General features: G+C 42.1%; 61 protein-coding genes and 2 riboswitches (2 of these 63 cut by a window edge). Of the genes, 14 read left to right on the top strand and 47 right to left on the bottom strand.

The genetic code is table 11. From position 1 onward, the window contains the following. The 3 genes from HFD99_RS16890 to pdhA form a co-directional block, all read right to left on the bottom strand. Positions 1-831 carry the 5' portion of a 2-oxo acid dehydrogenase subunit E2 gene (locus tag HFD99_RS16890; protein ID WP_025365021.1) on the bottom strand. 783 nt of this gene lie to the left of the window's left edge, so the window shows 831 of its 1,614 coding nt (coding positions 1-831); its start codon is at positions 829-831; its stop codon lies off the left edge, out of view. A gap of 34 nt (positions 832-865) precedes the next feature. After that, the gene (locus HFD99_RS16895) at positions 866-1,846 is read right to left on the bottom strand and encodes an alpha-ketoacid dehydrogenase subunit beta (protein ID WP_017427718.1); all 981 of its coding nucleotides are present in this window, start codon (positions 1,844-1,846) and stop codon (positions 866-868) included. Between the two features lie 100 nt (positions 1,847-1,946). Then, a complete protein-coding gene (gene pdhA / locus HFD99_RS16900) occupies positions 1,947-3,014 on the bottom strand; it encodes a pyruvate dehydrogenase (acetyl-transferring) E1 component subunit alpha (protein ID WP_013371457.1) in 1,068 nt (355 codons plus the stop codon). Positions 3,015-3,269: 255 nt separating this feature from the next. Between pdhA and HFD99_RS16905 the strand changes: the two genes are divergently transcribed. After that, positions 3,270-4,004, top strand: a complete 735-nt coding sequence (locus tag HFD99_RS16905; RefSeq protein ID WP_025365022.1) for an alpha/beta hydrolase — start codon at positions 3,270-3,272, stop codon at positions 4,002-4,004. Between the two features lie 141 nt (positions 4,005-4,145). Here HFD99_RS16905 and HFD99_RS16910 read toward each other — a convergent pair whose 3' ends face one another. Continuing rightward, positions 4,146-4,610 (bottom strand): low molecular weight protein-tyrosine-phosphatase, encoded by a 465-nt coding sequence (locus HFD99_RS16910; protein ID WP_016821913.1) that lies wholly within the window; start codon positions 4,608-4,610, stop codon positions 4,146-4,148. 146 nt (positions 4,611-4,756) lie between these two features. Here HFD99_RS16910 and HFD99_RS16915 point away from each other — a divergent pair, with 146 nt between their 5' ends. Both HFD99_RS16915 and HFD99_RS16920 read left to right on the top strand, forming a co-directional pair. After that, the gene (locus tag HFD99_RS16915) at positions 4,757-5,398 is read left to right on the top strand and encodes a thiamine diphosphokinase (protein WP_025365023.1); all 642 of its coding nucleotides are present in this window, start codon (positions 4,757-4,759) and stop codon (positions 5,396-5,398) included. Between the two features lie 280 nt (positions 5,399-5,678). After that, on the top strand, positions 5,679-6,179 hold the full coding sequence (locus HFD99_RS16920) for a C40 family peptidase (protein WP_013371461.1): 501 nt from the start codon (positions 5,679-5,681) through the stop codon (positions 6,177-6,179). A gap of 65 nt (positions 6,180-6,244) precedes the next feature. On the opposite strand, the gene HFD99_RS16925 is transcribed toward HFD99_RS16920, so the two are convergent. The 7 genes from HFD99_RS16925 to HFD99_RS16955 all read right to left on the bottom strand — a co-directional run bounded on the left by HFD99_RS16925 (position 6,245) and on the right by HFD99_RS16955 (position 12,974). Next, positions 6,245-6,937 carry a response regulator transcription factor gene (locus HFD99_RS16925; RefSeq protein WP_123797277.1) on the bottom strand — a complete coding sequence of 231 codons (693 nt, stop codon included), beginning with the start codon at positions 6,935-6,937 and terminating at the stop codon, positions 6,245-6,247. 148 nt (positions 6,938-7,085) lie between these two features. Next, positions 7,086-8,144 (bottom strand): ThiF family adenylyltransferase, encoded by a 1,059-nt coding sequence (locus HFD99_RS16930; protein WP_016821916.1) that lies wholly within the window; start codon positions 8,142-8,144, stop codon positions 7,086-7,088. Then, positions 8,141-8,908 carry a thiazole synthase gene (locus tag HFD99_RS16935; protein ID WP_045244497.1) on the bottom strand — a complete coding sequence of 256 codons (768 nt, stop codon included), beginning with the start codon at positions 8,906-8,908 and terminating at the stop codon, positions 8,141-8,143. Before HFD99_RS16935 ends, HFD99_RS16930 begins: the two co-directional genes overlap by 4 nt. A gap of 2 nt (positions 8,909-8,910) precedes the next feature. Next, complete coding sequence (thiS, locus tag HFD99_RS16940) at positions 8,911-9,114, bottom strand: sulfur carrier protein ThiS (RefSeq protein WP_031461582.1); 204 nt, start codon at positions 9,112-9,114, stop codon at positions 8,911-8,913. Further along, entirely contained in the window at positions 9,111-10,259 is a 1,149-nt protein-coding gene (gene thiO, locus HFD99_RS16945) for a glycine oxidase ThiO (RefSeq protein ID WP_123797278.1), read from the bottom strand. Before thiO ends, thiS begins: the two co-directional genes overlap by 4 nt. Before the next feature lie 57 nt (positions 10,260-10,316). Next, positions 10,317-10,910, bottom strand: a complete 594-nt coding sequence (locus HFD99_RS16950) for a thiamine phosphate synthase (protein ID WP_016821920.1) — start codon at positions 10,908-10,910, stop codon at positions 10,317-10,319. Positions 10,911-11,226: 316 nt separating this feature from the next. Continuing rightward, positions 11,227-11,335: riboswitch (TPP riboswitch) on the bottom strand. Positions 11,336-11,420: 85 nt separating this feature from the next. Further along, positions 11,421-12,974, bottom strand: coding sequence for an ABC-F family ATP-binding cassette domain-containing protein (locus HFD99_RS16955; RefSeq protein WP_013371468.1), 1,554 nt, complete (start codon positions 12,972-12,974; stop codon positions 11,421-11,423). 172 nt (positions 12,975-13,146) lie between these two features. Between HFD99_RS16955 and HFD99_RS25745 the strand changes: the two genes are divergently transcribed. Further along, positions 13,147-13,338: a hypothetical protein gene (locus tag HFD99_RS25745; protein ID WP_225164760.1), complete on the top strand. Its 192-nt coding sequence runs from the start codon at positions 13,147-13,149 to the stop codon at positions 13,336-13,338. Positions 13,339-13,660: 322 nt separating this feature from the next. On the opposite strand, the gene HFD99_RS16965 is transcribed toward HFD99_RS25745, so the two are convergent. From HFD99_RS16965 to metH, 20 genes are all read right to left on the bottom strand, one after another. Further along, a complete protein-coding gene (locus tag HFD99_RS16965) occupies positions 13,661-14,200 on the bottom strand; it encodes a cupin domain-containing protein (protein ID WP_025365028.1) in 540 nt (179 codons plus the stop codon). Positions 14,201-14,655: 455 nt separating this feature from the next. Beyond that, complete coding sequence (locus HFD99_RS16970; protein ID WP_123797279.1) at positions 14,656-15,645, bottom strand: hypothetical protein; 990 nt, start codon at positions 15,643-15,645, stop codon at positions 14,656-14,658. Then, positions 15,632-16,186 carry a hypothetical protein gene (locus tag HFD99_RS16975; protein ID WP_045244605.1) on the bottom strand — a complete coding sequence of 185 codons (555 nt, stop codon included), beginning with the start codon at positions 16,184-16,186 and terminating at the stop codon, positions 15,632-15,634. The genes HFD99_RS16970 and HFD99_RS16975 overlap by 14 nt, the downstream gene beginning before the upstream one ends. A gap of 1 nt (position 16,187) precedes the next feature. Further along, positions 16,188-16,583: a hypothetical protein gene (locus tag HFD99_RS16980; RefSeq protein WP_016821929.1), complete on the bottom strand. Its 396-nt coding sequence runs from the start codon at positions 16,581-16,583 to the stop codon at positions 16,188-16,190. A 40-nt stretch (positions 16,584-16,623) separates the two neighbouring features. Next, complete coding sequence (locus HFD99_RS16985) at positions 16,624-17,103, bottom strand: hypothetical protein (protein WP_019687417.1); 480 nt, start codon at positions 17,101-17,103, stop codon at positions 16,624-16,626. Between the two features lie 49 nt (positions 17,104-17,152). Then, positions 17,153-19,237: a hypothetical protein gene (locus tag HFD99_RS16990; protein WP_031461586.1), complete on the bottom strand. Its 2,085-nt coding sequence runs from the start codon at positions 19,235-19,237 to the stop codon at positions 17,153-17,155. Further along, the gene (locus HFD99_RS16995) at positions 19,227-21,065 is read right to left on the bottom strand and encodes an ATPase, T2SS/T4P/T4SS family (protein ID WP_090890520.1); all 1,839 of its coding nucleotides are present in this window, start codon (positions 21,063-21,065) and stop codon (positions 19,227-19,229) included. Before HFD99_RS16995 ends, HFD99_RS16990 begins: the two co-directional genes overlap by 11 nt. After that, complete coding sequence (locus HFD99_RS17000; protein ID WP_017427708.1) at positions 21,065-21,922, bottom strand: hypothetical protein; 858 nt, start codon at positions 21,920-21,922, stop codon at positions 21,065-21,067. The genes HFD99_RS16995 and HFD99_RS17000 overlap by 1 nt, the downstream gene beginning before the upstream one ends. Next, positions 21,919-22,632 carry a hypothetical protein gene (locus HFD99_RS17005; protein WP_016821935.1) on the bottom strand — a complete coding sequence of 238 codons (714 nt, stop codon included), beginning with the start codon at positions 22,630-22,632 and terminating at the stop codon, positions 21,919-21,921. The genes HFD99_RS17000 and HFD99_RS17005 overlap by 4 nt, the downstream gene beginning before the upstream one ends. 22 nt (positions 22,633-22,654) lie before the next feature. Continuing rightward, complete coding sequence (locus HFD99_RS17010; RefSeq protein WP_103042472.1) at positions 22,655-23,632, bottom strand: SAF domain-containing protein; 978 nt, start codon at positions 23,630-23,632, stop codon at positions 22,655-22,657. 40 nt (positions 23,633-23,672) lie between these two features. Continuing rightward, a complete protein-coding gene (locus HFD99_RS17015) occupies positions 23,673-25,166 on the bottom strand; it encodes a serine/threonine protein kinase (RefSeq protein ID WP_019687422.1) in 1,494 nt (497 codons plus the stop codon). A 177-nt stretch (positions 25,167-25,343) separates the two neighbouring features. Beyond that, the gene (locus HFD99_RS17020) at positions 25,344-26,402 is read right to left on the bottom strand and encodes an SAM-dependent methyltransferase (protein ID WP_123797280.1); all 1,059 of its coding nucleotides are present in this window, start codon (positions 26,400-26,402) and stop codon (positions 25,344-25,346) included. A gap of 22 nt (positions 26,403-26,424) precedes the next feature. Continuing rightward, on the bottom strand, positions 26,425-27,198 hold the full coding sequence (locus HFD99_RS17025) for an ABC transporter ATP-binding protein (protein ID WP_031461593.1): 774 nt from the start codon (positions 27,196-27,198) through the stop codon (positions 26,425-26,427). Further along, positions 27,195-27,509, bottom strand: a complete 315-nt coding sequence (locus HFD99_RS17030) for a thioredoxin family protein (RefSeq protein WP_016821940.1) — start codon at positions 27,507-27,509, stop codon at positions 27,195-27,197. The genes HFD99_RS17025 and HFD99_RS17030 overlap by 4 nt, the downstream gene beginning before the upstream one ends. Beyond that, positions 27,506-27,844 (bottom strand): cyclic-phosphate processing receiver domain-containing protein, encoded by a 339-nt coding sequence (locus HFD99_RS17035; RefSeq protein ID WP_123797281.1) that lies wholly within the window; start codon positions 27,842-27,844, stop codon positions 27,506-27,508. The genes HFD99_RS17030 and HFD99_RS17035 overlap by 4 nt, the downstream gene beginning before the upstream one ends. A 75-nt stretch (positions 27,845-27,919) precedes the next feature. Continuing rightward, positions 27,920-28,768 (bottom strand): deoxyribonuclease IV, encoded by an 849-nt coding sequence (locus HFD99_RS17040; RefSeq protein WP_029515048.1) that lies wholly within the window; start codon positions 28,766-28,768, stop codon positions 27,920-27,922. Continuing rightward, the gene (locus tag HFD99_RS17045; RefSeq protein WP_026065468.1) at positions 28,758-29,576 is read right to left on the bottom strand and encodes an Fpg/Nei family DNA glycosylase; all 819 of its coding nucleotides are present in this window, start codon (positions 29,574-29,576) and stop codon (positions 28,758-28,760) included. The genes HFD99_RS17040 and HFD99_RS17045 overlap by 11 nt, the downstream gene beginning before the upstream one ends. Positions 29,577-29,640: 64 nt before the next feature. Further along, positions 29,641-30,381, bottom strand: a complete 741-nt coding sequence (locus tag HFD99_RS17050) for an HAD-IIA family hydrolase (RefSeq protein ID WP_045244487.1) — start codon at positions 30,379-30,381, stop codon at positions 29,641-29,643. 570 nt (positions 30,382-30,951) lie between these two features. Next, complete coding sequence (gene rnz, locus HFD99_RS17055; RefSeq protein ID WP_123797282.1) at positions 30,952-31,884, bottom strand: ribonuclease Z; 933 nt, start codon at positions 31,882-31,884, stop codon at positions 30,952-30,954. A 79-nt stretch (positions 31,885-31,963) separates the two neighbouring features. Beyond that, positions 31,964-35,404 carry a methionine synthase gene (gene metH / locus HFD99_RS17060; RefSeq protein WP_123797283.1) on the bottom strand — a complete coding sequence of 1,147 codons (3,441 nt, stop codon included), beginning with the start codon at positions 35,402-35,404 and terminating at the stop codon, positions 31,964-31,966. 281 nt (positions 35,405-35,685) lie between these two features. On the opposite strand from metH, the gene HFD99_RS17065 reads away from it, so the two are divergent. Then, positions 35,686-36,228 (top strand): 1,2-dihydroxy-3-keto-5-methylthiopentene dioxygenase, encoded by a 543-nt coding sequence (locus HFD99_RS17065; RefSeq protein ID WP_123797284.1) that lies wholly within the window; start codon positions 35,686-35,688, stop codon positions 36,226-36,228. A 97-nt stretch (positions 36,229-36,325) separates the two neighbouring features. Here the strand turns inward: HFD99_RS17065 and HFD99_RS17070 are convergent, their stop codons facing one another. From HFD99_RS17070 to HFD99_RS17085, 4 genes are all read right to left on the bottom strand, one after another. Beyond that, on the bottom strand, positions 36,326-37,120 hold the full coding sequence (locus HFD99_RS17070; protein WP_185094020.1) for an HAD family hydrolase: 795 nt from the start codon (positions 37,118-37,120) through the stop codon (positions 36,326-36,328). 156 nt (positions 37,121-37,276) lie between these two features. Then, complete coding sequence (locus tag HFD99_RS17075) at positions 37,277-37,786, bottom strand: hypothetical protein (RefSeq protein ID WP_013371492.1); 510 nt, start codon at positions 37,784-37,786, stop codon at positions 37,277-37,279. A gap of 117 nt (positions 37,787-37,903) precedes the next feature. Beyond that, positions 37,904-38,110: a DUF896 domain-containing protein gene (locus HFD99_RS17080; protein WP_016821948.1), complete on the bottom strand. Its 207-nt coding sequence runs from the start codon at positions 38,108-38,110 to the stop codon at positions 37,904-37,906. Positions 38,111-38,218: 108 nt separating this feature from the next. Beyond that, on the bottom strand, positions 38,219-38,587 hold the full coding sequence (locus HFD99_RS17085; protein WP_025365044.1) for a LysM peptidoglycan-binding domain-containing protein: 369 nt from the start codon (positions 38,585-38,587) through the stop codon (positions 38,219-38,221). Between the two features lie 189 nt (positions 38,588-38,776). Here HFD99_RS17085 and lexA point away from each other — a divergent pair, with 189 nt between their 5' ends. The 3 genes from lexA to HFD99_RS17100 all read left to right on the top strand — a co-directional run bounded on the left by lexA (position 38,777) and on the right by HFD99_RS17100 (position 40,170). Next, positions 38,777-39,403 (top strand): transcriptional repressor LexA, encoded by a 627-nt coding sequence (gene lexA / locus HFD99_RS17090; RefSeq protein WP_013310545.1) that lies wholly within the window; start codon positions 38,777-38,779, stop codon positions 39,401-39,403. A gap of 420 nt (positions 39,404-39,823) precedes the next feature. Then, entirely contained in the window at positions 39,824-39,988 is a 165-nt protein-coding gene (locus tag HFD99_RS17095) for a hypothetical protein (protein WP_016821950.1), read from the top strand. Between the two features lie 41 nt (positions 39,989-40,029). Continuing rightward, positions 40,030-40,170 (top strand): hypothetical protein, encoded by a 141-nt coding sequence (locus tag HFD99_RS17100; protein WP_162835279.1) that lies wholly within the window; start codon positions 40,030-40,032, stop codon positions 40,168-40,170. Between the two features lie 186 nt (positions 40,171-40,356). Here the strand turns inward: HFD99_RS17100 and HFD99_RS17105 are convergent, their stop codons facing one another. The 3 genes from HFD99_RS17105 to HFD99_RS17115 form a co-directional block, all read right to left on the bottom strand. Then, the gene (locus HFD99_RS17105) at positions 40,357-40,857 is read right to left on the bottom strand and encodes a DUF2798 domain-containing protein (RefSeq protein ID WP_016821952.1); all 501 of its coding nucleotides are present in this window, start codon (positions 40,855-40,857) and stop codon (positions 40,357-40,359) included. A gap of 455 nt (positions 40,858-41,312) precedes the next feature. Next, a complete protein-coding gene (locus HFD99_RS17110) occupies positions 41,313-41,795 on the bottom strand; it encodes a hypothetical protein (RefSeq protein WP_238797234.1) in 483 nt (160 codons plus the stop codon). Positions 41,796-42,009: 214 nt separating this feature from the next. Beyond that, a complete protein-coding gene (locus HFD99_RS17115) occupies positions 42,010-42,483 on the bottom strand; it encodes a MarR family winged helix-turn-helix transcriptional regulator (RefSeq protein WP_016821954.1) in 474 nt (157 codons plus the stop codon). Between the two features lie 155 nt (positions 42,484-42,638). Between HFD99_RS17115 and HFD99_RS17120 the strand changes: the two genes are divergently transcribed. Next, a complete protein-coding gene (locus tag HFD99_RS17120; RefSeq protein ID WP_017427697.1) occupies positions 42,639-43,517 on the top strand; it encodes an SDR family NAD(P)-dependent oxidoreductase in 879 nt (292 codons plus the stop codon). 721 nt (positions 43,518-44,238) lie between these two features. On the opposite strand, the gene HFD99_RS17125 is transcribed toward HFD99_RS17120, so the two are convergent. The 3 genes from HFD99_RS17125 to HFD99_RS17135 form a co-directional block, all read right to left on the bottom strand. Continuing rightward, positions 44,239-45,651 carry a helix-turn-helix transcriptional regulator gene (locus tag HFD99_RS17125; protein ID WP_025365047.1) on the bottom strand — a complete coding sequence of 471 codons (1,413 nt, stop codon included), beginning with the start codon at positions 45,649-45,651 and terminating at the stop codon, positions 44,239-44,241. A gap of 317 nt (positions 45,652-45,968) precedes the next feature. Continuing rightward, positions 45,969-46,070 carry a hypothetical protein gene (locus HFD99_RS25750; protein WP_016821957.1) on the bottom strand — a complete coding sequence of 34 codons (102 nt, stop codon included), beginning with the start codon at positions 46,068-46,070 and terminating at the stop codon, positions 45,969-45,971. Positions 46,071-46,262: 192 nt separating this feature from the next. Further along, on the bottom strand, positions 46,263-47,144 hold the full coding sequence (locus tag HFD99_RS17135; RefSeq protein WP_025365048.1) for a glycosyltransferase family 2 protein: 882 nt from the start codon (positions 47,142-47,144) through the stop codon (positions 46,263-46,265). Between the two features lie 412 nt (positions 47,145-47,556). Between HFD99_RS17135 and HFD99_RS17140 the strand changes: the two genes are divergently transcribed. After that, positions 47,557-49,026 carry an FAD-binding protein gene (locus tag HFD99_RS17140; protein ID WP_225164762.1) on the top strand — a complete coding sequence of 490 codons (1,470 nt, stop codon included), beginning with the start codon at positions 47,557-47,559 and terminating at the stop codon, positions 49,024-49,026. Between the two features lie 195 nt (positions 49,027-49,221). On the opposite strand, the gene HFD99_RS17145 is transcribed toward HFD99_RS17140, so the two are convergent. Next, positions 49,222-49,329: a hypothetical protein gene (locus HFD99_RS17145; protein ID WP_016821960.1), complete on the bottom strand. Its 108-nt coding sequence runs from the start codon at positions 49,327-49,329 to the stop codon at positions 49,222-49,224. Between the two features lie 613 nt (positions 49,330-49,942). Then, positions 49,943-50,038, bottom strand: a complete 96-nt coding sequence (locus HFD99_RS25550) for a hypothetical protein (protein ID WP_016821962.1) — start codon at positions 50,036-50,038, stop codon at positions 49,943-49,945. Between the two features lie 222 nt (positions 50,039-50,260). Next, positions 50,261-50,361, top strand: a riboswitch (guanidine-I (ykkC/yxkD leader). An 88-nt stretch (positions 50,362-50,449) separates the two neighbouring features. On the opposite strand from HFD99_RS25550, the gene HFD99_RS17150 reads away from it, so the two are divergent. From HFD99_RS17150 to HFD99_RS17165, 3 genes are all read left to right on the top strand, one after another. Next, on the top strand, positions 50,450-50,788 hold the full coding sequence (locus HFD99_RS17150; protein ID WP_016821963.1) for a DMT family transporter: 339 nt from the start codon (positions 50,450-50,452) through the stop codon (positions 50,786-50,788). Next, complete coding sequence (locus tag HFD99_RS17155) at positions 50,785-51,099, top strand: DMT family transporter (RefSeq protein WP_016821964.1); 315 nt, start codon at positions 50,785-50,787, stop codon at positions 51,097-51,099. The genes HFD99_RS17150 and HFD99_RS17155 overlap by 4 nt, the downstream gene beginning before the upstream one ends. 1,094 nt (positions 51,100-52,193) lie before the next feature. Next, entirely contained in the window at positions 52,194-52,514 is a 321-nt protein-coding gene (locus tag HFD99_RS17165) for a hypothetical protein (RefSeq protein WP_016821966.1), read from the top strand. 138 nt (positions 52,515-52,652) lie between these two features. Here the strand turns inward: HFD99_RS17165 and HFD99_RS17170 are convergent, their stop codons facing one another. Continuing rightward, positions 52,653-54,068, bottom strand: coding sequence for a helix-turn-helix domain-containing protein (locus tag HFD99_RS17170; RefSeq protein ID WP_017427692.1), 1,416 nt, complete (start codon positions 54,066-54,068; stop codon positions 52,653-52,655). A 279-nt stretch (positions 54,069-54,347) separates the two neighbouring features. Next, a complete protein-coding gene (locus HFD99_RS17175; RefSeq protein WP_019687437.1) occupies positions 54,348-54,893 on the bottom strand; it encodes a GNAT family N-acetyltransferase in 546 nt (181 codons plus the stop codon). A 448-nt stretch (positions 54,894-55,341) separates the two neighbouring features. Here HFD99_RS17175 and HFD99_RS17180 point away from each other — a divergent pair, with 448 nt between their 5' ends. After that, positions 55,342-55,554 carry a hypothetical protein gene (locus HFD99_RS17180; RefSeq protein ID WP_025365052.1) on the top strand — a complete coding sequence of 71 codons (213 nt, stop codon included), beginning with the start codon at positions 55,342-55,344 and terminating at the stop codon, positions 55,552-55,554. 49 nt (positions 55,555-55,603) lie between these two features. Here HFD99_RS17180 and HFD99_RS25755 read toward each other — a convergent pair whose 3' ends face one another. Together HFD99_RS25755 and HFD99_RS17190 are read right to left on the bottom strand one after the other, a co-directional pair. Continuing rightward, on the bottom strand, positions 55,604-56,740 hold the full coding sequence (locus HFD99_RS25755; RefSeq protein WP_225164763.1) for a fibronectin type III domain-containing protein: 1,137 nt from the start codon (positions 56,738-56,740) through the stop codon (positions 55,604-55,606). Between the two features lie 235 nt (positions 56,741-56,975). Beyond that, positions 56,976-57,671: the 3' portion of a fibronectin type III domain-containing protein gene (locus HFD99_RS17190; RefSeq protein WP_025365055.1), read on the bottom strand. The gene runs 426 nt beyond the window's last position; 696 of the gene's 1,122 nt are visible here — the last part of the coding sequence; its start codon lies off the right edge, out of view; its stop codon occupies positions 56,976-56,978.

The raw sequence follows: 57,671 nt of genomic DNA on the forward strand, positions 1-57,671 counted from the left end.
CGCTGCTGGTGCAGCCGCTTGGCCTCCGCCATTTTTGAAAGCTTCTACATCTTCTTTAGTGATTTTACCGTTTTTGCCGGAGCCACTCACTTGAGCGATGTTAACACCTTGCTCACGTGCAAATTTACGGACGCTAGGTGTAGCCAGCACGTCTCTGTTCGAAGCAGCAGGTGTTGCACCTGGTTGAGTGTTCGCTCCACCTTTTGCAGCATCCTCTTCTTGTTTAACAGCAGCTGGTGCTTCTTCTTGCTCAGGAAGTTCACCCTCAGCAGCGATGACAGCCACAACTTGACCTACGTTAAAGATGTCTCCGTCTTTGGCAAACACTTCTTGAACCGTACCATTAACCGGACATGGAACTTCAACTACAGCCTTGTCGTTTTGTACTTCCATGATGATATCATCATCAGTTACTTTGTCGCCGGGTTTGATGTGCATCTTGATGATTTCACCTTCGTGCAGACCTTCACCCAGCTCTGGGAATTTATATTCAAATCTAGCTGCACCTGCAGCTCCGCCTTGTGCAGCAGCAACTGGCTCAGGGCTAGCAGCTGGTGCTTCCGGTGCATCTTCTTGTTCAGGAAGTTCACCTTCTGCGTCGATGACAGCTACAACTTGACCTACGTTAAAGATGTCTCCGTCTTTGGCAAATACTTCTTGAACCGTACCATTAACCGGACATGGAACTTCAACTACAGCCTTGTCGTTTTGTACTTCCATGATGATATCATCATCAGTTACTTTGTCGCCGGGCTTGATGTGCATCTTGATGATTTCGCCTTCGTGAAGACCTTCACCCAGCTCCGGGAATTTATATTCAAATTTTGCCACGTTTAAAACCTCCCAAATTTACGGTGTGCTTTAATTAAAATTCCATTACTTTATTAACCGCATCAATGATACGTGTTGGCGTTGGCAACCAAGTATCTTCAATTTGAGCGAATGGATAAACGGTATCCGGACCTGCTACACGCAGAACTGGTGCTTCCAGATGCAGGATTGCTTTTTCGTTAATTTGTGCAATAACTTCAGCAGCAACACCGGCACTCTTTTGCGCTTCTTGAACAACGATCGCACGATTGGTTTTTTGAACAGAAGCAACAATGGTATCAATGTCAATCGGACTGATTGTACGTAAATCAATGATTTCCACTTTAATACCTTTAGTTTTTTCCAGTTCTTCAGCAGCCTTAACTGAAGTGTGTACCATCATACCGTAAGTAATAATCGTTACATCAGAACCTTCACGAACTACATTAGCCTTGCCCAGTTCAACAGTGTAATCATTCTCAGGAACTTCAGCACGGAATGCATGGTACAGGTTCAAATGCTCCATGAAAAATACTGGATCGTTATCGCGAATAGACGCGATCATAAGACCTTTTGCATCGTAAGGGTTGGAAGGAACAACAACCTTAATACCTGGTGTTTGAGTCAAAAGACCTTCCAAAGAATCTGTATGCAGCTCGGCTGCCTTAACACCGCCACCAAAAGGTGTACGGAATACGATTGGAGAATTGTAACGTCCACCGGAACGGTAACGCATACGGGATGCTTGAATTGCCATTTGATCGAGTGCTTCAAAGATAAAGCCTACGAACTGGATTTCAGCTACAGGGCGGAATCCTTGGATACCCAGACCGACAGCAAGACCCCCGATTGCGGATTCCGCCAGCGGAGTATCGAATACACGTTCTTCGCCAAATTCTTTTTGCAAACCTTCTGTAGCGCGGAATACGCCACCTACATGACCTACGTCTTCACCGAAAAGCAGGACGTTAGGGTCGCGTTTCAACTCTACGCGCAGTGCGTCACGAATCGCTTCTTTCATGTTCATTTGTGCCATTTGCTTCATTTCCTCCTTAAACATTGACAGATCAATTTCAGTTCAGGTCAATCGAAAAGCAGACCGGATCGGGTTGCCGCCCGGTCTCTTTCAAGTTCAATTATTTAAAATCAGCTTTTTGTTCTTCCAAATGCTTAGGCGTAGTTTCGAACATGCTATCGATCAGGCCAGGAATTGTCATTTTTTCTGTTTTCTCGGCTTTTTTGATCTCTTCGTTCACTTTTGCCTTAGCTTCTTCTTTTACGCGAGCTGTATCTTCTTCAGTCCAAAGACCTTTTTTCTCAAGATATTTCGCAAAGCGGGCAATTGGATCTTTTGCATTCCATTCGCCTTCTTCTTCTTTAGAACGATATTTCGTCGCATCATCAGAAAGGGAATGCGGACGGAAACGGTAAGTAACGGCTTCAATCAATGTTGCGCCTTCGCCATTACGTCCACGCTCTGCAGCTTCTTGAACGGCTTTAATAACTGCAAGCACGTCCATACCATCAATTTTAACACCTTTAATACCAGCAGCTACTGCTTTATGAGCGATCGAAAGAGCAGCTGTTTGTTTTGAGAATGGCGTTGTGATCGCGTAACCATTATTTTGCACAAAGAAAATAACTGGCAACTTATACACACCAGCATAGTTCAGACCTTCGTAGAAATCACCTTCGGAAGAACCGCCGTCGCCTGTATATGTAATGACGACTTGTTTTTGTTTTTTCAGTTTGTAGCCCATTGCAATACCCATAGCGTGCAGAATTTGCGCACCAATGATAATTTGCGGCATCAATACGTTAACGCCGTCCGGAATTTGACCACCGTGTTGATGACCACGGGAATACAAGAAAGCTTGATATAATGGCAGGCCATGCCAAACGAGTTGCGGAATATCTCGGTAGCCTGGTGCAATAAAGTCTTCTTTTTGGAGCGCAAATTCACTACCAACCATTGTTGCTTCTTGTCCGGATACCGGAGCGTAGAAGCCGAGACGTCCTTGACGGCCCAAGTTAACAGCACGGTCATCCCAAGTACGTGTAAATACCATACGATACATAATTTCTTTCAATTGATCATCTGTAAGTTTAGGCAATTTATCTTTATTGATAATTTCACCATCCGGAGAAAGCACGGACAGAGCCTCAACTTCCTCTGTGTAAACTTCATAAGGAACCTTGCTCATTTTCTTCACCTCAACAAAAAAATTTGAATATCAAGTTCCGCTGTTATAGGATTATTATACACCTGTTATATCGCTCGCGTCAAAGATTTAGTTATTTTTTTTGAGTTTGCCACATTTTTGTGTATGTAACAGGGTGTGTTTTTTACTATAACAGCTTAGTACATGATTGAAATTTTAAACATCTATTGCAATCAGGGTAATCTTAACTTATTGTGATCCTTAATGCAAAATAATACCCAAGAAAGGTGACGAAAAATGACGGATTCTAGGTATTTAAAACGAACTATCCTTAAAGACGAAGTAGACAGCCGCTTACTTGGCGAAACCCGAATTCTTCGGATTTATTTGCCGCCCGGCTATAATGAAATATTGAGCTACCCGGTCGTCTACTGTCAGGATGGAGAGGAATTCTTCAACTTTGGACGCATTGCAACACACGCCAACCGTCTCATACTGGATGAAGGCGTGGAACCCTTCATTATTGTAGGTGTAGAAGTGAACACCAAAATCAGAACTCAGGAGTACGCTCCCTTCGGCAATCGTTTTGAGGCATACACTGCCTGTTTTGCAGAAGAGATTATTCCCTATGTGGAACAAAAGTATCCTATAAGAAAAGATGCAGCTTCCCGCATTCTTGCTGGAGATTCACTGGGAGGCAGTGTGTCTTTGCATTTGACGCTATTGTATCCTGAGCTGTTTAATCGTATTATCAGCCTCTCAGGTGCCTACTATGAAGCTTCGCAAGAAATTATTGCCCGTGAGAAAGAACTGTCGCATCTAAATGTTTGGATGACAGTTGGCCTTCAGGAAGATGCTTTTGAGAGTGATACCGGCATTTACAACTTTGTAGAGCTGAACCGTCAATGCGCAGATTTACTGCGCGAGCGGAACGCCGAAGTTTCTTACCGTGAAAAGGATGGCAAACATTTATGGGGCTTTTGGCAAAACGAGTTGCCTGACGCGCTAATGTATTTTTTGGATCGTGCCTGAGTAAAAAACATCCCAGCATGATGAGGAATGGAGCATTGACCTAGAAGGTCATAAGGCTCCTTCCTCTTTTTTATGATTTGGTTGCGCTTTCAAAAATGTATAACGAAAAACGGCAACGATTGCCGTCATCTGTCGTTCACATTATAGCTTTTCTTCTATGATCTTGTCCAGCAAGGCTTCGCATCCCGCGTCCAATAATCGATAGGTCTCTTCAAAATTTCCGGTAAAATATGGGTCGGGTACTTCTCTTAACTTTTCTTGGGGAAGCAAATCCATGAATTTTAGAATATCAGCATCAGCTCCACCTGCAAGTTTACGCATATTTCGTTCATTAGAGTCATCCATGCACACAATATAATCAAACGCGTCAAAATCACGATCCGTTATTTGCCGTGCCTGTATGCCTTGTTCGCTGATTCCGTGCAGTTTAAGCTGCTTTAGCGTTCCCTCATGCGGAGGATTTCCAATGTGCCAATCGCCTGTTCCAGCCGAGTCCACCCGGATTTCTGCGTCTAATCCCCGTTCCTTTGCCTTATGTCTCAGTATTGCCTCCCCCATGGGAGAGCGGCAAATATTGCCCAAACACACAAACAAAACGTTAGTCATTTCGTTCCCCTTCCTATTCACGTCACACTTCTTTTTTCTGTTCCATTGTAGCCAGGTCCTCCAAAATTGTGCAAGCCATATTTATCGCGGTATACTTAAAATGATCGTATATATGGGACCGTATACAGAAAGAAAGGATGTTGGATATGACGAAAAAACGAGCCATTGTATTTTCAGGCGGTCGTCTTAATGAAGAAGATTTACAACAAATACAACCCGATGATCTTATTATAGGTGCAGATAAAGGTGCCCTGTTCCTGATAGAACACGGTATTACGCCTCATGTCTCTGTAGGAGATTTTGATTCGATTACTTCAGAGGAACAAGAAAGGGTAAAATCAGCAAGCCAACGTATGCTTGCGTGTGATCCAGTACTTAAGGACCTAACAGATACAGAACTCGCTTTAGAAATCGCTATGGACGAACAAGCAGATCATGTACTCATGCTCGGTGTGACTGGTACTCGGATGGACCACACATTAGCCAATGTTCAAATATTAGTACGGGCCATGCAGCATCATATTAGTTGCGCTATCATGGACGCACATAATTATATCGAGCTGACCGGATCAACGCTCGAGATCCAGCCTATGGGCTATACATATACATCGCTGATTCCAATGACCGCCGAAGTAACAGGTATACAACTGGAAGGATTTATGTATCCACTTCATAATGCAACCCTTAAAATGGGACAATCACGTGGTGTCAGCAATAAGCTAACGGCTGCAAAAGGTACAATTTCTATTAAAAGCGGTCTACTACTCGTTATTCAAAGCAAGGATTAATTATGACATTGTTGTAACTATTTCAAAAGTTGTTCACCCACCCAAAACCCTTGATTAACAAGGGTTTTTCCGTTTTCACAGGTTCTAGAATCATTTTATTTTTTACAAATTGTAATTTTTAATCGTTTTTTAATAATTACGACGTAAGCCTTGTCCCTCAAGCATTTGAGAGTAGTTTTCCAACTATTAGGTGGCTTCAAAACTGTTATACTCAACGCTGTCAGTTAGTTAGCAACTCAGCAAATTATTGCACAAATCAATTTTTGGAGGTATTTACAACATGAATATGCATAAAATCATAAAAAAGGTAATTATCGCAGGAGTCGCTGCCACGATCGGCTTTGGTACTTTTGCCATTGAGGGAACAAATACAGCACAAGCTGCTACTGCTACTACTACCGTAGGTCAAAAAGTAATTAACTACGGCAAAAAATATATGGGTACTCCTTATAAGTTTGGAGCTTCCACAAGCACCACACGCAATTTTGACTGTTCTTCTTTCATGAAGCACATATTCAAGAAATACGGAGTCGATTTGCCGCGTACTTCTGTTCAACAATCTAAAGTCGGACATGCCGTATCCAAGGCCAATTTGAAAAAAGGGGACTTAGTGTTCTTTTCAAGCGGTAGCCGTGCCACAGGACGTAACATTACTCACGTAGCAGTATATATGGGCGGAGGTAAAATTTTACACACTTACGGCGGACCTGGGGTGACCATCTCTGATTTAAACTCTGGCAACTGGAAAAGAACATACATTAAAGCACGTCGCGTGCTGTAATGTAACACTCATTTGAAATAGGTAAGCCGGGACGAACAGTTCCGGCTTTTTTTATATAACTTATGCTATTTTGCTTCGGTTGGCGTTCTGAGTGAATAGCCAATACCTCGTTCCGTTCGAATCATTTTAAACTTTTGTCCTCTATCTACTTTAACCCTTAAATGCCTGATGTACACATCTACTACGTTCGTATCAGCGATATAATCATGTTTCCAAACATCTTTTAAAATTTGCTGCCTGCTGCAAACTTGGTTAAGATGTATTGCCAGATGTAGCAAAAGATCGAATTCTTTCGGAGTTAATTCCAGTTTTCGCTCCCCTCTGCTCACCATTCTGCTTGCAGTGTCTATATGTATATCCCCCGCTTCGATTGCCCTTTTCACATCACGTTCAACACCAAAAATTCGTAATAAATTAGCCACTCTAGCCTGAAGAACTCTAGGATAAAAGGGCACTACCATTACATCATGAGCTCCTTGTTCAAAGCAGGAAACCATATGTGCCTCTTCATCTGATGAAATCATTGCAAGTATCGGGACATGAGGATGGTTCTGCTGCAAAATGCGAATCAAGCCTTGAGTGCCCGCCTGTTCATCTTTAATGTTTAGGAGTAGCAAACTTACAGGATGCTGAGCTATATAAGAGCGTACATCCGACGTATTACGAACATGAACCACCTGATAACCTGCCTGCTCCAATGGACGAACGAATACAGCGGACGCTTCATTTTCATCCACAAGTACAATTAACGGGCTCATCTTTTTCACCCACCTGGTTTGGACATCGCATTACATATTGGATACGAACAAGTTTGTTATAAGCCATTAAACATATTTGTATTAGTGTAACAAAAAAGCAGAAAATCATTCTCTGAAGAATGGCTTTCTGCTTTAAGGTTTATGGTTTTTAACCCAAATAACGATGATATAGACTTCTTGCTTTGGCCACGTCCTTTGTCCCATGGATCAGCGCTCTGCCATCTGCAAAAACCACCAAGCGATGCTCTCCCACACTAAAGGAAACCAGATACGAATTCCACTCTACGTTTCCCTCGCCTAATGCTGCAAATCTATCTGCTATCTCTGCGAGATTCAGATATATCCGGTTGGCAGGTCTTATTTGAACGGTATCCCTACCGCACAAAACATCTGTTTTCTGCCGATGAGAGGTCGATAAATAGGGATACGTCGGTTGGCTACCGCAAGAAGGACAATTCGACTTTTTGAGACGATCCACTGCTATTGCTACATATTCATTTTTCCACAAATCAAACGAAAGCAATTTTCCTCTCAAGTCCTCGGGATATCCACCAAGAAGTTTGAAAGCTTCTGTAGTCTGATTAGCGGTGACCATTTGTACTGCCTGCGGAATAATGCCGGCTGTATCACATGTTTCTCCTCCAAACGGTACAGTTCCCATCAGACAGTGTAGACAAGGTGTTTGACCCGGTAAAAAAGTGTAAGTTACACCGTAGCTACCCACACATCCTCCATAAATCCAAGGAATATGATGCTTGAGAGCCATGTCGTTCATAAGAAGCCGAGTATCGAAGTTATCGGTTGCATCCATCATGAGATCCACCCCCTGGATCAACTCTTCCAGCTCTTCTACCCCAACATCCAAAACATGTGCATGGATGACTGTTTGCGAATTAATATCCTTTAATCTTCGCTGGGCCGCTATTGCTTTGGGACACCTTTGCGCTGCATCACTTTCCTGAAAAAGCTGCTGGCGCTGCAAATTGCTCCATTCCACATAATCCCGGTCTACGAGACTTACCGTACCTACGCCTCCACGAACTAGCGTTTCTGCAATGCCTGTACCCAGCGCTCCAACACCTATGATTAGTACGTGAGAAGAAGCAAGCCGACGTTGGCCTGCAGGCCCAAAGGGTGCAAACCTTTCCTGTCTGGAATAACGATCAATTTGTGGTGTTCCAGCACCGGATTTTTCAGATATCCTCATCCTTGAACCATGCCTTCTGTTGGGCTGCTCGCTGAAGCATATCGTTTTACAGGTATCATCCCTGCCTCAAAACCATATCTGCCTGCACGCACAGCCAGCTTCATGGCCTCAGCCATTTTCACAGGGTTCTTCGCTCCCGCCACAGCTGTATTTAGCAGAACACCATCTGCTCCCAACTGCATCGCCATTGCTGCGTCACCAGGTGAGCGAATACCTGCATCGACGATAACCGGAACTTCTGCTTGCTCAATAATTAACTCTAATGAAAACGGATTGAGCAAACCATGTCCTGTACCAATCGGTGAGGCACCAGGCATAATGGCATGTACTCCAAGCTCTTGCAGCCTCTTTGCTAGTATCACATCATCCGATATGTAGGGCAGTACGACAAAGCCTTCCTCTAGCAGTTTTTCACTAGCCTTCAACGTTTCAAAAGGGTCAGGCAACAGCGTTTTGCTATCCCCAATGACTTCCACCTTAATCATGTCGCACAAGCCAGAGGCTTTTGCCAACTTGGCAATACGGATTGCCTCTTCTGCTGTTGTTGCTCCTGCTGTGTTGGGAAGAAGTGTATACCGGCTCAAATCTAGCGTATCAAGAAAATGTTGCTTATCCCGTTCCTCCAAATTCAGTCTGCGCACAGCGAACGTTAATATTTCCGTCTCAGCAGCCTCTACAGCCTGGGATTGGATATTCAGATCCGAAAATTTCCCTGTTCCCAGCAACAGCCTTGAGGTAAAAGATGCTTTTCCAATGGTTAACATGATCAACCGCCTCCTACAAAATGTACGATTTCTAGGCAATCTCCATCCTTAAGTACCGTCTCATGATGATCTTCACGGGTCAATATATGCCGATTCAGCTCTACCACTACGGTTTTCACCTTTAAATCAAGTTCATGCAGCAATTGATCCACATGAGTGATTCGATTAGAAATGGTCATGTTCTGTCCGTTAATGATCAGCTTCATAAGCTTTCCTCCTTGAGGAGTTCAGAAGAAAATTTGCTTATTCCAAGTCCAGCCGCATCAGCCCCTTTAAGCATAGCTGCCATCGCTCGCCCAGTCGCATCACTAAGCAAGACACCGTTACGATAATGCCCGACTGCAGCATAGACGCCCTCTACTCCAGGAACAGGGCCAATGAAAGGACGCTCCGCAGCTGCCTGTGGACGTAAGCCCGCCCAAGCACGTATAAAAGAAGCTTCTTGTACACGCGGCAACCAGGCAGATGCACGTGCTAACAGTCCTTTTAAGCCTCCTACGGTCACCTCTTTGTCATATTGATGTGGAAGACTCGTAGCCCCAATCCAAAGCTCGTTATTCTGTTTAGGCACGAGGTAAACATCGTCGGCATAAATGGTATAATCCAACGGATGGTCCTTCAAGGAGACTGCTACCACTTCACCCTTGACTGGATAAAGAGGATAATCAAATCCAATTTGTACTAGCAATTTCAAGCTGTCCAAGCCTGCGGCAATCACGACCTGATCGCAGGAAAAAAATCCACTATCCGTTCGCACACCGCAAACTCGGCCGTCCTGTATGATCAGTTCCTCGGCATGAGTTCCAGACCATATTGTTGCTCCCAGCACCGCAGCTGCCCCTGCATAAGCACGGCAAAGCTGAACAGGGGCCACTTGTGTCTCCTTTGATCGGTATATAGCCCCAATTACTTGATCTGCCAAGCCCGGAATCCGTCGAGCCAATTCCCTGGCATCCCACCAAATAGGGCTATCATCCTCTCGGATATTCGCAGCATTCCAGCGCCTTTGGCCCTCTGTTTCTGAACGAAAAGGGGTCACAAAACCTTCGGTACGAAAATCCACTGAAATACCCGATAAACGCTCCAAATCACAGACAAGGTCAGGGAATGCATCTCGACTTGCGCGAGCAAATCGTGCCAGCTCAAGGTCTGAGAACTCTTCACTTTCCGCTGCCAGCATTCCCGCCGCTGCTCCTGATGCTCCCTCACCGGGGATACATCGTTCCAGCATAATTGTACTTCGTCCCTCCTTAGCCACATGATAAGCAATGGCACTGCCGATCACACCCCCGCCTATGACCAAGCATTCTGCGTGTCCTATTGCTTTTTTCTCTGTATGTGTCTTTGACATATGTTCCGTGTCTCCTCTCCGGTGAGCATTCTGCTTTCCCTTCGTCTCGTTTTCTTGCTACAGGTCGTGAACTACAAGATCTACCATTCGCCTATATTCCATCGCTGCTGCAACGGGTGACTCTGCTTCCCATATACCAGACATCACCGCAATTCCGCTTGCTCCGGCATGATAGAGCTCTGGAACATGATGAGGTTGTATGCCTCCCAACGCTATCACCGGAATGGCCGACAATCTGCAAATGCGTTCAAGCTGTGCTACACCCCGCGGTACAAGACCGGCCTTACAATAGGTCTCATATACATGACCAAATAGTACATAGTCTGCTCCCCCCTGCTCAGCGGTCTGCACCTCCTCCAAGGAATGTACAGACACTCCACAGCGTGTACCCACTGGAAGCAGACTTTTCGCATCCATCACAGATAACCCATTAGCAGGTAGCTGGACAGCTCTTGCCAAGGTAAGTAAAGCTACGTCCATACGGTCATTTACTACAATTTGCTGCAAAGGAACTTCCTGCTCGATCATGCTACGAGTCAAAGAAAGCAAAGCAGAGGCACCCTTCTGTTTCGAACGTGCGTGTACATAATGAATATAAGGACAAATAGCGGCAGCCACTTTGGGTACATCCACACAGGAGACACTTTCCATCGTAATTACGTGTAATTCGATCTCATTTTCACCTCACTTGGACTAAAAAATATAAAATAATCGTATAAGCTGAACTATATTGTTGCAGCTCCCTATTGGGTAATATCATACGGAGCCAGCCACATGTAACAGCAATAATGAAAGGAGATCATTTGTAAATCCGTCTACGGAAGCTCGAACAAATGAAGATGAACGAAACGCAAAAAGCCACTTCCCAGAGGAAGTGGCTTGACAAACGTTCAAAATCGAACGGACTATTATATCCGTAAACGTATATCGTTCCCTGTGCAAACAAAAGTAAAGAGCTACTACCTTGTTTGTACAGTACTCACTTCCCTACGCTGGCATAACCCAGATCAGGTACAAAGGGTCCGAAATCCATTTATTTCGTCTCAGCCGCATGGGCGGCTCCCCTAGTGTAACTATTTTATTGTATCAGCTAAAGATAGCTTAGCATATTTTCCTAATTCTGCAAACCCCACCTTGTGTTAAATCTGTCAGAACTGGATTTTAGTTAACTTTACTAGACCACTCTTCTACATTCCACGTTTTGGTTACCCAATCCTCGTAAAAGTCCGGTTCGTGGGATACAAGCAATACGGTCCCTTTGTATTCCTTCAAAGCGCGTTTGAGTTCATCCTTTGCTTTGACATCCAAGTGGTTGGTAGGCTCATCAAACAGTACCCAGTTGCTCTCACGCATTAACAGTTTACAAAGGCGGACTTTAGCCTGTTCTCCACCACTAAGCGCAGACAAAGGCCGGGTGATATGCTCATTCTTCAAACCACAGCGCGCCAAATGCGCTCGTACTTCATGCTGATTCAAATGCGGAAATTCATTCCATACATCGTCAATCGGTGTAATTTTCTCCGCCTTTACTTCCTGTTCAAAATAAGCAGGCTGCAAGAAATCCCCTTGATAGGTTTTTCCGCTGATTGGAGGTATTTTCCCAAGAATGGTTTTGAGCAACGTAGACTTACCAACACCATTACAGCCAACAATTGCGATCTTTTCGCCACGTTCGATCGTCATGGACATTTTAGGCAAAAGAGCATGAGTGTAGCCAATTTCAAAATCAATACCCTCAAAAACCGTTTTCCCGCTCGCACGGGCTTCTTTGAACTGAAAGGTTGGCTTTGCAGCTTCTTCAGGCTTATCAATACGTTCGATCCGATCAAGCTGCTTTTCACGGCTTTTTGCACGGCCTGATGTAGATGCGCGCGCTTTATTGCGCTGAATAAAATCTTCCTGTTTCTTAATATATTCCTGCTGCTTCTCATATGCATCAATATGCTGTGCTTTGTTCAGATCCGCCATTTCAAGAAACTTTTCATAGTTAGCTGAATAGCGGGTCATCTTAGCAAATTCAAGATGGTAGATTACATTAACGACTTGGTTCATAAATTCAGTATCATGTGAGATGAGGATAAAAGCATAGGGATAATCCTTCAAATATCGCGTAAGCCATTCTATATGCTCCACATCCAAATAGTTGGTAGGCTCATCCAGCAGCAATACATTCGGCTTTTCCAACAGCAACTTAGCAAGAAGCACCTTTGTCCGTTGCCCACCACTAAGTGCTGCTACATCCCGATCCAGTCCGATGGCAGAGAGACCTAATCCATTCGCCATTTCTTCAACCTTCACATCAATGAGGTAAAAATCCCCCATATCCAATTGCTCTTGAATTTCTCCCATCTGTTCCAGCAAGACTTCCAACTCTTCGGGAGAAGCCTCTCCCATTTTGTCTGTAATTTGCATCATTTCCTTTTCTAGTTCCAACAAAGGAAGAAAAGCGTCTTTTAATACATCACGTACTGTTTTGCCCGGCGTCAGCTTGGTGTGCTGATCCAGATAGCCATAACGTACACGTGGAGTCCATTCCACTTTGCCTTCATCTTTAAGCAATTTTCCAGTCAGAATGTTCATGAGTGTCGATTTACCAACACCATTAGCTCCTACCAATCCTACACGTTCCCCCGCAAGTAATCGAAAGGAAACATTTTTAAATAATGCACGGTCCCCAAAGTTGTGGGATACATTTTCTACAGTCAATAAACTCATAAGCTGTTTTTGGCTCCTTATTGTCATCGGCACTGCCGAGTGTTCTTATTTCATCAATCTTTCGTTTCTTTCAAAGCTTTATTGTAGCACATTCGGCACCCTTATCGGAACATTGAAAACAGCGAATTTTAAGGTTTTCAGATGGAGTGGCCTAAAAAAAGAAAACCAGCTAATGTTAGTCAAGGGGTCCACCAACATTTTAACGAAAATATACGCTAAGGACATGGCTTATTTTTTTGCCCTCATTGCCCTTATTAATCCGGATTTGAAAGTAGTAGAAATCGACATCGGCCAACTTGATATTGGTCAACTCGCTTCCCAAAAGTCGGTAAATAGCAACGTATTGACAATCAATATGTCTTGAAGGTTTTTCGCTTGCTAAATCATATCGAATTAGCGCTTAATCTCCTCTTCGGTAGGTACATAAGGAGTTTCTTTGCTTCTTTTGGCAATTTAAGCTTCAAGCTTAGTTCTAAAATGTTGGAACAGCGTTGAAGTTAGTATACATAAGCTTACAATTCCAAATAATGAATACCTTAATAATTGATAAGTTCTAATAACAATTAAAAAACAGAACTCTATGTAGACAGTCCTCATGAGTATCGAAGGAATAATAAAATGGAGAAAATGTAATTATCCCGGCCTGGGTTCCGGACCGGGAAGAAATAAAATATAATTGGATTTATTTATCTTTCAGCAGACATGGCAATTTCTTTTGATTCATGAACTGTTCCAAATGGATGCTCAGGCGGTGCATAGATAACGTATATCTTAAGGGGCATATTTCCTGTATTAATTACATTGTGCCATTTTCCAGCAGGTATCATAATTGCATAGCCATCATAGGCCATCACTTGAAAATCTAATTGGTCTTTCCTATCCCCCATTTGAACAAGTCCCTGACCTTCTTCAATACGTATGAATTGATCAGTTGTTGGATGAGCTTCTAAACCGATATCATCGCCAACATTAATGCTCATCAGAGTCACTTGTAAATGTTTTCCTGTCCATATAGCGGTACGATAATTTTTGTTTTGTTTTGCAGCCTGGTCCATATTCACTACAAATGGACTTTGTCCATAATCTCTTAATATTGTCTTTTCATAGAGATTACTGTCGTTATTATACCAATTGTAGTATTGAGGATCATAACTCCGATAATTGTAATTACAGCTGTTATACATAGGAATATGCCATGGAAAGTGATGGCATGATTTATGGTACATACTCATTCTCCTTTATTTGATTCAGTGTTTACTTATCATATGCGGCTGCCTATATAAAGGACTAAAAAACCTTCAACAATAGGCAAAAGCCTAATTGATGCCAAGACAAAAATATTCACAAGCGTTTTCGTCCTTCACTTCAAAAGACGTTATTACTTAAAGTTACATTTAATACCATATACTCCCAATTGGTGTCATCTTCTTCGGAACTCCCCCGGTAAGTCGAGTATTAAATTCCATTTATTTGACTCACTCTTTAAAAAAGCAGTGACCATAAAGGCAAAAGACTAGGCTGGCACTGCTTCTATGGTGCTATCGGCTTGGCTTGGAGATTCGTCTATTTCTCTGCCCATTTCAAAACAAAGTTCTTCCCGGCTAACGTCATATTAACCTCCTATTAAAACAGGCCAACCTTTTGGTTGACCTAATAATACGAAACCCACCCCGGAGGGTGATTATTTTAAGCTGTTATGATATTGGTACTCAAAATAACCAGCAGCTGCCGCAGATTTTTCATCCGTAAAACGCTCAGTCGCTTGAAAAGGGGTTGGATATGAATCTCTATAAAAATATTTCATTCCAGTACCCGGTTCTATGCCACCAATAATAGATTGCTTTCGGACGACTCTTCCACCACCAAACCCATAGTTATTGTAATACCTGTCTCCAACTGGAATACCTTGGATAAACGCGATCATACCCACATCATCTATTGTGTTATACCACTCCTCTTGTGAAATGAGTGGTAGGGTGAACGTATAGGAAATGCCATTCCGTGCTGCTTTTTCGTTATGGACATTAATCAGTCGAGCCAGATCTTCCTGAATGGTGCGAACAATGGTGGAACGGCGTATTTGCTCAAAGGTTAATGAATTGTTCAGTAACGAAATGGGGGTCTGACCCTCAAGCTCTTTTTGAACCCCCTCCACCCATCTGTGATTCTGCGCATCATAGGCATGTAGATAATTATCCAGGGTGAATCCCACACTATTGCCTGCGGAATCAACATAGGCATAAGGCTTTTTTTCGCTCCACTTGGGGCCTATAACCGCTTGTCCATACGCATCTTTATAGGATGATGAAGCGAACGTATAATAACCATCATAATCCAGTATCACAATAGCTGGTATGTAATTCAATAACGCACGTTGTGCTGCTGTATCCCCATCAGTGCCCATATTAAGGAAGAAAGTGTGCAAGAACGTGGCCAGCGCTTCTTCTTTATCTACACGAAAAAACTTATCTGATCCATATCCGGCCTCGCGTTCCTGACGTTCATTCTGTGAGAGCACAACACCTGCATCCTGAACTGCGGTACGGAGAGCAGACGTATATTTCATTTCTAGCTGCTGTACTTCACGCTGATTCTGCACTCGTAAATCACTAACCACACCAAAGGGCAAAAAGAGTAGGATAAATATAACTGCAAAATCAGTAATCTTCATTCAAAACCATGCCCCCGTAAGAAGCTGAAACTGCCGGCTTATCGTTATCTATTCCACCCAGAAGCCATGATTTGTATAAATCCGCAGGAGTCCGATTCGTATTATATAATCGTACTGTAAAATAATCACCGGCCATCAAGGTATACCGACGTATCTGTTCCGACTTGGGCTGCGAATGATCAGGAAACAGTACAGGTAAGATTTGCGGGTTATAGTAACTATCGTATACAACTTCATAATTACCCAGAAAACTGTCTGGCTTCGCCGCATCTGCATAATTCGGTACATATTTTTTGTGCATATGCTCCAAATCAACTTCGTACGTATTGCCTGTCAGCTCCAGATCACGTATAAAATCGTTATACATCGTCGGTGTAATGTAACCTTTGGTTCTTACCATATCAACAAAATGTACAGTCGAATGATATGTATTTAACCCGGATATATCATCCTGCCGTTCAGCAGCTTGAGCTGCGGGTACGATGTACAAAAGTAATACAGCTAGCAGTGCTCCCAACAGCTTAGATATTGTTTGAACCACTTCAGTCCTCCCCCAATTTCTCAAAACGTACAGATGTTATGTCTCCATTCCCATTACGCTGTGAGTACATGGCATATATAGAGGAAGCATCCAAGGTAGATACATCAGGCTCAAACGGTTCAGAATATACATCGTACTCTGAACCGTCAACTTGAACCGAAATCCCCTCCTGCAAGTTCAAGCGAATGGTCTGAATGACTTGAGTCCCTTTAATCCGTTGCGGTGTCTCCACCCCTATAGTACGGGAGATCCGTCCCTCAGATTGCTCCTCCTGCTGCGACCTTAATTCCAGTGCGCTATCCAGTTGACTGGACAAGTTTGCTGCTGCTGCACATGCGGTTACAAATAGAATAACTGACACACCAAGCCGCAGCATACTTGAAGCGTGATCAGACATACTCACGACTCCCTTATAACTATTATTCTTGCTGTACTACTTAAGACTGGGTAAACAACAACCCACGTACCACGTTAGATTTGTCTTTAACGATTTCAGCCTTGAATTTACCACTTGGATTTACATATTCATTCTCCTTTTCATTCAGTGTATTCGCGATCTTTCCCGTCTTATCGTTGCCGCCATTCACAGCGCCATACTGCTCACTGTCTGGACTAACGTTCAGAGCATTTCCGTACCACTGTCCTGACATATTTTTTCCAGTTTTAATCTGAATACCAAACTGGTCCTTTCCCTGAAACTTCCGCAGCGCATTGGTTACCTGGGAGCCGCTAATCGTTGTGCCGTCGTATACCGTAAAAGAGGCTTGAGACAATTCGGTCTGGATATCGGCGAAATTGTTTTGTGCCGTTTTAGTGGCTTCCTGAGCTGAGATAAACAGTATAACTACAATCGTAATTAGTGCGATGGTCAAAAAAATCCCAGCGGCTACCTTTAATGCCGTTGATGCATTATTCATCTTTTTCTCTCCTCAACTTGTAATATTGGTTAAGCATTATTGAACTTACTTACTGAATTTTTTGTATTTGCTCATAATAGCTATCCATTTGAACAAAGCTCATTCCAATCAGTGGAATTACCAAATATAAAAAGATAAGACCATACATTGGGGCAAAACCAATCATCCTCCCCCAGATCGCCTTGCTGTCTATTATTTTTTCATACTCCTGTTTTCTTTGTTCAAAATAGTAGGACATATGGGATTCCAAATCATCAAATGCCTCCCTAATGGTAATTTTACCCAAAGATAAATGGAGCTTGTCCACCAGACGTTGAAATTCCGGCAAAGGTGCTTCTTCTTTCAACAAATCGAGAGCCGCCTCTGGCCCATGTTCATAATGAAGCAGACATTTTTGCAGAGGTCTTTTGAAGATTACTGAAAATCTATTCAGCCACTCCAATATTTCCTCGACAGACATTCTTTCCATAACCCGTAAAATGGAAATAACCGTTTGAAACTGATAGACCTCATGCTTCATGTCCAAATGACGCATTTTCCGTTGCAAATATAATAAAAGTATGGGCATTTGGTAGGCTACATACCCTGCAATTATACTAATCAGTACTTCCCACCACTTTATATATTCTTCATTCCAATCTTTCAGTTTTTGGAGAATTCGATGAGTATTCCTTGATAGCTGCTCGGGAGTAGCTGTGCCATTAGCATAATGTTCTAAAGAAGCGTACGTTCGCTCGTATGTGCTGTCCGCTTTCATGTTCAACATTTGCATGATTTTACGGTCAATCTCACTCTGCTTCAAAGCTTCCTTTTCCTCTGTCGGACTTAAACGTCCAAACATTCGCCCCGATTGTACTGGCGCGTGAAGGATATGCGTTTTTTCAGCTCCATGTAAAACAAATATAGTACTAATACTAAGCACTAATCCTAAGATAAAAAGAGCAATTCTGCGTATGTAGAGCCACTCGAGCTTTACCTCCGCACCACTTTCCTTTAAGAGTCGGGTTATCTGGAAATAAGATGACATATGCTGCCGAGGAATTAGAGATTCCACCATATTACGAATGATGGGCATACGATATAACCTCTGCTCCCACACCCTCCGCCCTTTCCCCGCACGATATCCTGTCTCGTCGGACTGTTGCAGTTTCTGTAACAGAAAGTAGGATAGGATGATAACAATGTAAACGGTCAATTTTGTGATATAACCCAATTTCCCCTGATAAAACTCATCCATGGATGGAAAGCTGGATCTCGCCCATCTCTCGATTGGGGTAGTAAAGAAAACAGGGGCCAGAGCGATCAGGTTTAAACTTTTTAGCAGGTAGTCCAGTTTATTTCTCCTCAGCAACTCCAACTGGATTTCGCGTGCAAGACTGCTTAGCCCCTTTAAATAAATGGAACCACCATCCTCAACCCGATCACCAAACTCCATGACCATATACGAGATACCAGCAAAGGCTTTTAAAAACCGATTTGGAGCTGATTCATAATATCTTTCGAGGGCCTCGTGGGGATCCGCATCTGTCAGCGCCTCATGGATGAGCCGTGCATGTCTTCCAGCCTCTGCCTCTGCTAAATCGGCTGCTTCGGATATGGCTTCTTCCACCATACCGTGCTGATGATAGTGATGACGTACATTGGCGAACAATTCGATCATTTGCCCAAGTAGCCTTTTTTCCATTTGGCTAGTGGTCACGTCTATAATAAGGCTGTTGATTACCACTCCGCATAAAACGGCCAATACAGCAAACTCTATTCCTGGTTTCATCATCAACAGCACAACGCCGCTGCAAGCAAAAGCCCCCCAAATGAACAGTATCATCTTCATGGTCTGCAGACGAAGCTTATACTCATCGTATGCATGCTGACCAGCTAGTCGCTTACGAACACTTGTGATGTATCCAGCTGTGATAGGGACCCTCATAAACAGCGTATACAATTTATGCATTAAAGTTTGAAGTTCCCGTTGAAGTACCGCTTTTCCCTTTCGTGCTTCCTGTACAGAATGAATTCTACCTCTGCGAACTGCATAGCTCTTATGCTTATGCAACCCATACAAAGCTGTATATAGAACTGCAAATCCCCCACCTGATATAAGCAAAACCCACAATAAAATTTCTTTAAGACTCATAGTCTTCCTCCCAATAACGGGTCAAAAAACTGCGGAAATCTGCCGCATCGTTTGCATTCATCTGCTCACACATTTCTTCTACACTTTTAGCTGTTAAGGGCTCCATTGGTATATAGCTTCCATTTCGATATTCCATAACATGGCGATAGCTATAGCTCGATGAAGCGTTGGGACCTACATTCGTATGCTCCTCTGAATTACGCGGTACACATTCGGTGATCCGTTCGATATAACGCCGCCCTTGCGCATCACACTTGAGATGAACATCAAAGTTAATGACATGCACTACCTGTTCTTCAGCAATACCTTCATGCTGAAATACTCCTGTTTTGAGCAGTGAATTACGAAGTGAAAATACAAGATCACGAAATGTTTTAGCATGGTGAGTAAAAATAGTGAACAAACTAGCAACCTGCGACATTTGAATCATCCAAGCAGCTACTTCATCACTCGCTACTTCGCCTAGAATATTAACGGTTCCATCTGTTTTTTTCTGCAAGTCAAGACCTTGTTGCCCTGAAATATGATCTGTTTCTCGAAAAGTAAGAATATTACGGCGACTGTAAATGCTGCGTAGATGCAGTTCAAAGGCCATTTCCTGAACGCGAAGCGTATACGAAGCGTAAATATGCTTGACCATCGCCATTAACAATGTTGTCTTACCTGAACCCTGCGCACCTGTAATTGCAGTAATCCGACTGCCTTTCATTAGATATGATAGTAGCTGGATTGGAACATCAGCGTTTTGTCCCCTAATTAACTGTTCGAGCGAAGCGCTTTGAATATCAAATTTACGAACAAAGAAAGCCCATGATTCAGAGAAAGGCGGGCGCACTACTACTACCCGTGATCCATCCTTCATCTCATTGACCTTATAACCATTCGCTTCAGAAAGCTGTCCTGGGTAATTGTATTTGTAAATATTTTGACATACCCTTTTAAGCTCCCGTTCCGATCCAAAGGAGAGGAATGAAAGGTGGATAGTTTTACCTTTGTAGAAAATCCATACACTCTCATATCCATTCGTTATGGGCGCAGAGGTTTGTTCAAATGCATACCTATCTGAAGGCCACTGTGGTGATGAAGAAATACTCCCTTCCGGCACACCACTTACACCCCCACTTACACCATCGATCCTCTGGTCACGAATATCATCAATGACAGAAAAACCTTTGTAATGTTGATAAATCCGCTGCACAATAATATCCACTTTCTCCATAAAGGAAAGGGGACGGTATTCACAGTCATAGATATAGCGGATATCCTCTGTCGTTACGAAATAGCTTCCATCCTCTTCACCTTGCTGTGAATACCTCATTTCGGCTAAGTCATAAGTATCCAGCAAACGTGATAGTGCATCCGCGCCAAATTTCTGCTGATATTGGTAAAAAATAATTTCGAATTGATCTTGTGTGCTAAACAACTCAGGTCTGGAGAATGGCATAACAGTATCGGCGATTTTCTCGTTCAATCCGTAACCGTTAATCAGAAGCTCACTCATCAGATTTTTAACAAAACGTTTATCTCCACTGCTGCCATTGGCACAGTCCTTTAACGCCCTTCGTAGTTCTGCCCTTTGATGGATACGCCGCCTATATTCCTCTTCATGTAATCCGGCATCCGCCATCTGGCTATGACTTAGTTCATGAAGCGCATTTTTGATATACTCTATCAATGTTTCGAATGTGGCATCTTCGCTCTTTGGTTCTACCCGAAGAGCTGAATGTTGCGAGTGAAGATTTCCTCGATATTTAAAAATAATCAGTACGATGCACAGTAGCACAATGCAGGTAATAATTAATCCGTTGATCATATGAGCGGACAGCATTAAGCGCCCCTCTCCAAAGCCTTGAGCCGAAGATCGGACTCTGCCGCCTCCAGAATAGCTTTGCTAATCTGCCGTATGCTCTGCGCCCATCCTACAGACATAAAAGGCTTACGTTGCTGCTCTTTTCCACTTCGCACCTCGCGTTGCACATGACCAATCACATCCCTGCGGTTCCATGCATCCATAAAGTCGGTGCTGTAAGGGACTGTAAGCAAAGTACCCTTGTAGCCATATCTCCTGCGGATATTCGCTTCATTCGCTTGTGAATGCACATCATATTTTCCAAGGACAACTAATATGGGTAATGACGAATATGTGGATAATGGAGACACAGATTCAAAATAAGCGTCCAACTCACGCATATTCTGAGTGAGCGAAAGAACGGCCAGTTTGGCTTGTGCACATGCTTCATGCTGTACAGCCCCCCAGCCTACTCCACTCCCTGCATCAATCAACGTTAAATCATAATATTGATTTGCTGTATCAATTACCACTTTTACAAGATCAGGGGAAAGTAGCGGCGGTGCAGCTCCAAAACCAGAGGTTCCCTCAAGTACATCCAGAGTGTGTTCTAGTACAGGTGTCGTATAGTTACGAATATTTTCTCTAGACAGCGTCCCTCTCAGAACTAAACGTGAAACAGCATCCCAGCCCCCTTCCTGAATCTGTAGACTTGGATCGTCCATGCCATACTCCTGTATAGGAAATCCTGATTCAATACCGGTATGCCTACGGCCCAAATGAGTCAACAAAAGTCTTCCTCTATATAAATTACCTATGGTAATTGCTATTGCTGCCGCTAATGAGCTACTTCCACTCGCTCCCTTAGTGGGGCTCCAAAACAAAATGGTGCTCATGCTCTCCTCCTTTCCGCACGCTTTAGCGCACGACGACTTTCTTTTATCTCCCAACTCATCCATTCTCCAATACAACGGCACAATTCTCTCTTATATATTCTGGATAGAGGTTTTAACAGAAGCTGTTTTTTATGCTCATTTTCTAGCTTTAGAGCAAGCTGTCCTTCATCCCATGGCAGTACATACGGCTCTGGTTGCCATAAGGCAGGAAAGCGATTCATGTATTCCCACAAATACGCCTCCTCCACACCGCAATCCACTGCCTGTATAAATAGCTTGTGAAATACAAGATCTTTGGGAAATCCAGGTTGGCCAAACAAATGCTCAAGCCAATTCTGTCCGCTGTGCATTAGCATGTGGCTATAATCACTGACCCAAACCCGGAGTTCCGAAATTTTCCAAACGGAAATTGGACAAAAATCAGGTAGCTCTACATCCAAAATAACAATGTCATAAGTCTGTTCTGCCTTTTGATCAGCCAGCATACCGATATGCAGATCTTCCCATGCTGTAAATCCAATCGCCACATCGAATCCACAAAACTGTGTAATGGGTAGTGGTTTATCGAGCATTCCTATGCTGTACCGATATTGTCCCCGCAGTGTAGCGTCCACAAGCAGTACCTGTTGGCCTGAAGCTGCCAATACGCTGCTGATGTATAATAAAGTATCGCTTTTGTCACAAAGACCGGCAAATATCCATGTTTTCATACTTCCGTTCCTTTTCTCTCATTTATTTGGCATACGGATCAGAGCTACCACCCTGCGTTAGAATCTTCGTTTGTTCTTCGTGGTCCTGTTCCTCACTCCCTGTATCATCAATTCCACTTACTGCATCTTCAATAGTTGTGCCTGCATGCTGAGCTGCAACCTCCTCACTTAGACCTTTTTCCACAGGTGTTGAAATCACATTGTTTGATGAATTAATTGCATTTTCTAGAGAATTTCGTAGCTGCTTGGACAGTATTTGTTCAGCAACACGGACTAAATTCGGATCACTATTCATTAACGCTAACACCTGTGCATTAGGCGGATAGGTCTGTATGGCCTTGGGCTGAAATTGGGGATCTACATATGTCAGAGCATAGATGGATGCTTTATGCAGATAGGCATCTACAATAGCACTCGAAAGGGATAGTATTTCCTGCTCATTCATAGTAACCCATACGGTTGGGCCTTCTAGCCGAGAAATCTTCTTTTTGGATAATAGAATGTAATCCTGACCTGTTGGAAATTGAATGCGAATATCTACCTCGTCCCCTGGCTTCAGGCTGCTGGGCAGTACCACCACTTTTAACTCACGGTTGCGTAGATCCTTAGGTGTGGGTTCATCAGCAGTAATCATAGCTGATGTAAGCACAGCTCCTTTTTTTAGTTCTATCTTAGCTGTAGTGCGAGAAACTTCACTTTTATTTGTCAACAAATTAGACGGGGCTTGAGAACCAGGAACCTTAATTCCCTTCAAATCATTAGATGTAATCTGCTCGCCTGGTGAAATGTCACGAACAACCGCCCAGCCTGTTTTCGCAGTCCGTTGCTCTTGTTCATACAGTTTCCATTTCTGCTCTGCCTCCACCTTTGCCTGCTTCCTGATCTCACTCATTTGATGGATATTCACCATAAGGTAGCCCACAAAGATCATGCCTACAATACCCGCGCCAACACAACCTGCATATAGTTTTTGTTTGCTGCTTTTTCTTAGCTTGGACACACAGCTTCTCCCCTACCTCTTTAGATATATACCTGCCTATTTAGTGCTGTTGTTTAAGGAATCTGAAACGTCTTTTCCGAGTGTCTGTAATGACTCCACGAAAAAGCTCGTCCAATACCTGATCCATTTCATCATCCCGTTCGAAAGGATCTGAATGGAACGGCAGCGCAAATACTTTATCGTGATCTAGCTCCTTTCGTAACCTGCGGACAGCCCCCGAGGGTGCCAATGGCAAGCAGTAATTCCATTTGTGTTGCGGATGACGCTGAAGAGATCGGGCTAGACCCGTTATATCCTGAACTCTCCATTCGGCCCCTGAGCCGACAACTAGCGGATAATCGGCTCTCAAAAATTCTTCCAGTCGTTCATTGTCCTGCCCATTCCCCAAGTCCAGTACGATAAATCTGTAGGATCCGCCCAGCAAGGAAATGACATCTGCACGAGATGTTTGCCGCCAATAATGAACTCCATCGACTTCAAAACGCCGACTTGAACTTGCTTGTCCAACAGGTATGCCTTCCACGACTTCTTGCAGTCGGGCAAATGCCTTAGCTGTACTATGCAGCTCAACCAAGGCTACGGAGTGGGTCTTTCGAGCCAAGTAGTGGCTCACTGCAATTGCTGTGTGTGTAGCACCGGAGCCGGAAGACACACCCAACACTGCCACTACCCTTGTTCCAGCATAATCCGACGAAGCATTACTAACAGATTTCCCTGGTTGAGCAGACTGAAAATTAGCACTGCGCCTCAGTTCTCCAATGACCTCCTCAGCAGACTGAAATCGTTCCTCAGGATGATGCCGCAGCAGCTTTCGAATTATCGGAATCAAATGTCGAGGCAATTCCCCGCGAATATACCCTTCAACTCCTGCTGTCCACTCGCTATATTTACCACCTGTACATAGATACAATAGTAACGCCCCTAGACTGTACAGGTCCGAGCGAGCATCCGTCTGTCCTGTTCCATATTGCTCTGGGGCAGCAAAGCCCACTGTGCCCAGCTTTATCGTATCCTGATCCAGCTCGGACTTATAGCTCCTCGCTATCCCAAAATCGATCAGTTTAAATTCCATTTCCGGTGTCAGCATAATATTCGCCGGCTTGAGGTCCCGATAAATGACTGGCAATTGGCGGGTATGCAAATAATCAAGTACATCCAGTACCTGCAGAGCGAATGGAATGATTTGCTCCTGTGGAATACAGCCTTGGTATCCCCTCATGTATGCTTCCAGTGTAATTCCTTCGATGTAGTCCATAACCAGATATACCGCACCAGATGGAGGATATTCAAAAAAATCAACAATCCTCGGTAAACGTGGATGGCTTAGCGAAATCAACATTTCGGCTTCCGTCCGTACAATCTTCATTATTTTTGGGTCGGCAATCGACTCCTTCACTGCCCAATGCTTGCCCGGCAGCTTTAAATCTTCGGCCATGAACACGCGGCTCATGCCTCCCGAACCTAACGTACGAATAATTCGGTAACGTTCACCGACAATTGACCCGAACTCTAATTGTGATGGTTGATTCATCATTCTCTTACCTCCCTTCTACAAGCAGACAACGCAAAAAAGGGAAAGCCACCGCAAAATGAAGTCTTCATAATGACATGAAAACAATTTCGCGGGATGCTTTCCCTTGATTTAATACAAATATTTTTTAAAGGAACAATTTGGATTTATTATATAGCACACTGCATCTATTGTAAAGAATTATTTTCCATACTTGATCATATACAGGGTAATCTCATCTCGGTTATGGAAAAGCTGTTTGGCTCGCTGAATCTGCATGCCGGACTCCTCAAAGGAAGCAATCACATCATGAATAAGCGCCAAGGGCTTTTTATGCATTAGCTTGACTGTTACGATAGCCGTACCACCACTCCGCAAACTATACAGTAAATCAGTAACGAGCCTTGCCATCTGTTTTGGACTCCAACTCATATCACAAACCAGCAGATCGAACGAATTCTCTTTAAATTTGACTTCACTTGCATTTTTACGCAAAAATGTCAGATTTGCGTACTTCATCAGCGAGGGCTCCATCTTGGCCGGATCAACCGCTGTAACTTTCAGTCCACGCTCCAGCAAGAAGGAAGTCCATCCACCCGGTGCTGCCCCAATATCCAGTCCCTGATGGAAAGCGCTAAAATCAATGCCGAACGTTGCTTCTGCTTCCAGTAGCTTGAATTTGGCACGCGAGATCTGTCCGTCTTCCTTCTGAAAACGAACTGCACCTCCGCTCCAATCTGATAGGTTGTCCTGAGGATGTGATACGCCTGCGTACCACGTATCTGTATCTGCAAAAACGGACACAATAACATCGGCGCCATGTACTACCAATTCCATAGGTAGATCACTTAATTGTTCACTCAAAGCCAGCTTGAGCGCACCTGCGCTTTCAGCCCAACTGCTATTAGATCCTTTGCGTACTTGCAAAGAAACACGTTGATCTATCAATTCCCTGCGGTTACGGATAAATGCAACCAGACGCTCTTGCACTTGAACCAGATCCGTACCTTCCTCCTGAAAATGAACAGGAAACAAGTGACGCAGAAACATCGGTGGCTGGCCTGTAATCGTCTTCACTGCCTCATTTTCTTGCGCAGGTAATGTTGCTAGAAAAATTTCACCAGGTAGAAGCATCGTGCTTTTCACAGAGCCAAATAATCTTCTAAGCTCCTCCTGAGCATAGGGTGCAAAACCATGGTTGGCCGTACAAACAAATCTCGATGTCGACAAAGTGGACTCACTCTGTTCATCTGTATTCACGTATAGTTCCTCCAAAATAACGTTACCCTCCAGCGCACACCCGGATCCAGGGACGTTCTCCATCCCATTCCAGCTCAACTGGAACTTCATAAGTGTGCATAATCAATTCTTTCGTTAAAACTTCTTTTTTCAATCCAGCAGCTGCGACCTTGCCATCCCGAATCAACGCAACATGCGTAAAGAGAGGGACAATCTCCTCAATGTGATGAGTTACATAGATCACTGATAAGTCTCGCTTGCGAAGCCGATCAATCTCGACCAACATCTTTTCCCGTTCAAATAAATCCAATCCGGCACAAGGCTCGTCCATTATCAGTAGGCGAGGTTCAGCCATCAGCGAGCGGGCCAGCATTACCTTTTTACGTTCTCCTTGAGATAAGGTACCTAACGGGTGATGAATCAGATCGCCTAAATTCATACCCTCCAAAAGAGATACGGCTTTTTCTTTTGCCTCCGTCGGAATCTCCTGATAAAAACGCAAAAAAGCATACGCACCTGTAGCTACTACTTCCCAAACGGGATCTTTTAGCGCCAGCTTTTCCAGTAATGTCTGGCTAATGTATCCGATCTGCTTGCGAACTTCCCGCACATCACATTGACCATACGTTTGCCCAAGCACCTCAATCGTACCACGACTTGGAAACATATACCCTGTCATCATTTCCAACAATGTTGTTTTGCCGGAACCATTTCGACCCAGAATAGCCCAATGTTCACCTTCTCGTATTTCTAGGCTTACATCGTCCAAGATACGTCTTTCTTCCCGCTGTAATGTAATGTTCTTCATGGATATCATTCCATCACGCTCCTTATCCTGCTCAGCAAGTGTTCTACAGATTCCATTTTGTAGATGATTTCAGGATTTTTGTTTTCACCATTATATATAAGAAGCGCGGGGACACTGGAAATCCGATACTCCTGAACCAGTTCAGGAATATAGTTAATGTTGCTCTGCACCACTGCTCCTTCGGGGAGCAAATGCTCTGCTACCTCTAACATTCTACGGGCAGCCGCGCATGTTCCGCACATGGGAGTGTATACAAACAAAGCCAGCTTGCATCCCTCCCATATGGCACGGCGTGCTTCTTTTTGTCCGATCTCTTTCATCGCTTAGACTCGTTTATGATCTCTTGCATACGCACCTCAGGAATCGGCCCGTTATGCACAGTGACTCCCTCCGGCTTATTCACATAAAGCAGTTCATACATGGCTCGGCGCCCCTGCGGACTGGAGGAATGCAAGTAAATTTCACGCGGATATAACTGTTTACTTGCAATAGCAGCAGCTACATCCTTTCCCGTCGGTTGACCCGGACCCAAATCATAATCTAACGATAGTATCGAAATTGGGTATTCATGAAGCAGAAGCAGACACTCATCCGCGTCCCTTGCCAGCTTAAAACCTGGAGGACAAGGTCGATAATCGTCCATAAACAAATACACCAACTTCTCCTCCTTCTTCCCAAAAAAGTAAGCTTACATAAGCCTCTAAGATAACTATTATTTATTTAAAATAATTTACTCCCAGCTTTGAATCATTCGAATGTCCTCCTGATGTGTCCCATCAGGTCCCGCCTCACTCTCCAAAACGACGGGAATACCTCTTACAGCTTCTTGTTCTGTTATCCAGCGCATGCCTTCAATACCAATGTAACCTTGCCCTACGCGCGCATGTCTGTCTTTTTTAGAGCCGTACGGGTGTTTGGAATCATTCAAATGAACTCCGTACAGCGCTGACCAATAACCGAGACGGTCCCCTTTTTCAAACAAAGCCTCGTCCACTCCACCGTTCCACAATCCTGCTGCATACGCATGACAAGTATCCAGGCAAAATCCGATGCTGCCAGGATCTCGACACAATTGGCGAATTTGGACCATTTCCTCGAGCGTGGTTCCCATGGGACCGTGATCCCCAGCCTGATTCTCAATTAATATTTTAGCATTTCCCTGCCAGCCTTCCAGCACATCATTCAGACAGTTAATAATATTATGATAGCCCTCCAGCGGGTCAGACGAATGCATATGCCCAAAATGAACAACTATCCCCTTCGATCCACAGGCTTCAGCAATATCCAAATCGTTGCGTAATGAAGCAACCATCAGCTCATAAAGTTCCTGACCGCGTTCGCGACCATGAGCTGGATTAACAGGATAGGGCGAATGAGCAATAGATTGAAGCTGGTGCTCTGAACAGTAATCTTTACAAGCAGCAGCATCTATGGAGTTCCATTCCTTCAGCTTGAGACTACGAGGATTTTTCGGAAAATATTGAAATGAACGTCCTCCCTGCTCTCGTGCACGTATAGCAGCTTTGGAAAAGCCACCCCGCGTACTCACGTGAGAGCCGATAAGCAATTTAGGCATCATGCTGCTGCACCGGGCAATAAAATGCTTTTTTCCCCGCCAGCTCGACTCTTACAATTTTCCCACCGCTTGGAGATTCTTCTCCTTCACGGTCATATACTCGACACTGATGATCAAAGCCACCTGTGAGCGTGTCTCCCTCCATTAGAGGCATTTCCATATAACCGCCCTCCGCAGTAGCTTCACGAAGTACGGATTGAGTAGCATGATATAGCTTTTCCACTTTTTCTGGAGACTGTACAATGTTTTGCACCTTGGAACCCGGTGTAAATCCGGCGATATATGCAATTTCGTCTGAATAGCAATTGCCAATCCCCGAAAAAACCTGCTGGTTTACCAGTGTTGTTTTCAAAATTCCCCGTCGTCCTTTTAGACGTGCTGTAAAATTTTCCAATGTCATACGACGGTCTAACGGATCAGGTCCCAGGTCTGACAAAGCTTCATCTGTTTCTTTAGCCGTCAGCAAGTGCAGATAACCTAAGCGCAGTCCGATAAAATAAAGCTTCGCTCCGCTAAAATCCAATTCGATCTGAACCGTACGGTCTGGACGTTGCTCCTCCGTTCCCAGATACAACAATCCTCCCAACATGAGATGAAGCACAAGCCGTTTACCCGTATTTAAATGAAAAATCAAATGCTTGCCCCGACGCTCTAAATATACAACGGTCGCACCTAGCAATTGCTTCTTAAAGGTTTCCACTTCAGTATTAATGGACTTTTCACGGCTAACCGCCACTCCAGTAATTGGAATGTCCAAAATTTGTTTTGATAATAAGATTCTGTAGTTTTCCATTTCAGGAAGTTCCGGCATATCAACATCTTTCCTTTCGTAGCTCATAGCTTTGAATTCTCATATATTTCTAAGTCATATCCTTTTATGATTTCAGCTCTTTTTGCATCCATTCCTGCAGTTCGTCTAAACTTTCAAACATCAGGTCAGGTTTTACTCCAACGGCACGAATATGTTCATCCATATTAGCGCGAGTCGTCACACCCGTCAGAATCAGAGCTGTTTTACAACCTGCTGCTGCACCTGCCGCAATATCTGTAAGCATATTATCGCCCACAACCAGAGCTTCATCCGCTCTAATGCTCAAGCGATTTAGTGCATAATTCATTAGCACGCTTGAAGGCTTGCCGATGACGACCGGTTTGACCTGTGAAGCAGCTTCAATGGCAGCTCCAATGGTACCTGCACCTGGTGTAAGCCCGTCATGCGAAGGCAATTGTAGATCCGGATTTGTCAAAATAAATGTAGCTCCCTCACGAATCCAACGCATGGCAGCTGCCAGCGTTTCATATGTAAATTGACGATCTATCCCCTGTACCACATAATCAGGATGATTCTGAACAAGCTGCAAGCCAGCCCCTGTGAGTGCCTCGCGTAATCCCGTTTCACCAATACAATATACATGAGCTCCAGGGCTTTGCTGTGCAACATATTGTGCAGCTGCTAACGCTGAAGTATATACTTCATGACTAGCTGCTTCAATTCCCATACCAATCAAATGCTCGGCCACCGATTCGGGTGTGCGTGAAGCATTGTTGGTGACATATGCATAAGGTATATGCTCTGAACGCAATCGCGAAATGAACAGATCCGCACCCTTGATCATCCGATTTCCATGATAAAGTGTTCCATCCAGATCAATAAGTAACGATTTTATCGCAATCCCCTCCCCCGCTTCATTTCATACATCATAACATTGAAAATAATAATTCACCCCATGAATGGTATTCTCCTTTTTATTTAACCACCTGAATGACTTAGGGCATTAAATAATCGGTCATTTCCATTCCTCTCATCTATCTTAAGTCAAAAATGCTTATGAAGTCCATGTATTGCTGGTAAACCATCCAAAATAGCGTCATCCCTCGCTAAAAGCCGTCGCTTCCACATAGCATAAGATCATTTCTTCGTCGAATCTCATCGAAGATGCTACGTCTTCAAAGGAAATTCCCTGTATTTCCTGGGCGTACTCAAGCAACTAAATCCTTTAAATTCGATATATAGAAGCTCCAATATGACATGCCTCCATATGTGGTAGAACAATTTCGTTCATCCCATACTAATGCCCGTCTCACCTCTTGTCGCATCCTGCGCTTTCCCGGAAAATAATTTCTAGGAAAAAGAAAAGCACCGGAGCAAGCCCCGGCACCTATGCACATATCTTCTCTCCAATCATTTATTGACCGATATCAGGTACCGGTAACAACACATGCTGCTCCGCAAGCAATGAATTGGGGAATAGGCTTCGCGCTTCCTCCAGCAAAGGCTGAAGCTGCTCTTGATCTTTATACCTAGAACTAAAATGCGTCATAATTAACTGCCCTGCGCCTGCGGCTTTGGCAGCTTCCGCTGCCTGAAGCGCCGTACTATGATGATACTCGTACGCCGTATCCGCCAGATCATGCAGAAATGTGGCTTCATGAACGACGACAGTTGCATCTCGTGCCAGCACTACTGTATTCGGACAAGGTCTCGTGTCACCTAAAATAGTGACGATCCGCCCTTTTTTAGGTGAACCCAATACATCCTGAGGATGCAGAATAACTCCACCCTCTACATCCACACTTTCTCCACGCTTTAATTTACCGTACACTGGGCCAGGCTTGATCCCGTATCGCTCCAACAGTTCTTGGTTAAGCTTACCGGGCTTATCCATCTCTACAATTCGGTAGCCATAACTGTCGATCCGATGATCCAACAAAGCTGATTCCACCCGAAATTGACCGTCATCGAACAGAACCCCGCCCGTATGCTCCACAATATGTAGCGGGTAATTGATACGAGATTGGCTGATCCCTAAAGATAGCTCAATATATTGCTGAAGACCAGGCGGTCCATATACCGTCAGAGGTGCCGTACCTCCCTGATATGCCCTGCTCGACAAAAGACCCGGCAGACCAAAAAGATGATCCCCATGCAAATGAGTGATAAATATTTTTTCAAGTCTGCTCAGCTTGAGCGGCGAACGCAACACTTCCTGTTGAGTGCCTTCACCGCAGTCAAACAACCACATGCTTCTTCGTTCCTCCAGTAAACGAAGAGCAATGGACGTTACATTTCGCTGAATTGTAGGTACCCCTGCATTTGTACCGAGAAAATATAATTCCATGACATTTACCTTCTTCCTGCTGACCAGCAAAAAACCTCCGAAGCTCGGAGGGTTTTTGCTATCCCATCTGATAAAGGTGTTAAACCTTTTCGACGTTAAAATACTGCGCCTGAGGGTGGCTGAACACCATGGCTGATACTGAAGCCTCCGGTTCCATCATAAACCCTTCCGTTAGCTCAACGCCAATGTCCTCAGGTTTTAACAATTGGAACAACGGTCCCTGATCCTCCAGATCCGGACATGCCGGATAGCCAAAGGATACCCGTATACCTTGATATCTGGCGCCGTGCCGCTGTTTCATCGTCATATCGGCAGGGTCCGGGAAACCCCAGCTATCCCTGATAATATGGTGAAGCCGTTCTGCTAACCCTTCTGCCACTTCGAGCGCTACCGCTTGAAGTGCATGTGAGCGCAGATAATCTCCGTTGTCTTTCCATTGGGTAGATAGCTTCTGAATGCCATGACCAGCGGTAACAACCATAAAACCTACATAGTCCATAACCCCTGATTCCACTGATTTCAAAAAATCAGCCAGACATAGATAAGGCTCTACCTGCTGACGTGGAAACGTAAATGTGTGCAGTACCTTGCTTACATCCGATGGATCATAGATTAGAATTTGGTTTCCTTGGGACTGAGCTGGGAAGAACCGATACATAGCACTCGCCTGAATAATTCCGTCTGTAACAGCTTCAAACATGATGCTGTCTACGGTTTCCTTCAACTGAATCGCTTTCGGATCCCCCGAAGCTAGCAGTTGCTCAACATTGCCTTTTAAGCCAAGATGATGCCCCATTAGCATCTGCATATTCACATAAGGCAGAATATAATTCAGTGGGTAGTTACGCAGTACATGGCGATCCGTATCCGGCGGGATATAGACGGGCAAATCCTGAGCAATGTTAGAACGTACAGCCCGAGTTAGCTTAGGGAGCGGCTTGACCTCCACGACCGTTGCCGCTTCCGCCTCCTGCTCAGCCTTCATGTCCTCGGCCATTTTTTTACGGGACTCAGGGTCCATAAGCTTATTGGCAATATCCAGTCCATCCATAGCATCTTTCGCATAGGCTACCAGCCCATCATACTCAGGACGAATACGATTTTTAGTAAACTTACGCGTTAAGGCAGCTCCACCAACCATTATTGGAATATCAATGTTCGCATTTTTCAAATCCTGCGCGGTTAGCACCATTTGTTGTGCCGATTTAACAAGCAAACCGGACAGGCCGATCATGTCAGCCTTTTCTTCACGATAAGCCTCAATGATGCGTTCTGGTGGTACTTTTATACCCAGATTTACAATATGGTAACCATTGTTGGATAGAATAATCTCCACCAAATTCTTACCTATATCATGCACATCACCTTTAACCGTAGCCAACAAAATTTTACCTTTTACTGAGGACTCATTCTTCTCCATGAACGGCTCTAAATAAGCCACGGATGCTTTCATTACTTCAGCGCTTTGTAGAACCTCCGCAACAATCAGTTCGTTGTTGTTAAACAAACGTCCTACTTCTTCCATCCCTTTCATTAGCGGTCCGTTAATAATCTCCAGAGAAGAATATTTAGCGAGCGCTTGCTCCAGATCCGGGATCAGTCCCTCCTTACTTCCCTCCACTACATAGGAAGCCAGCCGTTCTTCGAGCGAAAGGTTTGATATCTTCTCTTTTTTCTCCACTTTCTTGTTACGGAAAGCTGCTACAAATGCAGATAACGTATCGTCATTTGTTTTATAGATCAGGTCTTCCGCCAATTTCCGTTCATGCTCGGGGATCGATGCATAGCGTTCAAGCTTCTCCGTATTTACAATTGCATAATCCAGTCCCGCTTTGGTGCATTCGTACAAATAGACAGAATTGAGCACTTCACGACCCGCTTCCGGTAAGCCAAAGGATACGTTACTAATGCCCAATATAGTATGAACCCCAGGAAGCGCTTCTTTAATGATACGTATGCCCTCAATCGTTTCCTTAGCCGAACCGATATATTGCTCATCCCCTGTTCCTACTGGGAATACGAGCGTATCAAAAATGATATCCTCCGCTGCCAGACCGTAACGGTTCACCAACAGATCATAAGAACGCTTAGCTACCTCGAGCTTATCCTCACGCGCAATTGCCTGTCCACGTTCATCAATCGTTCCGACAACAACAGCAGCGCCGTATTTATGAATAATAGGAGCCATTTTCTCAAATTTCTCTTCACCATCCTCCAAATTAATGGAGTTAATAATTGCCTTACCTTGCGAATATTGAAGTGCTTTATCAATAACTTTAATATCCGTGGTATCAATCACCAATGGTACTTTCACCTTGTTTACAACCAGTTTCAAGAACGCTTCCATATCTATCATTTCATCACGGTCCGGATCTTGCACACAAATATCAATGACATGTGCTCCGCTTTTTACCTGAGCGCGCGCAATTTCAGACGCCTCTTCATATTTGCCTTCCACGATCAAACGCTTGAATTTCCGGGAACCCAGAACGTTTGTTCGCTCACCAACCATATACGGACGATTATCCTGTTCAATATATACTGGCTCAATGCCTGATACGGCAGGAGGATGATGACCTACGAGCTGACGAGGCTCAAACTGCGCCATACTTTCACTCATTACTCTTATATGCTCTGGAGTAGTACCGCAACAGCCTCCCGCAATATTCAACCAGCCTTTTTCAGCGAAAGCAGCCATTTTACGAGCTAATGAATCCGGCGATTCATGGTATTGACCATTTTCATCGGGCAAGCCCGCATTTGGATAACAGCTAATAGCTGCAGAGGACATTTCAGACAAAGAACGAATATGATCACGCATAAACTCTGGACCTGTAGCACAATTCAGTCCAATCGAGATTGGATGTAAATGTTCGAGTGATATGCAGAAGGATTCGATGTTTTGTCCGGCCAACGTTGTTCCCATCGGCTCAATCGTGCCAGAAATCATTAATGGAAGCTCAATCCCTGTCTGCTCAAAAGCCTGACGAATTCCAATGCTACCTGCCTTAACGTTAAGCGTATCCTGTGAGGTCTCCAACAGAAGAACATCTACCCCACCTTCAATAAGCGCCAAAGCCTGCTCCTGATAGCTTTCAATCAGCTCTACAAATGTAACACCGCCTGTGACAGACAAGGTTTTTGTAGTTGGACCCATAGCTCCTACAACAAAACGAGGCTTGTCCGCAGTGCTGTACTTATCCACCGCGTTACGCGCCAGTTTGGCCGCCACCAGATTAATTTCACGGGCACGTTCTGGTATATCGTAATCCGCCAAAACGACGGATGTCGCTCCAAATGTATTCGTTTCAATCAGGTCTGCTCCGGCCTCCAAGTATGCTTCATGAATCCCTTGAATGACATCCGGTCTTGTTAAGACCAACATCTCGTTGCAGCCTTCTAACTCTTCCCCACCAAAATCAGCGGCAGAAAGGTCTTCCTGCTGAATCATAGTGCCCATAGCCCCATCAAGAAGGAGTATTCTTCGTTGTAACGCATCCTGCAAGCTAACTTTATCCAAAATTTCTTCACCCCCGCAAAACGTTAAATCCTAGTTTAGCAGAAACCGTATCATTTAGATAGATTGAAGTAAAAACATACGTTTTATGCAGGCTATTCTTCTTTACAAACGACTTAGCTGATCTATTTTTGTAGTATGCATCGTTATAGACGAACGTCTTTAAACTGTATCGTATTACTATAGTCGTTCCCACATAAATGCTTCAGCCTGTATTGTACAACTGGTTAAGACATGGTATTCTTTATACAACATTAATCCAAGTGGAAAAGAGGGATTTGTGCATGGCAGAAATTTTTATACGCAATACGAATGAGCGAATTAGCGGTGAAGAGCGAGTACGTGAATTTTTGGAGAGCTACCAGGTATTGTATGAACACTGGGATGCTTCCAAGCTGCCAGGGGAGCTGCAAGAAAACTTTACTTTGACAGATGATCAAAAAGCCGCTGTTCTTAAAACATTTGAACCTGAAATCAAAGATTTAGCCGCACGTCGCGGATATAAAATCTGGGACGTCATCACTTTATCTGAAGCAACGCCGAATTTGGAGGATCTGCTGGCCAAGTTCGAGCAAATTCACACCCATACCGAGGATGAAATCCGCGCCATTGTTGCTGGTAAAGGGATTTTTATCATTAAAGGCTCTGAAGAGATCGGCTATTTTAATGTAGAGCTTTCACCAGGCGACGTTATTTCTGTTCCTGAAAATACACCGCACTTCTTCACTTTAATGGAAAATCAAAAGATCGTCGCAGTCCGCTTGTTCATTGAAGAAAATGGATGGATTGCTGAACCGTTCGAAGATCCAACATTCACTACAGCATAATTACGATGTATTGTGTCAATAAGAAAACTCCCTCTGCTCTGTAGCATATCGAGCGAAGGGAGTTTTCTTTATACTTGTTTAGAAGACTGTAGATTATTTACTTTAAAGATTGAATAATTCCATGCAACTCAGACAAATGCTTGATTTGGAACTTCGGCTTGATCTCTGTAGTATTGGTTTTATCGTTCCGATTCAACCACACCGAATGTACACCAGCTGACAAAGCCCCTTGAATATCAGTCGTCAGCTTATCTCCTACCATTAAAGCTTGTCCAGGTTCAATTCCTAGAAGTCCCAAAGCATGCTGGAATATAGAAGGATCAGGCTTGCCCCGACCAAAAGAACCTGAAATGACAACATGATCAAAAAAAGGAGCCAATTCAGGAACTCCATCCAGCTTCTCCTGTTGTAGATCAGGGGAACCATTTGTCAGCAATAGCAGCTTGTATTGTCCCTTCAATTGATCCAGAATTTCAAACGTTTCTTCATATACATGTGGACGTGCACGTCTTTCTGAAGCAAATTGGGCAGCTAACTTTTCCGCCAACTCCTCATTATCTATCCCCAGTTGCTGAAGCCCTCTGCGCCATGATTCCTTACGATAAACAGGAGCCAACTGTTCCAATTGACGGAATTCAGGTTGCTCACCTGCTGTAAAATTCGCCCACAGTCCTTCAAACGGATTAATGCCAATCATTTGAGTAAAACTAAAGGTTTCATAGGATTCATACAAAGCGCGCGCTTCCTTGCGTACGGCTTCTTCCAGCGTTTTCGGATCAGCGCCTGTTTCTCGGGAGCCTGTTTGACATGCTGCATCAAATGCCTCTTCTACACTACGTTCATCCCACAGAAGGGTATCATCAAGATCAAACATTATCGCCTGAATCGTCATACGAATTATCCACTCTCTTTCCACTGTATATGTAAGCTTGTCTGTTTGGTCACGAATCAGATCATTATGTGTGCCCATATTAAGCAAGTGGCCGCACCATGTTATATGAAAAATAACATCATACGGCCTTACTTACAGAGCTACAGGCTAAATCGGTTATTTCTTATCTACCTGTATCTGATTGGATAGTGCAAATTTTTCAAGGCGCTCTGCGATGGCATCTGTATCATAGCGTCCCAGTGATTTTGTGAAAATAAAATTACCGCCCTTCCCTTTTCTTTCAACGGTAACGTAACCCTTTTCAATTTTGATGGCTTTCATGTCCCCTGCCGTCATCGGCCGTTCTCTGCCACCTTTTAACATATAAAGGGTATCTTTTCCCACTTTTAAATAAGGACGGCGAATGAAGAAGATAACAGCCAGCATCAAGTACAAGCCAAATACCAGCCAATCCATTCCCCGCATGCCGGTCTTAGTCAAAAAGTAACTCATAAGCATGTACAATACAGCAAGACCAGCCAGCATGATTGGCACAGTAATATTACGGCCACGGAAAATGTCCATTGCTGAACCTGCGCCGTTAATGGTTTGAATGCCTTGTTTCTTGCGCGTTTTATTTAAATGCGCTGTGTTTTTACGTACTTTTCTTTCAAATGATCGGGCCATCTCTCAATTCCCTTCCCAATAAATATTACATTAAAACAATTGCCTTAAAGCTGATCTATATAGATACCAAGAAAGATACCTAATAACAAAAGGCAAATGATGCAGGCTTTAGCAACATTAATGCTTCAGCCCGCCATTTCCCTTCGACGTATCATCGTCCACAAATTCAATGGTTTCAAGTTGCTGCCGAAAATTACGGCGAATGTTGCCTAAATAAATTTCCCGAAGGTTGGCGCGCTCCGTGGTTTCCTCTTCCGTCAATCCTTCGGCTTTTGCTTTGCGCGCTAATTCATTAATGCGCTGTACCAAACTGTCTATATCCAAATTGTGTCCCCTCCATAAAAGCAAAGATATAATACACTTTGACATGTAGAAAAGAGCTTGTCAAGGCTCCCTCATTGCGCTCCTTGACAAGCTCTTTAGTCTTATAGATCAGAAGGGTGGGAGCTTAAGTACCTGACCTGCCTGAACTCCCCGATCCTCCAAACCATTAATACGTACAATTCCTTCAATATATACCCGTGTATCCATTCGTTCCGGTTTATGATTCACGGCAATCTTCCATAACGTATCTCCAGGTTGTACAGTCAGCTTAATCACTTCTTCATTGGAAACTGGAGGTGCTGCGAAAACCGTAAGTACACCTGCCCCTGCAACCCAAACGATAATTACTAGAATAAGAAGCTTAAGTAAAAGAGTATTGGTAAGAGCCTGTAACAAACGTACCTTACCCTCTTTTCGGGTCTCCTGTAAATTCTCTAAATTCATCGGAAAAATACTTTGATAAGTGCTATATTTCATAATTGGCCGCGTCCTCCAAACGTTTGTTCTTATGTTTTTCACAATATAACACGAACGTTTGTTTTGTTCAATAGAAAAGAGAACAAAAGTTCGTGAATATTTTTAGGGATTATTTAGAACTTATGTTTGTACGAACGGAGGTTCTATGCTATAATTTTCCCAAACGTTACTAAATGGGGTTGATACGGTATGTCTAAGATTTCGAGCCGCCAGCAGGCCATTCTTGAATTTATCCGCAATGAAGTGCGTCTAAAGGGATACCCCCCTTCTGTGCGCGAAATAGGCGAGGCAGTCGGATTGGCCTCCAGTTCTACGGTTCATGGTCATTTGGATCGTTTGGAGAAAAAAGGACTCATTCGCCGCGATCCTACGAAACCACGGGCTATTGAATTACTCGGTCAAGACGAATCGGATAACAGCAACTTGATTAATTACTCCATTAGTCGTGTTCCCGTCGTCGGCAAAGTAACCGCTGGTCTTCCTATTACGGCGACAGAAAATATTGAAGATTACTTTCCTCTTCCCCAACACTTTGTTGGTGAGGATAAAATATTCATGTTATCTGTTGTAGGCGAAAGCATGATTGAAGCTGGTATTGCTAACGGAGACTATGTAATCGTGCGTCAGCAGCAGACCGCTGATAACGGAGACATTGTAGTAGCTATGACAGATGAAGACGAGGCTACAGTTAAAACCTTTTACAAAGAAAAAGATCATATCCGGCTTCAACCTGAAAATCCAGCCTTTGAGCCACTTCGACTGACACACGTCAGCATATTGGGCAAGGTTGTTGGACTCTTCCGGGACTTCCACTGATTTATCGTGCTTTCTTCCCCGTTATACTACCACGAATATAAAACCGGCCGCCTAGGCGAGCCGGTTTTATATTTTTGTTATATTTACTATGTATGTGTCTCCAACTATTCTTTCCTTTTCAGCAACCTATATTGTCTCTACTATTATATCCGCCCCATATCCGAGATAGTTCCACTCTGATCTTAAACTGTTTACTTTTATTAGCTAAACAAATGGAAATTTGACACATATGAACCTACGGTGGCCTTCCTCTATAACGTAAAGTTGGGAAGGCGAACGCAGGCTAGCATGAGCTTTTTTTGTTAAACATTTAGGAACATAGGTACTAGCTTCTTTTTGTCTTTAGTAGATTTATGCTGATACATTACTAGCACAATTGACATATGTATATAGCAGACCTAAAGCAAAGGAGTTATGCAGATGATCAGAAATAGAGTTAAAACGTATAAGCATCGCATCGGGAAAAACAGATATCTGGTCGTTAAAGTCTTTCAAGCCGCAGCTGCTAAAACAGGAAGCGGAAATGCACTCGCAACTAACGCATTAAATATCAAAATTTCCAAGCGTAAGCATAAACATCATTAAGATTTAACCGTACCTTCATTTCTTTGAAGGGAGGTGATATTATGAGCAGAAGACACAGCAACCGTGAATTGAGAAGAAGAAGATTAAACATCCGTTCCAACCAAAGAGCCAATGCGCGTGCAAGAGGTAACGCACTGGCTGTTAATCTGTTTAGCGTGAATGATGGACAACGCAGACGTTAATAATTATTTTCAAGCAAAAAGCAGGAAGAATTCTTCCTGCTTTTTTTGTGTTAAATAATACACCAAACTACCAATCCCGCCAGTTATAGCTTCCTCAAACTTGTATCCGATTTTCATAACTTAAGCATTTCTAGCTGTAAAACCATTCATTAGCTTAACATTGCTGCAATGGATTTGCTCTATTATTTAATTTAATACTTTTTTATAAGGTCCCACTTGCCCGCTTTTCTTTATAAATTTTATAAACAAGGCTCGAACAACAGGACCCATAACCAATAATTGTAATGGATAGGCCACAACAAAGTTCTTTATAAAAATTTCTAAATAGGCTTCAAATAATGAATGATCGCCAATACCCTGACTTAGAATTGAAGTTAATAAACCGTAGAAAGACATAGAACAGGCCATTCCGAACACCATACATGTTGAAATCGTGATAATTAAAAATATTTTTTTGGATTTATCAAAAGGTAGACTTAAAGCAACTTTTTTTGCTACAGGACCCACGATATATAAATCTAAAATGAGCGCTATAATAAATCCAATTAGAAATTCAACAGCAATGGTAATCAAGCTAATTTTTCCAATCAATCCGTTAATCAAAAGATTATAGAAGGTCATAATAACGACCATTCCAAAACACATAATAACCCCAAAGTAAAAGCTTTCCTTTTTAGTTGTTGGCATTTAATTCAACCTTTCATTTTTGGATGTGATTATTTTAGCTGCAACCAAATTTTCATGTAAGTGAACTTTTTATGAACATATCGTAACAAACAAAGACAAGTAAGGAATATTCTTCACAACTAATGAACTATGTACAAAATCATTACACATTTATAACATTAAATACAAATAATAAAAAATATCTCTATTACTTTGTATGGCTCCAATGGAGATTATGCTACCGCTACACTCGATGGAAGTTTTGAAGGCCCTACCCGTTGGCTTAGTGATGGCGTTTTTCCAGATTTCGAAACACTTTTCCCTTCTTAAGAACACTACTTTCAACAATTTTCTAAAAAACTCTGTCAATAGTTGATGAAGTCTTATTTTATATTGAAAAATCCCCACTACCTTAGCTGGTTGGCGGGGATTTCGCTTATTTATAGTATTTACTTATACTACACATTAGGAATTTTCTAATATTTGATTATAGCTGATCCTGCTTTAACCCACTCTTTGGATTCTAGTTGAATCCATCCATATACAGGTGAGTCAGAGTTGACTTTTTGTTTTATCAGTGAAAGGTTTTCATAGTTGCTGGAACTGTAAAGCGACCCTGTCTTTGGCGCAACTTTTACTGTCAGAATATTTTTTATATTGGGTTCTTCATCAGTACTAGTCCAGACTAATCGATTGTAATAATTAGTGTTAAACGGGTTTTCTAAACCACTTATCGAAAATTTCACTCTCTTCCCGACAATAGATACATCTGTATATGCTGTGTCATCTTTAAAAATTACTAATTGAGATGAAACTAATTCCTGATTTAAAGAGTTTGTATAGGTGTCATGGGTGACGCTTGCTACATCTGCCGAGGCTGATAGCGGGGACAAAACTGAAAATAAGAGAGCAATTGTGGAGAAACATAAAGTAGTTTTCCTTCCTAATTTCATACTCATTATTTTCATCCTTTCCTTCCTATTTATCATCATCCATAAACATACTGCTTATTGATTGTCAAAGTAAGGGGAGCTTTGTCTGACATAAAAAATACACATTCGGGTAGATTTCATTATCCACTTCTACTCTATATCCAAGCTGCTTATGAAAAAATAAAAGCCGATATCTTAAAGTGACGATATTGTTTGCAAGTGTTTACATGCGGGTCACTTCTTAAGGTTGTGTTCCGTGGCGATGGAGTCCATTAAATTGCCTAAGCATTTGGTTAAAATTATGAAGCTCAGCATCTTCCCAGTCCGAAATTCGTTCATAGAAAACGGACTCTTTCTCCTTAAGCGCATCAATTAATTTTTGCTGTCCATGCTCAGTAAGAGATAATACAATTCCTCGTCCATCACTTCGGGAGGCCTCTCTGTTCAAATACCCCAAAGACTCAAGCTGTTTGACAAGACGACTCACTGAACTTCGATCCATCGCAGTTGATTCCGCTAAAGTGGCGGCATTTGTTGGGCCATAAGAATACAGCCAACGAACAATATGGAAGGCGGCAGGTTGTAAGGAGGAGTCAAATTTCGCAGCAGCTCTGACATTCAGGGCGTGTGAAGCGCTGATAAGTGCGTTAAGCTGCTCGCCCAACTCAATCTCCAATTTCTCCCTTGGTTCATTTTTAACTTCATTATATTTCATCTTCAATCACCTTTCTCTCGTTAAAAAAACCACAAGTCGAATTTGATTGACATATATCAACCAAATTATTATAGTGGACATATGTCAACCAAATGTACTAACTCACCGAATTGGCTACTCCAATAAAATTGTAACACATGAAGGAGAAATGACGAATGTCTAAAAATACTACCGTTGTCATAACAGGTGCCACCAGTGGTCTTGGACAACTAGTCGCAGTTGAATTGGGAAAACGCGGCTGCTTTGACCTTGTTTTGACTGCCAGGAGTAGAGAACGTGCTGAAGCTACAAGAAAACAGATTGAGCTGGTTAGCCCATCAGCGAAGGTTGACTTTTTTTATGGAGATTTATCGGTACTGAAGGATGTTAAACGAATCGGGGATGAGATAGCCGCCGCATACTCTAATATTGATGTGCTGTTAAACAATGCGGGTATCCATGCTTTTGAGCAACGCGTCACTCCCGAGGGGTTTCCTGAAATGGTTGCCATAAATTATTTATCGCCGTGGCTGTTAACATATACACTAAAACCGTGCCTGCAGAACGTAGGCAAGGCCAGAGTTGTCAATGTTGCCTCCGAAGCTTCACGCCGCCATGGAGTTTTGAAGCTCCCCGAGGATTTAACGGATACAACTGCCTTTACCGCTCGTGGCTCATCGCCCATCTATGGAAAGACCAAATTATTGAATATTATGTTCACTGCTGAACTGGCAAGACGATGGTCGGATACGGGAATCAGCGTAAATGCACTAAATCCAGGATTCAATGTTACCGGATTGGGACGAGAACTTTGGTTTGCCCCTCTATTAGAACGATTGTTGAAAATCCTTCATCTTGGAGATCCGCGAAGAGGAGCAGATATCATCACCCGATTAATTGTAGATCCGGAATATCATAAAAAAACAGGTGGATACTTTAACGTCGGAACTGGGAAATCTATTCAACCAGTCTCACCTGGAGGAGATCCCAAGATGCAGCAAAAACTGTGGAAGGTCACAGAGGATTTGCTGGAACAGAAGGGATTCCTTCCATAAGAAATGATTGATGAAGGGATAAGACGGCAATGAATGAAGCAATAATCATCAATAATGCCAACCCCGCACTACATACAAGCATATCTTCAATCATTTGCTAAATCAATGAACGGAATGAGTCACCAAAAAGCAGCAGCGAACCCATTCAGCTTTGTGATTTCGTTCTTTATAACGTTGATAGCCCACGCGTTATCAGTCACACTGATAAGTTCGTAAATTGGTACACATGAAAATAAGCCTCAGCTTAATCTGAGGCTCAGTGTTCCATACAGTACCTATTTACACTCCATGCGGCGTAACACGATCTTTTGGGTCACGGCCCCAGCTTCACTATGATTACGGTTTGCCTTGTGTCACTCTTGTCGCTTCATACAATATATTAATTTCTCTATAGTAATCTATTTTTTGTAGTCTATTCTCCCGTTTGCTTCTGCAGTTTCATCACCAGTAATAATATCCCCTCTCAGAATATTGGAATGATTACATAATAAATCTACTATTCTAAGTGTGTCGAAGTAACTTTGTGCCATCAAAATATTTATATGTATGCTTCAAAACTGATCACTTCAGCGACTCATTCGGCGCATAGTGTAACAATTCCTTTAACTAAAAAACTCTGCTAACCATAAGGCTAGCAGAGTTTTGTGCTTAAGCACCTCCAATTTGTACAAGGATCTGAATATGTTGCGTCAGGACGGGACCAGTTATAAAAAATAAAAAGCTACTCGCAACGATTAACAGTGCCATTTTTTTCAACATTGTCTAACCACACCTTTTCTAATAGTTTAAAATACTCTTCTCTGGTCTCTGGAGACGCATATGCTTGGAAATGTGCAAAGAGACCTGTACAGTTTATGAAATATGTTTCATTGTTTAGTATATGTGCTTTTACCATTGCACATAATAATTGTTTAAAACCATCACTGTACTTCTTCCTATTTAAATTATAATAGGCCATTTCATAACAAAACAATGCAATATAGTCAGGTACCACTTGTTGGGTGTACATATCAGTAGATGTCGGGAGTTGAGTAGAGGCATCAATGTCTATTTTAAATTTTGTAAGTACACCATCTATATCCAAATTGTATCGGTTAGCTACTATAATAATGTTCAACAACTTTGAGAGCTTCTCACTTTCATTGGCGGTTGTTCCTATATATTCAACAAAGTCTAGAAGCACACTAGTGTTTCCGGACATAAGTTTATTAACATAAGTATTACCTTCTGCCCAATGCTGAAACAAGCTAATCCAGTATTGGGTATCTTCGTCAGTCTCTTTGACCCAATCCAAACCTGTGTAGGCGTATGTATATTGTAAAGCTTGTTGATAGTCGCCTCGGGCTTCACAGACACTTGCACACAATAAATCGGCATAGGTAATGTACACAAACATGGGGCGAGTTAGCTTCTTAGTAGACTCAGTGCGTTCTCGGCTGCTCTGGTGATGTTTCAAAGTGTATTGGATTTCCGCTTTAGCTCTCATTTTTCTCGCTATTTCATCAACCTTATCCCATTTACGCAAAGACCTATACACATTAGCTAAGTCCTTCAATGCATCAAGTTGTTCTATTTCGTCTAGGCGCTCGACATAAGGCTCAAAAAGTATGGCTGCCCTAAGATTGCGGCTTTGATCGTCATCAATCTGAATCGTGAAAATCCGATATTGACAGATGGCCAAACGTTCAGAATGTTGATATTTCTCCACTTCTGCTACACTCTCATAGAGCAATAGTGCAGCATCATGTCGTTCCTGCGCTAATAATTCTTCTGCAATGTCAAATAGTTTGGGTGAGTAGAGTAGATTGTCCATGATAGCTCCCACCACTCGACGGATCGCATCCAGCTTGTCCAACTCTGCACAGCGATACAAAAATGGTTCGATTCTCCTCATATTGGGGGGAATGTCGATGATATAGTTTTCTACATATAAGTCGTAAAAATAGCCTTCTGGTAAACCCATAGCCTCTGTAATTCTATCAATTTGGTTAACAGACATAGAACTATTGCCTGTTACAATGCCACTAACTATTCCCCTATTAATGCCTGCAATATGCCCGAATTGCGTCAGGTTCAGACCCTCTTGTTTTAGGTATCTATCTAGTTCCGCCCGAATCGTAGGTGTATGCTTCATGCCATATCCACCCTTCACATAAAAATTCCAAAATTTTTATATTGTTGTAGTCTATTTTTCTCTAAAATTGACCATATGTCAATATATTATGCGAATAATGTAAGATTTCAATGTATAATCCATGTTGATCATTGACAGCAGAACCCAATAAGCGCAACAACCTATTATGGCATGGTCCCCTAAGTACGCTGTAAAAACTTAGTTAACCAAAAGGAAGAGATTACTATGGCTACTGCCAAATAACCTATGCACCATTGGGTTCAACTTTTACCATCTAAAAAAAGTGAAGTATGTTGCCTAACAGTTTTTTCATAAAATTAAATCCAAAATGCTTTAGTAATTATAACCAAGAGGATAAAAAGCACCAAAATTGCCGCTGTAGAAGTCCACATATTGTAGCCGCCTTCACATGCACCCATGGTTTTAACCTCCTTCGATTGTTGTACTTCTAATATATGTATAGCTGCGTTTTGTGACAGGGCATACAGACAAACAAAACAAAGGCTCAACCAGCTAAACCGGCAGAGCCTAATCACCTTTTTGCAAAAACTTCAAAAGCTTGTGCTATTAGAGTATCTTCTTTCCAACCGGATCACTTGCTTATCTCTCTGTTAATAAGGAATATGGGATATGCACCGTGAAAACGCCATGTTTAATAGTTCCTGGTTATAAACTAAATACTTACTGTTTTGTTCCAGCACCCAGTTGGCAAAACCTAAAGCTCTGGTGTAACTATCATAATCGTAGGGATTAATTTTAAACTCAAGAATATCCAGCATAATCTGGTTCTCTTCATCTGATAATTCCAAGCCTAACTTACTAAACTGTCTTTGACGAATTCTCCGAGCAGTAGCATCTTGTATAGCTCTATGCTGATTGGACACTTGTCCATTATGTTGACGATAATACAATACGTTTATGGGGATGTTCGCCATTTGTACTTGGAAAGCTAGTCGGTTCCACAACTCGTAATCTTCGGCATGAGGATAATTACTATCATATTGAACGCCAAGCCGACGGATCATGCTATTGCGCATGATTATAGCAGGATGGCAGATACAACAATGAAATAACAGCCATGTTTTTATTTCGTCATGACTGGCCGGATTTACCTTTATTGATCCCCCACTAGATGAAGTAAAAGCAGCACCGCATACATCAATCAATGGATTTTGATCCATAAATGCGATTTGTACAGCTAGTCGATCTGGCGTAGAAATATCATCGCTATCCATACGAACGATATATTCACCATTGGCCTTTTTTAATCCTTCGTTTAAAGAAGCGATCAACCCTCGATTGGTATTATGGAAGATTTTTATCACTCTAGGGTCTGATATTTGTGAAATAAGAAAGGTAGATCCATCTGTCGAACCATCATCAATAACAATTAATTCAAAATCCGTATAAGTTTGAGCTAAAATACTGTGTATTGCCTCCAAGACAAAAGCTGCATTATTGTAAACTGGCAGTATGACCGAAGCTCGTGGCACAATATTCCCTCCATTTCATATTTTTCAAATGGAATCAGTATTAAAATCACAAAGCAGCTTCCCTATTTTTTTGATAATGGTTCCCTCTATATTCTCATGTTCTAAGATATGTTCTGAAATATATTTCGAAGCGGCTTCCCGGTAATATAATATGCCCTTTTGAAAATTTAGAAGCTTCCAGTCCTAGAAGCTAGTGCCATCAAAGATTGATTGGTTTGAATATCCCTGCTTCAAAGTCGGACTAATTACTTCTTAGACGAAGTTGACAATATAAGTAATAAATTTGTACAATTAGGAAAAATATTTCACTTAGATTCCATTCTTCATCGGTAACAAACATATATATCTAAGTGGAAAACGGACTGTGAGATTCAGCCTAAGATAATATCTGCATCTTAAAAAGGGAGATAGAATGATGGAACGAAATGTAACATCCGTAGAACACTACACTCCAATTCTGATTGTTGGTACGGGTATATCGGGGCTTGCTGTTGCTTATTATTTATCAAAAAACAATATCAAGTACACGATTACAACAAAAAAGAATGCGCCCAAACAGAGCAACTCCTTTCTTGCAGCCGCAAATACACGTGTTCCATCAGAGAATGATATTAATAATATTATTAATCTTACGATTGATAAATGTGGAGCAGATCGATCGGTTATTGAAACGCTATATAGAAACTCCAACATAGTTATAAATTTTTTCGAGGAATTAGGAATCTCTTATGAGAAAACATCCTTTGGTATCATGCCTGAATGTTTGATTAAATCACAGGGAGGAAAGAAATTAATTAATTGTTTGTTACAACATATTGAACAACCGCTGTGTAATAAAATTTTGATTCATTTGGAAAAGTATAATGATGGAATTATCGCATTATTTTATGACATCCAATTAGATCAATTTATCAGGATATATACTAATTATTTGGTATTAGCTACGGGAGGATATGCGGGGCAATTTAACTACAATGATAATTCACCGGGTTCGACTGGAGAAACGCTTATCTTAGCTAAAAAAATGGGTGCAAGATTAAAGGGAATGTCTACAGTAATGTCTCATCCTTGGTCAATATACAATGGAAGACAAATTTTATTGGGCGGAGTTGTATCTTTAAGTCAAGGGAAAATAGTAGATGAGGAAGGAATTCAACTATTAAAAGATGAGTATATTTGTGATGCCATTGCTCGAGATGATTACCATGAAATGATTGACGAGATTTTACATTTTGAACTCGATTGCATCAAGCAAAAAAAGGATATGTACTTGGATATGAGCCATGCTGATGAAAATATATTGAATGAAAGATTTAAAAAATATGGATTTAGCACTAATGTGGTTAAAAATAAAAGAATCAAAATTACACCAACAATGCACTATTCTTCAGGAGGAATCGAAATCAATGCTAATGCTGAAGTTATAAACTTGAATCGTGTTTTTGCTACTGGAGAAGCTCAATTTAATGGTGTTCTTGGTATGGGAAGAATCCCTGGGCAAGCATTTGCAGCGGGTATCGTTTTCGGTAAATTAATTGCTGACAAAATAGCTAATGAAGGTGTCTTCAATACTCAATATCCGATTACATTTAAAGATCCACCTGAAACTATGCAGCTGTACTCAAAAGAAAATAATGACTTTCCAATTGAAGAGTTTCAGAAAAAGTTGTCCACTCTAATGGTGGATCTGATCGCTCCCGATTCATCTGTGGTTTCTCGATCACTCCATAAAAGAGAAATACAAGAAAGTCAAAACATAATATTAAGTAGAGCAAGAGGATCAGGAAAACGATATGAGGATATTTTAACATTATTTTTTGGATATTTTGTTGCGTTAGAAATTATAGAAGATCTTGAAGAAAAGGCATTCGGTATAGGCTAATAAACCCTTCAATGAGACATTCTCCCTTCCGACAAAACCCAATAAGCGCAAAACTATTATGGCAGAAATTCAGCGAGCACCCACCAAAAGAACAGCGAATGCTGTGGCTATTACCAAATAGTTTATGCGCTTATTGGGATCAACCTTTTACAATCCATGAGTGAAGTGAAATTACCCAGCAGTTCTTTTCACAAATTAAACCCAAAGTGATTTAGTAATGATAACTAAGAGAATAAAGAGCACTAGAATTGCCGCTGTAGAAGTCCATACACCGCCGCCGCCATTACCTTCATATGCACCCATGCCTTTTAACCTCCTTTATCTGTCGTCACTTTAATATATGTAAAAATACATTCTGTGGTAGGGCATACTGGTAAATAAAAAACACCACACTAGCAGGACCAGCTAGGAGCTAGGGAAGGAAAGCATTGCTAGTTTACAGAAACATTTTTCCCCCTATTTCGAATATATCCACTCTTATTCGCGTTTTCATTAATATTGGACGCAACCTCTCCGTTAGAGCAGGCACCATTGAGAATAGGTGCTTTATCCGGCTCGGTCGCTGCCTACTGTAGTTCCAATCCCCATAACGATCGTACCAATTATAATCTTGTAGACCACTTTAATTTTAAGGCTTAGCATTCTTTGACTAAATTTCCACATACCCAACATCATTTAACCCCTCATTTTAAAATATTAGATTGCACTATACTTCGGTAATTGTAACTAGAATATAAAGTGGATCATAGCGCATCTGAGTTGTTAAAGCTAGTCGAGAAGATGTTCAAATAAAACAAGCTCTACTGACCTTAATCGGTCGGCAGAGCTTGTTATCTAATCTGATTTCGGGCAGATTACTAAAGAAATAAGGGCATTGAACTTGAATGATGGGGTCTATATAATTTTCTTCACAATATTAAACCCAGCACGATTTAAGGATGATAACCAAAAGGATATAGAGCACCAAAATTGCCGCTGTAGAAGTCCACACACCACCTGCACATCCACTCATAGCTTAGCCCTCCTTTAATTGTTTTCACCTTAATATATGTATAGCTACGACTCTGTGACCGGGCATTCAGTTAAACAGAAAATATACCCAACCAGGCGAATCCAGTGAAAATGAAGTTGTAGACTAGGCATCGGCGTCAAAGTAACTGGCAAGTTAGTGGGTGAATTGTAAATTGACTCACGTTACATCGCGTGTTAGTATGGTTTTAGCCAATAACTGAATAAAAACGTTTTCTAGGGTTCCGCAATCACAAGATTGGTCTGGTCCGAGAGAAAACGCACAGCCATATGGCTGTGACACGGAGGGATAAAAGCCTGGGAGATAAACGCATTGTGCGGTTTATTTCCCAGGCTTTTATCTTTTTTCTTTTATGGCCCAATTTTTGATAAAAAGTTTAAGGAGGAGTGTGTTATGAACAAAACGTGGATTTCAGTCATTGTGGCGGCTATATTCGAGGTTGCTTGGGTTAGTGGGTTAAAGCATGCGGATAGTTTTTGGGAATGGAGTGGTACAGTAGTCGCTATTTACATCAGCTTTTATTTGATGATCAAGGCGGCTCGTTCATTAGCGGTTGGAACTGTATACGCTGTATTTGTCGGACTAGGAACGGCAGGAACTGTAGTAGCTGAAATCCTATTGTTTGGCGCAGACATAAGTGTTTCGAAAGTAGCTTTGATCGGGCTGCTGCTTATTGGAGTGATTGGTCTGAAAATGCTTAGTAAGAAGAAAGAGGAGGTAAGTGGACTATGAATTGGGTGTATTTGATCTTAGCAGGGATTTTTGAAATGATCGGGGTTTTGCTTATAAACAAGTTCAATCAAACTCGCAGTTGGAAATCGCTGACTCTTTTGATTACTGGTTTTGGTCTAAGTTTTATATTTTTATCGTTGGCAATGCAAACACTCCCGATGGGAACAGCTTACGCTGTATGGACTGGAATTGGCGCTTCTGGAGGTGCTATCCTCGGCATGATCTTTTATAACGAGCCACGCGGATTAATGCGTATTTTGTGTATAGGGTTGGTCCTTAGCTCTGCTGTAGGGCTGAAACTAGCCAGTTAAAAATATATATTGGTGTAGCTCTAAAGGTCGTTTCCTGAGCAAACTAACGATGAATGTTAACTTTAAAAAAGCTGCGGCAGTCTGGGACTTTATTTCCTTGTCCATGGCTGCCGTTGAAATAAAATTCTACCATATTTGCTTATGCTCCCCTCTACTTTTCCATTAATTTATTGAATATCTCTCTATCTTTGGAAGTAAATTCGGAAATCCATTGCTTTTGCTCATACGTGTTGGTACTTGAATCCAATTTAATGAAGCTATTTTCACCAACCACATATACAATATTTTTTCTATTTTATAAGACCGAACGTTATCAACAGTATTTTCCAGTGGGTCCCATAATCCATTACCTTCGAGTCTTATTGACATGACATGTATGTAGCCTCCTGATGTGTTATGCGCAAGTTATATTTTGAGTACAAAAAATAAACTCTGGATCATTGGAGGTTTAATTCCGTATAATGCCTATTTTCAGACGAGGAAATGTAATGATCTTTTGGTCACCATCCCAGCCTCCCATGATTACAATATAGAGCGTATCCGTCTTCGTTGGTTGTAGCGTTCGATATCAGGTAACAAAACATTCAACCTCTTCTGTTACCCGCGTTTCTGTATACTATACAGATCAGAACAATGAACGACGAAAGCGGACACAACTATTATGCAGCATTAGCGGAATAGAGAGTTGCCAAAGTTACACTAAACTTTTGCAGAAGTTTACGATGGCGCACGATAAGCCATGGAAAGAATATGGGGGCGATATTCCTGAGCCAGTAGAATAAGACAAGAACAGCAGTAAATTTAATGTGTGTATTCCTAAAAGCCTACGTCGTCATTGCCAAAAGAAATTACCGAAAATTCTCTCTTGAACCAGGATTACCAGTTCGATCCCCCCATTAACCCAGCCTAAACAGACGCATCGCAGTTCGCTCCAACCTCAAACGGCAGGTCATTCACCGCATTGGTGCCCAGATGCCAAAGGCTGAGAGTAGCTGCGAGTTCCCAAAAAAACAGTTATCAATAAAGCGTACAATCGCAACACGTTAGATCCATTTAAACTAATCAGGAAATTATCCAAGTAGGAGGAAATAACCATGGCATTTGAAGGTTATGGAGAAGACAAGCGAGAACATTGGTTTGACTGGCCGTTCCCCTTATCGGTATCAATACTGTATGTGGATGCAGATGTAGATGAAACAGAAACGAAATGGTATCTGATTGACGAACAAGAAAAACACTTGATCCGAATTAGGGATGAAAAGCAAATTGAACTGCTTCATCATTGCATGTATGGAGTCTTGTTAAATGACGAGAAGATCAACTGGATTATTAATAAAAATGGCGGTAGATTTACCTATCACGATAGTGTGCAAGATTTTATCAAATTCCAGAAAGACTACCTTGATACACTATAAGAGGCGTGAACAGTTAAAGCTCTACCGACCCATTAAGGTTAGCAGAGCTTTCTTTTACTTTAGAATCCACCTATTTGTACAAAGGTCTGAACAAGCTGATCATGATTGTGAGCGGGTACGGTTATAAAAAACAAAAAGCTACTCGCAACGATTAACAATGCCATTCTTTTCAACATTACTTAACCACACCTTTTCAATAAGATTGTGAAACTCCATTTTGACTTCAGGAGTCGCATGGACTTGAAAACGCACAAACAGGCCCATACAATTTATAAAGTAAGTTTCATTATTTATTATATGTGACTTTAGCATTGCATACATCAATTGTTTGAAGCCATCATTGTAGTTTCCTCGCTGTAAATAATAATGAGCAATTTCGTAACCAAACCACGCGAAATAGTCTGGCATTACTTGTTGAGTATACATATCATCAGATGTGGGCTGTTCAGAAAACGAATGAATCTCCGCTTCAAAACGAGAAATGACATCATTCACATCTATTCCATATCGGTTAGCCGCTATCATAACGTTCAACAGCTTTGAGAGCTTCTCATTTTCATTATTGGTTGATGTGGCTGCTATATATTCAACATAGGCCGGTAGCACACTAACATCTCCAGACAGAAGCATATTTACATACGTATTACCTTCTGCCCACTGACTGAACAAGTTTACCCAGTATTGAGTATCTTCGTCAGTCTCTTTGACCCAGTCTAATTCCGCATAGGCGTATGTATATTGTAGAGCTTGTTGATAATCGCCTTGGGCTTCACAAACACTTGCACACAACAAATCGGCGTAAGCAATATATCCAAATAGTGGGCCCTTTGTCTCCTTTTCAAGCTCTTGAGAATTTCGTTTTGCCTGATGTTTTATGGAATATTGAACTTCCGCTTTCCCTCTCATTTGCCGTGCCATTTCCTCAACCTTGTCCCATTTACGTAAAGACCTGTACACGTTTGCCAAATCCTTCAATGCGTCAAGCTGCTCTATTTCGTCCAGACGCTCAATATAAGGTTCAAATAGTATGGCTGCTCTTAGATTACGGTTTTGGTCCTCACCAATTTGAATCGTGAAAATACGATATTGGCAAACTGCCAAACGCTCAGAATGTTGGTATTTCTCCGCTTCAGCTACACTCTCATAGAGCAGCAGTGCAGCCGCATGTCGTCCCTGTGCCAATAATTCCTCCGCAATGTCAAAAAGTTTGGGCGAGTAGAGTAGATTGTCCATGATGGTTCCCACTACTCGACGGATCGCACCCAACTTGTCCAACTCTGCACAACGATACAAAAATGGCTCGATTCGTCTCATATTCGGGGACGTGTCGATGATGTAGTTTTCTATAAATAAGTCGTAAAAGCAGCCCGCTGTTAAACCCATAGCCTCAGTCATTAGGTCAAGCTGATTAACAGACATAGACTTATTACCTGTCACAATGGCACTTACTATTCCCCTATTAATGCCTGCGATATGCCCAAATTGCGCTATGCTCAAACCTTCTTGTTGCAGGTATCTGTCTAATTCCGCCCGAATCGTAGGTGTATGCTTCATGCCATAGCCACCCTTCGCTTGAATATTCCATATTTTTTAAAAACATACTTCATTTTTCACCATAATTAACCATATGTCAATATATTATTCGACTAATATAAACATTCAATTTTTCGCATGAAATGAAATAAAAAACTCATCGCATGTCTCAAATAATAGCATTCCACCAACTATAAACGTAAAAATACCCCACTGGCTTTGGCTAGTAGGGTTTCACCGATACTTTCGGATTGCATAACGGGATTCTGTAAATACAATACATTAAATTATCATGATGCATTAGAATTTTGAATAGAAAAATACCGCATTTTCATCTTTGTATTTTGAGTTTGAATAAAGCATAGTGTCCACTGCTCCAATATCAAACCCATTTTTCAAATAAAATCGGCAAGCGAGTAAATTAACATCCTGCGTCTCAAGCGTAAATCCCTGCATTCCTTTTTGTAATGCCCACTCCCTTGCCTTGTTTAACAAGGCAGTTCCAATTCCTTTTCCTCTGCTACTTTCTAATACAATAAGCCTGTCAATAGAAGCAAATTTAGTTTCCTCTACTATCCCCAGTCTTATATGTCCCAAGCATTTCCTTCCGGAATAGTATAAGAAAGCAATACTGTCATTGCTATTAATATATTCATCAAGATCTTCGTGTTCCGGATATTTTGACTCATAAGGTTGTTCATAAAGTTCTTCATGATAACTCCATATGCCATTTTCTAGTTTGGGGATAAGTCTCCCTATGACCATAAAAGGTTGATCTTTGCATTCGTAATCATCCTTGTTATCAAATGTCATTTCAACAATTTCAATTTCTCTAATTTGCTCCAAAATATCTCTCCTTATTGCTGGACTTTAATACTTGATTGGATTCAATTATAGCATGTCTGTCTCGAATATAATTTCAGTTTACTTCATTTCATTCGCCTGTTCATATTCCCCCCTGCTAGACATTATGTATAGTTCCCCAAACGCAAAAAACACTCACTCGCTTGAGCCATAGGGTGTCATCGATGCTGTCGGGTTTGCTCTGTATCCGTCGCGTCAAGTATAATCCGATTGGACTATTTTGTGAATATTAATAGAAGATCTTCTCCTGGTCATATGTACTTTTGATAAATTCACTGATTGCCTGCTAATTGAGTTTGAAGTTTTCTACAAGGAAACAGAATTACTACCTGGTCACAAAGTCCAGACATTTGAATTCCGTGATCATGGTTTACTATTTGAATAGGCTAAAATGAAAACCATCCAGCTTAACAAAAAAGGAGCGATGATTATGAATTTAGAAAGATTCCTAGAAATACATCGCAGGAACATACAAGACAAATTACAAGAGGAACGGCCACGAACTGATGAACAAAAGCAAATAGTGGTAGCATTGTATATCGCCGAAGCGCTGAATCACCGTCGTAATAACCTGACAATGGAAGAAGTCTTGGGACTAACGGAGATATATAGAGATTACCGCCGAACCAGTGCAATGAAGTGATGACATTAAAAAGCTCTGCTAACCTTAATGGGTCGGCAGAGCTTTTAATTTATTTAGAGTATTCACTTACTTCAAACATTAGGATACGATCATACAACATGTAGTCCTTACGGCTACTGAATGGACCTTTATTGTTATCATGTTTATTGATTGCATAGGATGCTGATCCAGAACCAGCTTGTTTGCCTTCGTACCATGCAATAAAGTCATTGACTTCTTTCATACTCAAATCGAATTCTTTCTCCAAGCCAGTTGTCATGGTGACTACTAAAATTGCACGGTTGCCTGATGGTGATTGAGGATTAGTAGGCTCACCAGTCGATGGTTCACCAGGATTTGTTGTACCAGGTTCGCTCGGATTACTTGGCTCTCCCGTTGAAGGATTGTCAGGAGTTGTCGGCTCAGTCGTTTGAGGATCATTTGGCGTAACTGCTACTTCATTGGAAATAACCGTCTCGACTCCGTTAAAAATAGCTACTACTTGAAAATAGTAATTCGTCCCGTTCATCAAATTTGGAATGACATAGTTACCTTCTGTATCTTTTTCTACAGAAATTGAGTCAGAATATTTATTGGGTTGGGTTCCATAATTAATTTTGTAGTTCGTAGCTTCTTTAATTGTATTCCAATTCAACTTAGCAGACGCATTCTGTGGCTGGCCTCTAAGATCTATGGTTTCGAACGTTCCCAGAGTGATCTCGGTAATTGCTAACCAAGACGAACCACCATCACCATCAATTTTTATACCACTATAAGCGCCCTGCTTTACCTTAATAGGGGGTGGCGTTGTATTTGCAGCTTTCAAAGTATGAGTTATACTTTCGCTTATTTGAACCCATTTTCCGTCTTTTAGTCCGTAGATTGTATATGAAACTGCTCTTGGTGGCGATGCATTAGTGGTGATATGGACAAAATTAAACTCAATAGCAGTTGGAAAATTTAATTCAATATTTCCTTTGTAGGTCGCGGCATTCCAAGACGTTTGGATATTTCCATCAATTGCTTTTTCTGCATTGAAATCAGTTGTATAAATCCTGCTTGCTTTTACAGTAGTTCCATCTGGAGGTGAGAATCCTAGCATTCCCTCAACTGTTTTATTCAATGTTGCTGCATGTGTAGCTGATGGTAGTAACATGATGCTGATTAGAAAAAAAGTTAGAACGGTAGTCAAAAATTTTTTTGACACGATTATTAACCCCCTATGAATATCTTCTATATCTATAAAGATAGATTGACACTCTCATATTCTCTAAACATAAACTTGATAATCTACATATTCGCATATTTATTTTTTATGGAGCATTAAAAAGGACACATACTCGTCAAATACCAGTCGACTCCTTCTTGACATCTACTCTAAATTCAAATCGATTAGAAAAAAAGGCTCTGCAAACCAATTAAGGCTGGTAGAGCCTTTAAATTTATTTAGAGTATTCACTTACCTCAAACGTTAAAATACGATCATACAGCATGTAGTCCTTACGGCTGCTGAATGGGCCTTTATTGTTGTCGTGCTTATTGATTGCGAATGAAGCTGGTCCAGAACCAGCCTGTTTGCTTTCGTACCATGCAATAAATTCATTAACCTCTTTCATACTCAAATCGAATTCTTTTTCCAAGCCTGTTGTCATGGTGACTACCAGAATTGCACGGTTGCCTGATGGTTCTTGGGGTGTAGTTGGTATGTCGGGTGATGTTGGATTAGGTGATACTGGCTCAGGTGACGTTGGATCTGGATTAGGCGGTTGATTACCGCCTCGTGGCGTTGCAATTGCTTCGTTTGAAACGCTAGATTCCTTACCTTTAACAGTAGCACTTACAACAAAATAGTATTTTGTTCCATTAGTCAAACTTGGAATAACAAAGTTGCCGAAAGTGTCTTTAGTAGCCGTTACGGTTTCCGTGTATTTTCCAGATTCTGTTCCATATTTAACTGTATAACTATCAGCAAGATCAACAGGCTTCCAATTTAGTGTTACTAGACTATCACCCGGATTCGCTTTCAAATCCAATGGAGTGTTGATATTTAAAAATATACCGTTATCATCAATATCAATTGCATCTATCTGTAAATAATACCCGGATTCTCCGCTGGAAATAGTTACAGTATGATATCC

Source organism: Paenibacillus sp. EKM301P, assembly GCF_011800295.1.
GTDB classification, from domain to species: Bacteria; Bacillota; Bacilli; order Paenibacillales; family Paenibacillaceae; genus Paenibacillus; species Paenibacillus polymyxa.

Excerpts from the sequence above, each read along its gene's own strand:
- HFD99_RS16895 (WP_017427718.1), bottom strand. The coding sequence starts at position 1,846 with ATGGCACAAATGAACATGAAAGAAGCGATTCGTGACGCACTGCGCGTA.
- pdhA (WP_013371457.1), bottom strand. The coding sequence starts at position 3,014 with ATGAGCAAGGTTCCTTATGAAGTTTACACAGAGGAAGTTGAGGCTCTG.
- HFD99_RS16905 (WP_025365022.1), top strand. The coding sequence starts at position 3,270 with ATGACGGATTCTAGGTATTTAAAACGAACTATCCTTAAAGACGAAGTA.
- HFD99_RS16910 (WP_016821913.1), bottom strand. The coding sequence starts at position 4,610 with ATGACTAACGTTTTGTTTGTGTGTTTGGGCAATATTTGCCGCTCTCCC.
- HFD99_RS16915 (WP_025365023.1), top strand. The coding sequence starts at position 4,757 with ATGACGAAAAAACGAGCCATTGTATTTTCAGGCGGTCGTCTTAATGAA.
- HFD99_RS16920 (WP_013371461.1), top strand. The coding sequence starts at position 5,679 with ATGAATATGCATAAAATCATAAAAAAGGTAATTATCGCAGGAGTCGCT.
- HFD99_RS16925 (WP_123797277.1), bottom strand. The coding sequence starts at position 6,937 with ATGAGCCCGTTAATTGTACTTGTGGATGAAAATGAAGCGTCCGCTGTA.
- HFD99_RS16930 (WP_016821916.1), bottom strand. The coding sequence starts at position 8,144 with ATGAGGATATCTGAAAAATCCGGTGCTGGAACACCACAAATTGATCGT.
- HFD99_RS16935 (WP_045244497.1), bottom strand. The coding sequence starts at position 8,908 with ATGTTAACCATTGGAAAAGCATCTTTTACCTCAAGGCTGTTGCTGGGA.
- thiS (WP_031461582.1), bottom strand. The coding sequence starts at position 9,114 with ATGAAGCTGATCATTAACGGACAGAACATGACCATTTCTAATCGAATC.
- thiO (WP_123797278.1), bottom strand. The coding sequence starts at position 10,259 with ATGTCAAAGACACATACAGAGAAAAAAGCAATAGGACACGCAGAATGC.
- HFD99_RS16950 (WP_016821920.1), bottom strand. The coding sequence starts at position 10,910 with ATGGAAAGTGTCTCCTGTGTGGATGTACCCAAAGTGGCTGCCGCTATT.
- HFD99_RS16955 (WP_013371468.1), bottom strand. The coding sequence starts at position 12,974 with ATGAGTTTATTGACTGTAGAAAATGTATCCCACAACTTTGGGGACCGT.
- HFD99_RS25745 (WP_225164760.1), top strand. The coding sequence starts at position 13,147 with ATGTTAGTCAAGGGGTCCACCAACATTTTAACGAAAATATACGCTAAG.
- HFD99_RS16965 (WP_025365028.1), bottom strand. The coding sequence starts at position 14,200 with ATGTACCATAAATCATGCCATCACTTTCCATGGCATATTCCTATGTAT.
- HFD99_RS16970 (WP_123797279.1), bottom strand. The coding sequence starts at position 15,645 with ATGAAGATTACTGATTTTGCAGTTATATTTATCCTACTCTTTTTGCCC.
- HFD99_RS16980 (WP_016821929.1), bottom strand. The coding sequence starts at position 16,583 with ATGTCTGATCACGCTTCAAGTATGCTGCGGCTTGGTGTGTCAGTTATT.
- HFD99_RS16985 (WP_019687417.1), bottom strand. The coding sequence starts at position 17,103 with ATGAATAATGCATCAACGGCATTAAAGGTAGCCGCTGGGATTTTTTTG.
- HFD99_RS16990 (WP_031461586.1), bottom strand. The coding sequence starts at position 19,237 with ATGAGTCTTAAAGAAATTTTATTGTGGGTTTTGCTTATATCAGGTGGG.
- HFD99_RS16995 (WP_090890520.1), bottom strand. The coding sequence starts at position 21,065 with ATGCTGTCCGCTCATATGATCAACGGATTAATTATTACCTGCATTGTG.
- HFD99_RS17000 (WP_017427708.1), bottom strand. The coding sequence starts at position 21,922 with ATGAGCACCATTTTGTTTTGGAGCCCCACTAAGGGAGCGAGTGGAAGT.
- HFD99_RS17005 (WP_016821935.1), bottom strand. The coding sequence starts at position 22,632 with ATGAAAACATGGATATTTGCCGGTCTTTGTGACAAAAGCGATACTTTA.
- HFD99_RS17015 (WP_019687422.1), bottom strand. The coding sequence starts at position 25,166 with ATGATGAATCAACCATCACAATTAGAGTTCGGGTCAATTGTCGGTGAA.
- HFD99_RS17025 (WP_031461593.1), bottom strand. The coding sequence starts at position 27,198 with ATGATATCCATGAAGAACATTACATTACAGCGGGAAGAAAGACGTATC.
- HFD99_RS17030 (WP_016821940.1), bottom strand. The coding sequence starts at position 27,509 with ATGAAAGAGATCGGACAAAAAGAAGCACGCCGTGCCATATGGGAGGGA.
- HFD99_RS17040 (WP_029515048.1), bottom strand. The coding sequence starts at position 28,768 with ATGATGCCTAAATTGCTTATCGGCTCTCACGTGAGTACGCGGGGTGGC.
- HFD99_RS17045 (WP_026065468.1), bottom strand. The coding sequence starts at position 29,576 with ATGCCGGAACTTCCTGAAATGGAAAACTACAGAATCTTATTATCAAAA.
- HFD99_RS17050 (WP_045244487.1), bottom strand. The coding sequence starts at position 30,381 with ATGATCAAGGGTGCGGATCTGTTCATTTCGCGATTGCGTTCAGAGCAT.
- rnz (WP_123797282.1), bottom strand. The coding sequence starts at position 31,884 with ATGGAATTATATTTTCTCGGTACAAATGCAGGGGTACCTACAATTCAG.
- HFD99_RS17065 (WP_123797284.1), top strand. The coding sequence starts at position 35,686 with ATGGCAGAAATTTTTATACGCAATACGAATGAGCGAATTAGCGGTGAA.
- HFD99_RS17070 (WP_185094020.1), bottom strand. The coding sequence starts at position 37,120 with ATGACGATTCAGGCGATAATGTTTGATCTTGATGATACCCTTCTGTGG.
- HFD99_RS17075 (WP_013371492.1), bottom strand. The coding sequence starts at position 37,786 with ATGGCCCGATCATTTGAAAGAAAAGTACGTAAAAACACAGCGCATTTA.
- HFD99_RS17085 (WP_025365044.1), bottom strand. The coding sequence starts at position 38,587 with ATGAAATATAGCACTTATCAAAGTATTTTTCCGATGAATTTAGAGAAT.
- lexA (WP_013310545.1), top strand. The coding sequence starts at position 38,777 with ATGTCTAAGATTTCGAGCCGCCAGCAGGCCATTCTTGAATTTATCCGC.
- HFD99_RS17095 (WP_016821950.1), top strand. The coding sequence starts at position 39,824 with ATGATCAGAAATAGAGTTAAAACGTATAAGCATCGCATCGGGAAAAAC.
- HFD99_RS17100 (WP_162835279.1), top strand. The coding sequence starts at position 40,030 with ATGAGCAGAAGACACAGCAACCGTGAATTGAGAAGAAGAAGATTAAAC.
- HFD99_RS17105 (WP_016821952.1), bottom strand. The coding sequence starts at position 40,857 with ATGCCAACAACTAAAAAGGAAAGCTTTTACTTTGGGGTTATTATGTGT.
- HFD99_RS17110 (WP_238797234.1), bottom strand. The coding sequence starts at position 41,795 with ATGAGTATGAAATTAGGAAGGAAAACTACTTTATGTTTCTCCACAATT.
- HFD99_RS17115 (WP_016821954.1), bottom strand. The coding sequence starts at position 42,483 with ATGAAATATAATGAAGTTAAAAATGAACCAAGGGAGAAATTGGAGATT.
- HFD99_RS17120 (WP_017427697.1), top strand. The coding sequence starts at position 42,639 with ATGTCTAAAAATACTACCGTTGTCATAACAGGTGCCACCAGTGGTCTT.
- HFD99_RS17125 (WP_025365047.1), bottom strand. The coding sequence starts at position 45,651 with ATGAAGCATACACCTACGATTCGGGCGGAACTAGATAGATACCTAAAA.
- HFD99_RS25750 (WP_016821957.1), bottom strand. The coding sequence starts at position 46,070 with ATGGGTGCATGTGAAGGCGGCTACAATATGTGGACTTCTACAGCGGCA.
- HFD99_RS17140 (WP_225164762.1), top strand. The coding sequence starts at position 47,557 with ATGATGGAACGAAATGTAACATCCGTAGAACACTACACTCCAATTCTG.
- HFD99_RS17145 (WP_016821960.1), bottom strand. The coding sequence starts at position 49,329 with ATGGGTGCATATGAAGGTAATGGCGGCGGCGGTGTATGGACTTCTACA.
- HFD99_RS25550 (WP_016821962.1), bottom strand. The coding sequence starts at position 50,038 with ATGAGTGGATGTGCAGGTGGTGTGTGGACTTCTACAGCGGCAATTTTG.
- HFD99_RS17150 (WP_016821963.1), top strand. The coding sequence starts at position 50,450 with ATGAACAAAACGTGGATTTCAGTCATTGTGGCGGCTATATTCGAGGTT.
- HFD99_RS17155 (WP_016821964.1), top strand. The coding sequence starts at position 50,785 with ATGAATTGGGTGTATTTGATCTTAGCAGGGATTTTTGAAATGATCGGG.
- HFD99_RS17165 (WP_016821966.1), top strand. The coding sequence starts at position 52,194 with ATGGCATTTGAAGGTTATGGAGAAGACAAGCGAGAACATTGGTTTGAC.
- HFD99_RS17170 (WP_017427692.1), bottom strand. The coding sequence starts at position 54,068 with ATGAAGCATACACCTACGATTCGGGCGGAATTAGACAGATACCTGCAA.
- HFD99_RS17180 (WP_025365052.1), top strand. The coding sequence starts at position 55,342 with ATGAATTTAGAAAGATTCCTAGAAATACATCGCAGGAACATACAAGAC.